Source organism: Niastella sp. sgz303648 (genome assembly GCF_059587045.1).
The window spans coordinates 922742-980412 of the sequence record NZ_JCAPSW010000001.1 but is presented as its reverse complement, the minus strand read 5'-3'; the positions used below and the strand labels follow the sequence as shown (position 1 = coordinate 980412).

Annotated in this window: 32 protein-coding genes (2 of these 32 running past the window's edge); 26 read left to right on the top strand and 6 right to left on the bottom strand. The window is 44.4% G+C overall.

Annotation, left to right across the window (positions count from 1 at the left end):
* The 7 genes from AC59IL_RS03365 to AC59IL_RS03335 all read left to right on the top strand — a co-directional run.
* Positions 1 to 996, top strand: partial view of an MFS transporter gene (locus tag AC59IL_RS03365; protein ID WP_496550665.1) — the 3' portion only. 330 nt of this gene lie to the left of the window's left edge; the window shows 996 of its 1326 coding nt (coding positions 331-1326); its start codon lies off the left edge, out of view; it ends in the stop codon at positions 994 to 996.
* 265 nt (positions 997 to 1261) lie between these two features.
* Positions 1262 to 2272 carry a 2-hydroxyacid dehydrogenase gene (locus tag AC59IL_RS03360; protein WP_496550664.1) on the top strand — a complete coding sequence of 337 codons (1011 nt, stop codon included), beginning with the start codon at positions 1262 to 1264 and terminating at the stop codon, positions 2270 to 2272.
* A gap of 25 nt (positions 2273 to 2297) precedes the next feature.
* Positions 2298 to 3746 (top strand): FGGY-family carbohydrate kinase, encoded by a 1449-nt coding sequence (locus tag AC59IL_RS03355; RefSeq protein ID WP_496550663.1) that lies wholly within the window; start codon positions 2298 to 2300, stop codon positions 3744 to 3746.
* A gap of 177 nt (positions 3747 to 3923) precedes the next feature.
* Complete coding sequence (locus AC59IL_RS03350; RefSeq protein ID WP_496550662.1) at positions 3924 to 5381, top strand: FGGY-family carbohydrate kinase; 1458 nt, start codon at positions 3924 to 3926, stop codon at positions 5379 to 5381.
* Complete coding sequence (locus tag AC59IL_RS03345; RefSeq protein ID WP_496550661.1) at positions 5374 to 5970, top strand: histidine phosphatase family protein; 597 nt, start codon at positions 5374 to 5376, stop codon at positions 5968 to 5970. The genes AC59IL_RS03350 and AC59IL_RS03345 overlap by 8 nt, the downstream gene beginning before the upstream one ends.
* A gap of 159 nt (positions 5971 to 6129) precedes the next feature.
* Positions 6130 to 9186 carry a glycosyl hydrolase gene (locus AC59IL_RS03340; protein ID WP_496550660.1) on the top strand — a complete coding sequence of 1019 codons (3057 nt, stop codon included), beginning with the start codon at positions 6130 to 6132 and terminating at the stop codon, positions 9184 to 9186.
* A gap of 300 nt (positions 9187 to 9486) precedes the next feature.
* A complete protein-coding gene (locus AC59IL_RS03335; protein WP_496550659.1) occupies positions 9487 to 10023 on the top strand; it encodes an ulvan lysase-like protein in 537 nt (178 codons plus the stop codon).
* 21 nt (positions 10024 to 10044) lie between these two features.
* Here AC59IL_RS03335 and AC59IL_RS03330 read toward each other — a convergent pair whose 3' ends face one another.
* The 5 genes from AC59IL_RS03330 to AC59IL_RS03310 all read right to left on the bottom strand — a co-directional run bounded on the left by AC59IL_RS03330 (position 10045) and on the right by AC59IL_RS03310 (position 19107).
* Complete coding sequence (locus tag AC59IL_RS03330) at positions 10045 to 10479, bottom strand: response regulator (RefSeq protein ID WP_496550658.1); 435 nt, start codon at positions 10477 to 10479, stop codon at positions 10045 to 10047.
* Positions 10480 to 10666: 187 nt separating this feature from the next.
* Positions 10667 to 14410 (bottom strand): chemotaxis protein CheB, encoded by a 3744-nt coding sequence (locus AC59IL_RS03325; protein WP_496550657.1) that lies wholly within the window; start codon positions 14408 to 14410, stop codon positions 10667 to 10669.
* Between the two features lie 372 nt (positions 14411 to 14782).
* A complete protein-coding gene (locus tag AC59IL_RS03320; RefSeq protein WP_496550656.1) occupies positions 14783 to 15967 on the bottom strand; it encodes a DUF3179 domain-containing (seleno)protein in 1185 nt (394 codons plus the stop codon).
* Positions 15968 to 16111: 144 nt separating this feature from the next.
* Positions 16112 to 18274: an FG-GAP-like repeat-containing protein gene (locus tag AC59IL_RS03315; RefSeq protein ID WP_496550655.1), complete on the bottom strand. Its 2163-nt coding sequence runs from the start codon at positions 18272 to 18274 to the stop codon at positions 16112 to 16114.
* Between the two features lie 350 nt (positions 18275 to 18624).
* Complete coding sequence (locus tag AC59IL_RS03310; protein WP_496550654.1) at positions 18625 to 19107, bottom strand: hypothetical protein; 483 nt, start codon at positions 19105 to 19107, stop codon at positions 18625 to 18627.
* 1054 nt (positions 19108 to 20161) lie between these two features.
* On the opposite strand from AC59IL_RS03310, the gene AC59IL_RS03305 reads away from it, so the two are divergent.
* A complete protein-coding gene (locus AC59IL_RS03305) occupies positions 20162 to 22996 on the top strand; it encodes an FAD-binding and (Fe-S)-binding domain-containing protein (RefSeq protein WP_496550653.1) in 2835 nt (944 codons plus the stop codon).
* Here the strand turns inward: AC59IL_RS03305 and AC59IL_RS03300 are convergent.
* Positions 22899 to 23270, bottom strand: coding sequence for a hypothetical protein (locus AC59IL_RS03300; RefSeq protein ID WP_496550652.1), 372 nt, complete (start codon positions 23268 to 23270; stop codon positions 22899 to 22901). The genes AC59IL_RS03305 and AC59IL_RS03300 overlap by 98 nt on opposite strands.
* Before the next feature lie 449 nt (positions 23271 to 23719).
* On the opposite strand from AC59IL_RS03300, the gene AC59IL_RS03295 reads away from it, so the two are divergent.
* The 18 genes from AC59IL_RS03295 to AC59IL_RS03210 all read left to right on the top strand — a co-directional run.
* Positions 23720 to 26905 (top strand): SusC/RagA family TonB-linked outer membrane protein, encoded by a 3186-nt coding sequence (locus AC59IL_RS03295; RefSeq protein ID WP_496550651.1) that lies wholly within the window; start codon positions 23720 to 23722, stop codon positions 26903 to 26905.
* Positions 26906 to 26916: 11 nt separating this feature from the next.
* Complete coding sequence (locus AC59IL_RS03290; RefSeq protein ID WP_496550650.1) at positions 26917 to 28356, top strand: SusD/RagB family nutrient-binding outer membrane lipoprotein; 1440 nt, start codon at positions 26917 to 26919, stop codon at positions 28354 to 28356.
* Positions 28357 to 29075: 719 nt separating this feature from the next.
* Entirely contained in the window at positions 29076 to 30128 is a 1053-nt protein-coding gene (locus AC59IL_RS03285; protein WP_496550649.1) for a response regulator, read from the top strand.
* 542 nt (positions 30129 to 30670) lie between these two features.
* Positions 30671 to 31273, top strand: a complete 603-nt coding sequence (locus tag AC59IL_RS03280) for an RNA polymerase sigma factor (protein WP_496550648.1) — start codon at positions 30671 to 30673, stop codon at positions 31271 to 31273.
* A gap of 182 nt (positions 31274 to 31455) precedes the next feature.
* Positions 31456 to 32664 (top strand): FecR family protein, encoded by a 1209-nt coding sequence (locus AC59IL_RS03275; RefSeq protein ID WP_496550647.1) that lies wholly within the window; start codon positions 31456 to 31458, stop codon positions 32662 to 32664.
* Between the two features lie 261 nt (positions 32665 to 32925).
* Positions 32926 to 36309: a TonB-dependent receptor gene (locus AC59IL_RS03270; RefSeq protein WP_496550646.1), complete on the top strand. Its 3384-nt coding sequence runs from the start codon at positions 32926 to 32928 to the stop codon at positions 36307 to 36309.
* Between the two features lie 21 nt (positions 36310 to 36330).
* Entirely contained in the window at positions 36331 to 38277 is a 1947-nt protein-coding gene (locus AC59IL_RS03265; protein ID WP_496550645.1) for a RagB/SusD family nutrient uptake outer membrane protein, read from the top strand.
* A gap of 144 nt (positions 38278 to 38421) precedes the next feature.
* Positions 38422 to 39732 (top strand): IPT/TIG domain-containing protein, encoded by a 1311-nt coding sequence (locus AC59IL_RS03260; protein ID WP_496550644.1) that lies wholly within the window; start codon positions 38422 to 38424, stop codon positions 39730 to 39732.
* Positions 39733 to 39742: 10 nt separating this feature from the next.
* A complete protein-coding gene (locus AC59IL_RS03255) occupies positions 39743 to 41284 on the top strand; it encodes a right-handed parallel beta-helix repeat-containing protein (protein WP_496550643.1) in 1542 nt (513 codons plus the stop codon).
* 89 nt (positions 41285 to 41373) lie between these two features.
* The gene (locus AC59IL_RS03250) at positions 41374 to 42924 is read left to right on the top strand and encodes a right-handed parallel beta-helix repeat-containing protein (protein WP_496550642.1); all 1551 of its coding nucleotides are present in this window, start codon (positions 41374 to 41376) and stop codon (positions 42922 to 42924) included.
* Between the two features lie 129 nt (positions 42925 to 43053).
* A complete protein-coding gene (locus AC59IL_RS03245; RefSeq protein ID WP_496550641.1) occupies positions 43054 to 44499 on the top strand; it encodes a Gfo/Idh/MocA family protein in 1446 nt (481 codons plus the stop codon).
* Between the two features lie 197 nt (positions 44500 to 44696).
* The gene (locus AC59IL_RS03240; RefSeq protein ID WP_496550640.1) at positions 44697 to 46466 is read left to right on the top strand and encodes a DUF4091 domain-containing protein; all 1770 of its coding nucleotides are present in this window, start codon (positions 44697 to 44699) and stop codon (positions 46464 to 46466) included.
* 91 nt (positions 46467 to 46557) lie between these two features.
* Complete coding sequence (locus tag AC59IL_RS03235; RefSeq protein WP_496550639.1) at positions 46558 to 48327, top strand: SGNH/GDSL hydrolase family protein; 1770 nt, start codon at positions 46558 to 46560, stop codon at positions 48325 to 48327.
* Positions 48328 to 48504: 177 nt separating this feature from the next.
* Positions 48505 to 50637: an alpha-N-acetylglucosaminidase gene (locus AC59IL_RS03230; protein WP_496550638.1), complete on the top strand. Its 2133-nt coding sequence runs from the start codon at positions 48505 to 48507 to the stop codon at positions 50635 to 50637.
* A 213-nt stretch (positions 50638 to 50850) separates the two neighbouring features.
* The gene (locus tag AC59IL_RS03225; protein ID WP_496550637.1) at positions 50851 to 51459 is read left to right on the top strand and encodes an RNA polymerase sigma factor; all 609 of its coding nucleotides are present in this window, start codon (positions 50851 to 50853) and stop codon (positions 51457 to 51459) included.
* A gap of 82 nt (positions 51460 to 51541) precedes the next feature.
* Entirely contained in the window at positions 51542 to 52444 is a 903-nt protein-coding gene (locus AC59IL_RS03220; RefSeq protein ID WP_496550636.1) for a FecR family protein, read from the top strand.
* Positions 52445 to 52464: 20 nt separating this feature from the next.
* A complete protein-coding gene (locus AC59IL_RS03215) occupies positions 52465 to 55935 on the top strand; it encodes a SusC/RagA family TonB-linked outer membrane protein (RefSeq protein WP_496550635.1) in 3471 nt (1156 codons plus the stop codon).
* Positions 55936 to 55955: 20 nt separating this feature from the next.
* A protein-coding gene (locus AC59IL_RS03210; RefSeq protein WP_496550634.1) for a RagB/SusD family nutrient uptake outer membrane protein crosses the window boundary here: on the top strand, positions 55956 to 57671 show its 5' portion. Its footprint extends 219 nt past the window's final position; 1716 of the gene's 1935 nt are visible here — the first part of the coding sequence; the start codon lies at positions 55956 to 55958; the stop codon falls past the right edge of the window.

Here is a 57671-nt window from a genome sequence, read left to right as displayed (position 1 = left end):
CCTATTATGATTGTTACCTATGCGGTTCGCGGCTTTGGTTATCCGCTGTTCGCCTATTCCTTTATGGTTTGGATCGCTTATCAAAGTCCGAAACAAAAACTGGGCAGGGCAGTGGGCTGGTTCTGGTTTGTGTTTACCGGCGGACTGAATGTGCTGGGCGCTTTTTATTCAAGCTGGGCCATTGAAAAACTCGGTTACATCAATACGTTGTGGAGCTCGGTGTTTTGGGTGCTCATCGGAGCATTCTTTGCATTGGTGCTGAATAAAGCATCATTTAAGCCCGGTGGTACCACCCCCTCCATCCCGATCCCGATGCATCGGGAGGATGGCAGGGTGGAGGCCGCAAAGGAATTGCTGAAGGGACTGACCATCGTAAAATCAGCACCCAAAGTGCTCATCGGTGGCATTGTTCGTATCATCAATACCACAGCGCAGTTTGCTTTTCCGGTGTTTTTACCGATGTATATGGCTCAGCATGGGTTCGATACTACTACCTGGTTAAAAATATGGGGCACTATATTCACCAGCAACATCATCTTTAATTTGATTTTTGGTTTTGTGGGCGATCGTTTGGGGTGGCGCAATACCATTATGTGGTTTGGCGGTATTGGCTGTGCTGTTACTACCCTCGGTTTGTATTATATACCACAGGTAGCGCCCGGCAATTTTGCCGTGGTATTAACCGCCGGCATATTATGGGGCGCCTGTTTGGCCGGATATGTTCCTTTATCGGCCCTTGTTCCATCACTGGTGAAAAAAGATAAAGGCGCTGCGATTGCCATCTTAAATCTGGGTGCCGGATTACCCGTTTTTGTGGGCCCTGCGATAGTAGGTTTGTTCATTGGTGTGGCAGGCAATGAAGGCATCATCTGGATTTTAGCGGTGCTGTATTTTATCAGCGCCCTGCTTACAAAATTTATTACGCTGCCCGATAATGCAAAAACATTGCATCATGTGCAGGAAGAAAATGTGACAATTAGCCAATTCGCAAATTAGCAAATTGGTGAAGCAATCTCGTTTAGATAGGCTTTGTCCCGTTAGGGACATGGATGTTGGTAGATGTTTATAACCAGGTAAAACCGTCCTGTAGGGACGGAATATCAGGTGTATAAAATTGATAATTCATTTGGCTGATCCGGATCTCGTCCCTACGGGACTTTTTAAAAATTATGTCGTTTTCTATTTACCGACATTTTGATGCCTAACGGCATCTTACGAAGCAGGAGAAAAATCAACATTAGGAAAAACAAAAATAGCAACTATGAGAATTTTAGTAACGGCGCCTTACAACGAAAACGGGTTGAAGGAACTGCAGGAACAGGTTGGTGAGGTGATTTATAAGCCATGGAAACCAAACGGACGCGCTTATTATGCCGATGAGTTAAAAAGTCTGTTAACCGAAACAGCGGCCGATGCATTGATAACCGAGCATGATCATGTAACGGAAGAAGTAATACAGGCGCATACACAATTACAGTTTATCGGCGTTTGCCGCGGAACGCCTTCGAATGTAGCCATTGCAGCCGCCACACAGCATGGCATTCCCGTTTTTTATACGCCCGCCCGTAACGCACAGGCGGTGGCTGAAATGTTCATAGCAAATGTGATCACTTTAATGCGCAATACGATTGCCGGCATCGACTGGTTAAAGGGCCGTAACTGGGCCGAGGGTGCTCATACATCGTACCTGCAGTTCAAAGGAAATGAACTGGCCGGTAAAACCATTGGTATGGTTGGGTTTGGCGCTATTGGTCAGCTTATTGCCGGTATGCTGAAATGCTATCCCTGCCCCGTGCAGTTTTATGATCCCTATGTAGGCGATCATGATAAAACGTATCGTGCGGTATCGCTGAACGAATTGTTCGAAACCAGTGATATTGTATCGGTACACCTGCCGGTTACAGAACAAACAAAAGGCATGATTAATTATTCGTTGTTGTCGAAAATGAAACCAGGGGCCATATTTGTAAATACTGCCCGGGCTGTGGTGGTAAAGCGCGATGATCTGTTACGGGTGCTGGAAGAAGGGAAAATCAGAGGCGCGATACTGGATGTATTTGATCACGAACCGCCCGATGAAACAGATTATAAAATAATCGATCATCCGAACGTGCTTGCCACACCCCATATTGCAGGCGCAACCTTTGAAGTAGAAGATCACCATGTATCTATTTTAAATAAAACACTGATCGACTGGTTCGTGCAAAACAAAAAAACAGCAGCAAGGCTGGCCAATAAAGAATTGTTAACCGCTATACATCCGTTGAGTTAGTACGGATGCATAAAAACAAATGAAAATGACAGCAAAAGGCGCCTATTTAATTATCGACATCGGTACAGGCAATGTTCGGGTTGCTGCAGCAGGTATCAATGGCGATGTGCTGGGTGTTGCCCGTGAAGATATTCATTATAACAGGGATGATAAATATCCCGATGCCCTGTACTTTGATCCCGGATTATTGTGGAAGCAGGTAACTGACCTGGCCCGTACCGTACTGCAGGCATTGCCCGGTATTACCATTAAAGCAGTAACGGCTACAAGTCAGCGCGAAGGCATTGTGTTGCTGGGCAAAAACGGCGAGTCGCTGATAGGACTTCCCAATATCGATCACCGCGGCAGGGAATGGGAAGATGTATTACCCGATAAAACCATTGTTTATAAAATTACAGGCCGTTACCCCACCTCATTGTTTTCGGCTTTTAAACTGCTGGGCATAAAAAAACGCTGGAAAGAAATATGGCAATCGTGCAGCAATTTTGTAAGCATCAGCGACTGGGTCGAATACCGGTTAAGCGGTGTAATAAAATATGAACATTCACAGGCATCGGAAACGCTGTTGTACGATGTTGCAGCTAAACAGTGGTCGCAGGACCTGTGCGATCTGTTCGATCTGGATAGTTCGCTGCTCCCTTCGCTGGTAAATTCAGGCAGCATTCTGGGGCCTGTATTACCTGCTATAGCCGATGCGTTAAGCATTTCAAAAGATGCTGCCGTTATTGTGGGCGGCGGCGATACGCAGCTGGCCATTAAAAGCACACAGCCTGCTGTTGAAGATATTGTAATTGTTTCAGGCACCACTACGCCCATCGTTAAACTGGTTGATACCTATATGCTCGATGCGCAGCAACGCACCTGGACGAGCCGCGATATTGAACCCGGCCGTCTGGTGTTTGAAGCCAATGCCGGCGTAACCGGATTGAATTTTCAACGGTTGAAAGAAATTTTTTATCCCAATGAAAATTATGCGGTGATAGAACAGGAACTGGCTGCCACCAAAGACGCCTTTTGCATGGCTTCGCTCGGTTCGCTGGTGGCCGATGAAAAAACGCCGTTGATCAAAGGCGGATTTATATTTCCCACGCCTGTGTCGCACCAGCTAACACGCGCGCATTTTGTGTGGGCCACTATGCTCGATATTGCCTGTTCCATTGCTGAAAATTATAAAATATTATGTGAGGTGGCCGGTCACCAGCCCGATTATATATGGGCCTGCGGTGGTGGTTTGCAAAGCATTGCCCTGCGTAGTTTGCTGGCAGGGTTGCTGAATAAGAAAGTGCAGGTACGATATGGATTTGAACAGTCATCGGTAATAGGCGGTGCATTGATTTGTAATGAAGCGCTACAGGTTAGTGCCGATTTCAAAAGCACCATCGAAGTAGTGCATCCACAGCAGCAGAATTATTATGCGGCGTTGTATAAAGAATGGAAGAAAACGCGCTCGCTTTTTAGAAATGTTACAGGATAGAAGTTACAAGTTTCAAGTTACAGGAGAGGAATGCGTTACCGGTTACCAGTTTCCGGTTTCCCGGATACCGCAACTGGATACCTGCAACCAGTAACCGGTAACAGGTAACAGGTAACTGGTAACCGGCAACTGTTTTCAGGCGCAGCATATTGCAAAATAGTAACAACCAATAATAGTATGGATAAACCTTATTTCATTGGCATAGATGTGGGCACACAGGGCGCCAGAGCCGTATTGATCGATGTAACCGGTAATGTGCTGGCCAGTGGTGAACAGACTTTCCCCTTGAGTAATCAGTCGCGCGAAGAGCAATCGCCCGGACAATGGTGGAGTGATTGTATGTTATGTTTACAACAGGTGCTTGGCGAAGTAAGGGCGCATATCGATGTATCGCAGATAAAAGCCATTTCGGTCACCTCTACTTCAGGAACTATTATTCCCCTGGGAAAAGATCTTCAGCCATTATACAATGCCATCATGTACAGCGATCCGCGTTCGGCCGAGGAAGCAGATTTTTGCAAAAAAGTAGCGCTGGGGGCTAACAGCGTAGGATATACGGCTTTTAATGCCAGCAGCGGATTGCCAAAAATGCTTTGGTTCATTAACCGGTATCCCTCTGCAATATCACGGTTAGAAGGATTCATACATGCAACCGATTTTATTATCGGAAAATTATGCGGCCGTTATACCATAACCGATTATACCAATGCATTGAAATCGGGGTACGATGTTCGCAACAAACAATGGCCTTCGTATATATGGGAAAAACTGCCTTTGCAAAAACAATGGTTGCCTCAGGTGCAACCATCAGGCAAAGTAATAGCAACTATTTCACCCGCTTTGGCCAATATGCTTGAGTTACCCGCCACCATACAAATCGTAGCCGGCATGACGGATGGTTGCGCCGCACAAATTGCTTCGGGTGCAGTGAAAGTGGGCGACTGGAATACCACCATCGGCACCACGCTCGTGGTAAAAGGCGTAACCACGCAGGAAATCGATGATCCGCATGGCCGCTTATATTGCCATCGACACCCCGAAGGATACTGGATGCCCGGCGGCGCCAGTAATACAGGGGCCGATTGGGTTACCCGCGACTTTGGCGCCGATTTGAAAGAACTGACTGCGCAGGCCCAAAAAATTATTCCAACCCGTTACATGGCCTGGCCGTTAAAACAACAGGGCGAACGTTTTCCGTTCATCGCCCCGCAGGCCACCGGTTTTGAACCCGATGGATTATCGCGTGCAGCCTTATTTGCCGCCAATATGGAAGGCGTTGCCTATATTGAGCGTTATGCGTATGAGGTGATTGAACAACTGAGTGGTGAAAAAGTAGCTGCCGTTTATACCGCCGGCGGAGGCAGTAACAGCGACGTATGGTTGCAGATAAGAAGTAGTGTATTACAACTGCCGGTATATAAAATGAAGCATGTAACGGGCGCTGTAGGAGCTGCTATTATAGCTGGTTCGCAAACCCATTTTAATTCTTTATCAAACGCAGCCAAAGCGCTTACGCAAAGCGAAAAGGAAGTGCATCCGAAAAAAGAATGGATGGCTGTTTATGATGACAATTACCGTCAATTCATAAACATGCTGGTTGAAAAAGGTTATATCAGAAAAACACAATATGCTTAATATCTATTTGATCAGGCACGGACAAACAGCCTGGAATGCCGATAACAACAGGTATTGCGGAAGAACGGATATTCCACTCACCGAAAAAGGGGTGCAGCAGGCAGAAGCATTGCGGCAGCAATTACAAAAAATAAAATGGGATGGTGTTTTTTCTTCGCCTCTGCAAAGAGCGTTCATAACTGCACAGATTGCTACGGGGGCAACGGTGGTAAAAGACGACCGGCTGATAGAAGCCGATTTCGGTTTGTGGGAACAAAAAACAAAAGAGGAGTTTATTGCAGAGAATGCAACCTTATGGAATAACTGGATGAAAGATCCTTCAATCAATAGGGCAGGGGGCACCGGTGAAACAGCTGCTGAAATAGTGCAGCGGGTGAACGATTTCTTCAATTCATTGCAACAACAATATACCAGCGGCAACTTTTTAGTGGCCGCCCATAACGGCGTAAACCGTTTTTATCTGGCGCATAAACTGGGTATGCCCCTGCGCAATTACCGCATGTTGCTGCAGGAAAATTCTGCCGCTACTATGTTTACACTTGATAATGAAGAAGGGTTTATTTTACGATATCTTAATTCAAAATTTTAAGCTAAGAGATAAAAAGAGAAGAAAGAGTTTAAAAGAGAAGTTCAGTTACTTAACACGTTTTTTGAATGGATACCTGATAAAATTCTAACAGGGAGATATTAAATAAAATCTCCTTTTTCTCTTTCTACTCTTATACCCTCTTAGCCCAAAAATAATTTTATGAATATCAACCGGCGAAAATTCCTGGCATTGGGTTCTATGACGGCGGCGCAGGTGGCGGCTGTTCGTTTGGTAAGCGGACAAAGTAATTTCAATAATTGGTTACAGGAGAATGAACAATTCTTTACGATATCGCCATCATTTACTGATCTGAAACAAAAATTTATAGCGCCGGGACAGGCTTTTCAACCCGGATGTTACTGGTGGTGGTTCAATGGTCTGGTTGATAAGGAAGGGATCACCAGAGACCTGGAGGAATATAAAGCAAAAGGTATGGGCGAAGTGCTGCTGATCAATTCGGCAGGTGGTTTGGGCGGCGCCCAGGTGCCGCAGGGCGCTAAGTTCCTGTCTGCCGAATGGCGCGAACTATTTCGGTATGCTTTACAGGAAGCCCACAGGCTGGGCATTAAAATGGGCGTGAACATGAGCTCGGGCTGGTGTATGGGCGGCCCGTGGATTAAACCACAACATGCCTGCCGCTGGTTCCTGCAATCAAAATTGTCTGTGACCGGTCCGCAAAAATTCTCGGGTAAATTACCGTTGCCGGGTAACCGCGATGGATACGATCACTTAGTAAATGCGCCGGGATGGAAAGATTATATCGACCTGCCGCTTGAACAACTCGATTATCGTGATACGGCCGTAGTGGCTATTCCGGCATCGAATAACAATTCACTCCTCAACGATAATAGAAAAGAATTGTTTGCAGCAAAAACCAATCGCAAAGATGCCAGTAATTTCATCAAAGCGAAGGATGCCATGGAGCCGGTGATAACACCCTGGACTGTATCGCCCGATGATCAGCCTGTTGCTATTGATAAAGTAATTGATTTGACCAACCTGGTAAAAGCCGGTGGACAACTCGACTGGGATGTGCCACCCGGTGAATGGATCATCATTCGTACCGGGCACAGAATGACAGGTTCAAAAGTGATGATCGCCCAGCCCGAAGCCAGCGGGTTATCGGTCGACTGGCTGAGCCATGAAGGAGTAGATCAGCAATTTGAAAATCTGGGTAAAGTGTTGTTACAGGAAGCCGGCGACCTCGCCGGCAAAACTATGATGTATTTTTGTGATGACAGCTTTGAAGATGGCTTTCCCAACTGGACAGAAAATATCATACAACAATTCAAAAAATACCGGGGATACGATCCCACGCCATATTTGCCCGTATTGAACGGTTTTATTATCGGCAGCGCCGCTATATCAGATCGCTTTTTGCACGACTACCGTAAAACTGTAGCCGACTGCATGGCCGATGAACATTATAAGCGTTTTGCTGAGCTATGTCATCAGAACGGACTGCAGGTGCAAAACGAAGCAGCCGGGCCAAGCCGTTCAGGTACCATGTGTATGGATTCCTTAAAAAATCTCGGCCGTAGCGATATGCCGCAGGGAGAGTTCTGGCTGGGCGGGCGCCACGATGAAGAAGGAGGTCTTGATGAATCACTCGGGTATGGCATGGTTCGTTTGGAACAGGGACAAAATAAAGTAACCAAAATAGTTTCTTCGGCCGCGCATATTTATGGTAAAAGAACCGCTTCGGCCGAATCATTTACTTCTTTCCGTCACTGGAGCGATTACCCCGGCAATATGAAACAGGGGGCAGACCGGGCTTTTTGCGAAGGCATCAACCGGTTTTTGATGCATACATCAACGGCTACACGTCCACGCGATGGTAAACCCGGTTATGAATATGGAGCAGGCACGCACTTCAATCCCAATGTAACGTGGTGGAACCTGAGTGGCGCGTTTTTAGATTATATCAGTCGTTGCCAGTATTTGCTGCAGCAGGGATTGTTTGTGGCCGATATTTTATATTATAATGGCGACTGGGCGCCGAATATTGTAGCTCCCAAACATACGGATGCATCGGCCGGCAAAGGATACGATTACGATGTTTGTAATGAAGAAGTGCTGCTTACGAGGCTATCGGTAAAAAATGGCCGGCTGGTGTTGCCCGATGGCATGAGCTATCGCCTGCTGGTATTGCCCGAAAACAAAAGGATGCCGGTGCCGGTTTTGCAAAAGATAAAAGAACTGGTAAATGCCGGCGCTATTGTAGTGGGGCCAAAACCGGAACAGGACCCCGGGTTACAAAACTTTCCAAAAAGCGATGAACAGGTAAAACAACTGGCGGGTGAAGTGTGGGGTAACTGCGATGGTGTTTCGATAAAAGAACATGTATACGGAAAAGGAAAAATATACTGGAATGTTCCGGTGCAACAGATACTGAAAGATAAAGGCATTGGACCTGATTTTGTATATACCGATAGCAATGCCTGGATCGACTTCATTCATCGCAGTGTGGGCGATACCGATATATACTTTATTGCCAATCGAAACAATCGTGAAGCAACAACTGATTGCCGTTTTCGCATTACAGATAAACAACCTGAAATATGGGATGCGGTAACAGGTGAAATGAAGGCAGTGGATTTGTACAATGTTGCGGGGGGGTATGTAACTATTCCTCTGCAATTTGCTCCATTTCAGTCGTGGTTTATTGTTTTCAAAAAAGCAGCCGGTAAAAAAACTGTTGCATTGAAAAACACCGCTAAGAACTTTCTTTCGTTCACTTCTGTATTGTCATTAACCGGTTCGTGGATGGTGCATTTTGATGAAAAGTGGGGCGGGCCTGCTGCCATTGAATTCCCTTCACTCGAAGACTGGACCAAACGACCTGAAGAAGGCATTAAATATTATTCAGGGAGCGCTAATTACGTTAAGCGGTTCGATATGCCCGGTATAGTGCCTGGTAAAAGATATTTTATAGATGCTGGAGTTGTAAAAAACATTGCGCAAATAACACTCAACGGAAAAAAGCTGGGTGTTTTATGGACGGCTCCATGGCGTATTGAAATTACCGGCATCGTAAAAGCAACGGGCAATACACTTGAAATAGAAGTTGTAAACCTTTGGCCGAACCGTTTGATCGGCGATGCTGCGCTGCCTGCTGAAAAAAGATTAACTCATACCAATATTGAATTTAAAAAAGATGCACCCCTGCTGCCATCAGGATTGCTTGGGCCCGTTGTAATAAGCGAAGGAAGGTAGATAGCTCTTCGAAGTTTGCAGCACTGCAAGTCTCGAAGATCCTTCAAAATTCTATGCAGGTTTCGCATATCATATTGCAAATTCTGCAGATTGATATATGCTCAACATATCGTGATTTTGCATTTCTTCATAAAAGTACACGGCAAGTGAAATTATTTCACGATATTCATTACTGCTGATGTCAAAAAATATTTAACGCGTGGCCATTACGTACAGGTAACAAGTTACACTATGAAACGTGTGGATCACCGGCAGCATGAAAGTTCTGTTACATAAAAGCCACATTATCAGTGTACGGATATGGGCAAAAACCAACTTGTAGAAACTCTGCAAAAGCAGGGAATTAATGATTTACAGTCAACCTGCCTTACACCTGCGTTTGAAGCATTGGTGCATGGCAGTGTATTCTCCACTGTTCATGACCCCGCAGTTTCCGTTGAGTATCTTGAAAGCGCTCGCGGACTTATCTGTAATTCCCATTGCTGCCTTGTCGATGAAAGCGGCTATACACTTCCCGATTCTCCAAACTGTGAAATCCGTTATAGTATTGTGGGCAATGAATTTGTTATTCAGGCAAAATATGTGTCATTGCAACATTTGCAATCTGTAAAGTTTGTTTTGCCAATAATTTGCAATTACAATGAAAAAGCCTGGCCCGTTTCGCCAACAAGGCTCGATGTGATCAAGTCGGGCACCGTAGTGAATATTGAAGCCAATAAGCCTTTTCAAACCACCAGCCTTCAATCCGATAATGAATTCACGAATACGCCCGGCAACAATACGATCAGGCTCGAGTTTGCTTATAATGAAATAGAAATAAAAATCCGGGTCGCGTAACCCGGAATGTGTTTTGTTGTTTTAACTGTTGGCGCGTTGTTCGTGTAGTGAAAGATTGCAATAGGAAAAAAGCTGCTGAATGGTTTGGTTAAGGTATTTATAACTCATGGGTTTGGTAATACAATCGGTGCGGAAATTTTTACAAAATTCAATATCCGATACGTTTGCCGAAGTGGTGAATATTACAACAGGGATGTCTTCCCATTTCGAGCTGCTTCTGATGCGTTCCAGTGTTTGTTTCCCGTTCATTTTAGGCATGTTCATATCGAGCATGATCAGGGATGGATACGGTTTGTTCTCCTGCTCAAGCCGGTTCAATATTTCAATGCCTTCTTCGCCGCTTTGCGCTTTTAGTATGGTAATGCCCGGATAAAGATTGGCAATCGATTCACCGAATATCAGTAAATCATCCGGGTCATCGTCAATATACAATATGGTAGTTGGTTCGTTTATCATATTTCAGGTAAACATTTACATAATTGGTGTATAAGGAATATAGGTGAACAGGTAATCGTGAAGGTAACGGAAGATAAAGTAGTTGACGGCCTGGTGCGGTGAAACTCTTTAAATGTGTATATAGCAATTGTTCTGCCAAATTTTGATGGCATGGTATAACTGCATGGAATATAATTAGATGCAGGCATTACTTTATAATTAATTCGTCCTTTAATGGGCTTCCCTCTGCAATGATGCGCTCAGGTTGTTTTTCGGGTAATAGAATAACAAATTCAGCTCCTTCATTTTCACGGCCGGTGGCGTTAATAATTCCGTGATGCCGCTCCACGATCTTTGATGCTATGGCAAGTCCTATTCCTGTGCCTTCATATTGTTCCTTACTGTTCAGCCGCTGGAACAGCGAGAATATTTTGCGCGAATACTGTTCGTCGAACCCTATTCCTTCATCTTTAATACGAATTTCAAATATCCGGCTCTTTATATCCTTTAATTCAGGGTATATATTCCCGGGAAAGCTTTTGGCTGTAATAGATATAACCGGCGGCTGGTTGAGCTTATGAAACTTCAGTGAATTGGCAATGACGTTTTGAAATAGTTGCCGCATTTGTCCGCCTACAGCCTGCAGCACCGGAAGCCGGGAAGTTTGTATGCTTGCTTTTTTTTCAGTGATCACGAGGTCAAGGTCCTGTAAAATTTCATCAACGATCTGGTTCAGGTCAACATCCTCGAGCAGGTTTTCGCTCGATAACCGGGAATATGATAACACATCGTTGATGAGGTTGGTGGCCCGCGAAGAGGCGTGCATAATGCGGTCGATATAAATCAACAAATTGCCGTTGATTTCGCGGGGGAACTCGTCTTTAATCAGGCCGGTAAAGAAATGGATCTTGCGCAGCGGCTCTTTCAGATCGTGTGAAGCTACGGATGCGAATTGCATCAGGTCGGCATTGCTGGCTTCGAGCTTTTCGTTCAGCAGGCGCTGTTCTTTTACTTTTTGTTCCAACTGGCCATTCAGTTCCCTCATGCCTTCTTTGGCAATCAGCAGTTCATCGTAATTTTTGCGCAGCTTTTCTTCGGCATCTTTGCGCAGCGTTATATCTGATAACACCAGTACAAAACCCTGCTGCATTTTGTTAATTCGCGCCTGGTACCAGTATTTGCGGCTGTTTTTACTAAACGTTAATTCCATCGATGCCGGCTGACCCGACTGAATAACGCCAATATATTTTTGAAAAATTTCCGGGGTAGCCAGTTCGGGAAAGTCGTTTTTCAGGGAAAGCCCATCTTCTTTCAGGTGACGGCCGAAGCTGTGCCAGGCGGTGTGGTTGGCTATAGTGCAAATAAAATCGGTTATTTCTTTTGCATCATTTTGTGCTGCTTCAAAAACAAAGATCGGGTTGGCGCTGGCATCGAACACGCTTTTAATAAGCGTGTTCAGGTTTTTGGTGGCCGAAATATCAACCATTGTAATTACCAGTCCGTCGCGTACTTTATCCTGGCGCATATAGGGCAGCACCCGCAGCAGATGCACCGAACCATTGCTTAATTCAATTTCACGCTCAATAACAGCGCCGGTTTTGTTTGCTCTTTTTACATCTTCAAAAAAAGTGCTGGCTGTGATCTGGTGGGTAATATGCTCAATCGGCCGGCCGATATCGCCCTCGATGATATTGAAAACAGCGGCTGCTGCATTATTAAAACGCCTGATACGCAATTTCTGATCAAGAAAAATTTGTCCTATTTGTGATGTTTGCAAATAATTGCTGATGTCATCGTTCAGCTCAACCAGTTCTTTGATCCTGATCTGATGTTCGGTGTTCAGGGTATGCAGTTCTTCATTGAGCGACTGTAATTCTTCATTTGAGCTTTGCAGTTCTTCATTGGCCGATTGCAGTTCTTCGTTTGAGCTTTGCAGTTCCTCATTGGCCGTTTCAAGGCTTTCGATGGCCATTTGCAGGTTGGTACGTGTTTCGCGTAGCTCTTCTTCGAGCTGCACTACATATTGATCTTTTTGCAACAGGCTCATATCATGAACAGGCGTTTGTATTTTTTCGCCTTCTGCTGTGCAATCGCCGAATACAACCAGCGAATACATGCCGTTACTGGTTTCGCGGGGCGGATAAATAAAAATGTCTATCAGCCGTCGCTGATCGCCCAGGTTCACCCTGATATTGCGGATCGCCTGACTTTTATTTTCTTTCAATGATTTTCGTATGGTAGCGCTTAAAATGCCGGCCAGTTCGGGAGGCGCCATTTTAAGTATGTTCAATGAGCTTAGTTTGTCGGGCAGCGACAAAAACTTTTTAAAATTACCGATACCGTCTTTTATCTCGTAGTTTTCATTGATATATATGCCTGCGTAGCCCAGTTTGTCGGCCAGCACCTTTATAACATCTTCTACCAGTTGAACATCTGTTCTGATTTTGGCCGCAGGTAAACTGGTAAACGAGGCCAGCCGGCTACGGGTTGCAGTCAGCACGTTGCGCGTGAACGAATTATGATCCGTGGTGCGCTGGTATAATTTCCATTTATTATTTATTTCGGCAAAACCTTTTCGTAACAGCGACGGATTTTCACTGGTTCCCAGAAACAGGTAACCGCCGGGGTTTAACGCAAAGTGTAAGGTAGATAATACATTTTCCTGCACAGCCGGATTGAGATATATAAGCAGGTTGCGGCAGGTAACGAGATCATTTTTTATAAAGGGCGGATCTTTGGTAATATCATGAGTGGCAAATACAACCTGTTTGCGAATACGGGGTATGATCATCATACCATCGTCGGTTTCGGTAAAATACTGTTGTAAGATCTTTTTTTCGAGTCCCAGCAACTGGTTATGCATATACCGGCCGCGTGATGCAGCTTCAATGGCTGTTTTATCGATGTCGCTGGCAAATATTTTTACATCGAGGGTTTTGTTCAGCTGCTGTAGTGCTTTATCAATTAAAATGGCCAATGAATACGCTTCCTGGCCGGTGCTGCAGGCTGTAACCCATACTTTCAGCGAGTCGCGTTCTTCCTTGTTTTCGATGATCATTGCAATGGCCTGCTGGTACAAACAATTCCAGGCATCTTTATCGCGAAAGAAATTGGTAACGCCAATAAAAAATTCCTTTGTAAGTAATGCCGGTTCTTCATCGTGTTTAAGCAGGTATTGCTCATATTTTTCAATATCATCGATCTTCAGCATTTGAATGCGACGCGTAATGCGGCGAAAAATGGTTGGCTTTTTATATTGGGTAAAGTCAAATCCGGTTTTGCGATGAACGATGGTAAGGATCTGCTGAACGAATTCATTGAATTTTTCAGATGGCGGATTTTTTTGCGGTAATATTCCGTCGATATAATTTTCAACCTGGTTAAAAACATCACCCGGCGAAACTATGAGGTCAACATATCCCGATGCAATGGCGCTTTTGGGCATTCCGTCGAACCGCGCTGTTTCGGGCGACTGCACCATTACAAAGCCGTTGTTATTTTTGACGGCTTCGATGCCGCGGGTGCCATCGGTACCGGTTCCGCTTAGCAAAACGGCAATGGCATAACTACGTTGATCTTCGGCCAGTGATTGAAAAAAGGTGTCGATAGCTGTATTGGGTCCTTTGTCGTATTCTTTTTCGGCCAGCATGAGCATGCCTTTGTGAATACTGAGCTCTTTATTGTTGGGGATCACATACACTTTTCCCGCCTCAACCCGCTGGCGATGCCCTGCTTCTTCAACGGGCATGTGCGTATGCTTTGCCAGCAATTCAACCAGCAAACTTTTGTAATCGCTCGAAAGATGTTGTACTACAATATAAGCTATATTAGTACTGTCTGAAATATGATCAAACAGTTCGTTGATCGCTTCAAGTCCGCCTGCCGAAGCGCCGATACCAACTACATACGTATCATCCTGCTTAATGGAATTATTCTTTGATAAAAATAGCATAGGTATTAAAAAAAATATCTTTCAATGATGGCGGTTCTCAGGGGATACTGTTCTTCAAATTTTGGGTGATGCTAATTTTATACCAGCATGGCCGGTGATTTTCGGTAGGTAGTTTGAATGGTAACAAATGGTCACGAGCGGCGGGCTACATATGCCTGGCCGGTGGAGGTGGGTTAACTTTAGGGCATAGTTGTAAAAAGGGGGGTACCCTGATTTACAGTTTTCAAATTTATATAAGAGGATAGCAGAAAAAATATAGCCACTCATTCAGGTTGTTTTTTTTTAAGCATATTTTAATGCTCATTGTAGCTATATAAAATTTGTGCCACGGGGTTATGATGCTCAAAGTGTGGAATTGTGGAAGTATGCGATTCAGTTATACTGCAGGGTATTGGGATGGAAGGTGCGCCATGAGTGCCAGAACTCCTGGTACGATTGCACAGGCTGTAATTGCTGCCCTTTTAAAATTCCTTCGATACATTCGCCGTTCATATTCCAGGTCGATTGGGTGTTGCGATCTTTCACCAGGTGCCGCTGACCGGTGCTTTCAAACTGCAAGGTTTGATTGTTGATCGTTCTGTTCCAAACATGAAAAGTGGTTGAGTCGTTTTCAAGCACCAATACAAGGGGCAACCCTGCTATTGAATCCTGTATCAGGGATTGTTTTACCAGTGCATTCCAGTCGTAGGCCTTGCTTATGTTATTATGCGAAATACCTATTACCCACGATTTATACTGCCATGATCCGGAATCTCTTTTTTCGAGACTGCTTTTGATAGTGCCCCGATCGAAGTCTTTCAGTTCGTTATATTGTTTTGTAAACAGGGTATCGGGTTGCATGATCAGTGAGGCCGGATAAGCTTTTAACCAGGCGCCGAGCGTAAGCTGACGGGATGGAATTTCAGGTAATGCGGCGCCCTGAAGCGGCCCTGCAACGGCCGTTCCGGTAGCCTGCTGCCACCAGCTTTTGGTACCTGCATCTTCAAACATGGCATTGAAGTGGTCCATGCCCACCAGTCGAAATGTTTCGGGCCGGCGGTTTACTGCCGGACTATACACCCTTCCTGTACGGCACACGGTGCAGTAGGTTACCATTACCGGTATATTGCCAATGGTATCCCGAACCTGGTGATGATAGCCTATTAATTGAATGGGGTAGGCCTTTGCCTGTCCGTTTAGCGATACGCCGATGACCAGCTTACCGGCAGGTATCGTATTCGTTGCGGCAGCAGCGAAATTTTTATGTTTGGGTTGATAAAACATTTTATCGGCCTGGAACCTGAAGTTGAAAAAATAAAACACAACAACATAAAATAGCAGACCTGCAACGAGCACTCCCTTTTTCCAAAACCGGGCATGCTGCATAGTATACAAAACCGGCCATATAATTAGTATCAAACCGGCTATTCTCAACCAGAGTGAATACTTGTTCAATCCGTATGCAAACTGTATCGTGTTATTATGCTGACTGCCCGGGAATGGCATAATAAAATAAATGCGCAGTATTTCAACGGCGAACAAAAGCAGCAGGCCTGCTATTAACAAACCATATTTCATGAGGTTGTGTTGGGTTTACCTGTAATTTATCGAATTCTTTTTCTGCCGGCAATTTCTCTTTTTACTCCTATACACTCTTAGCTAAAAAGAAAAGCGTCCCGCAGGGCGGGACTGAAAAAGAAAAAAGAGAATTTAAACAGTTGCTCAGGGCCTTCCGGTTATACCTGTTTTCCCGGGCGGAGCACAGTCGATGATTCCCGGAAGCGGATTACTGAAATTGAATTTTTTTAATTGAAAGGTGGAGAAATTTTGATCACCTTCTTTAATTTTTATATTGGTATTGATGGGCAAATGGCTGAAATGTTGCTTTACATTAATGCCGGGCCATGTTATTTCAATTTGTTCAACGGAAGTAGCTTCTCCGATACCAATATGTTGCGCAAGCGGGTTGGAGCCAAAACTGCCACCTGAATTCAGATCGCGATAAATGCTGCGGATAACTCCTTTGTCGTTGATAGTTACTTTTATTCTTGCTCCTATAGCAGCTTTGTTGCAATGTACCCCTTCGAGCGAAAGATTGATAAAATGGTTTTGATTTTGCCCGGGGTTAAGGTATAATGAATTTTCATACGCATCACCTACATACGCGCCACCCATATCCAGGTAAATATCGTGGTCGCCATCGTTATCGATATCAACAAACGAAACACCGTGACCTTTTTGCAGGTTACCTACCCGGGCCGATGTGGTTACATCAACAAAGCGGTTACCCTGAATATTCCGGAACAGCTTGTTGGGAACAAGCGATGTGTATTGCGGGTTTCCGGTGCCGAGGTAAAAATCGGGATATCCGTCATTATCGATGTCGCCAAAATTTCCGCCCATGGCAAAGGCAATGGTGTTCAGTCCTGCTTTTTCCGACACCTCTTCGAAGGTGCCGTTGTGATTGTTGCGAAACAAAAATATTTTACCCGAATTACCTGTAGGAATGTTCAATGCTTCTGCGGCTGCATACCAGGCCAGCGATTTTTGAAATTCATATCCGCAAACAAGAATATCGAGCCAGCCATCGTTGTCGTAATCCCAGAACCAGGTAGTAAAAGTGCGGGCGGTGTTATTACTGAGGCCCGCCTGTTGCGATACATCCGTAAAGCGGGGGATGCCTTGTACAGGGCCATCGTTTTTCAACAGAATTTTTTTGCCATCCAAAGTAGAAATAAACAGATCGGTATACCCGTCGTTGTTGTAATCGCCCGATGTTACGCCTTTTACAAAAGCGATCACATTGCAATTGGCTTTTGTGCTTGATAAAGTAAAGGTGCCGTTTTTGTTGTTCATGTATAATTCGCATGGATTGATCTCCATATCGGGCCCTGTTTCATTGCCAATGAAAACATCCAGCCATCCATCGTTGTTGAAATCGGCCCAGGTGGCTGTTTGGGTAGGATAAAATGAGAGTAATCCTGCTTCACGGGTTACGTCGGTAAAAGTACCGTCGCCATTGTTTTTCAATAAAGAATTAGGTTCTTTGCCATACTTTCCCTTCCAGGCACCGCGCAAAACAAAGATGTCTTTTAATCCATCGTTGTTATAATCAGTTTGCATCATGTTTAAGCCGCCGGTAAAATTGTTCAAACCCGAAGCGGCAGATACATCACTGAAGGTGCCATTTTTATTATTGGTGAAATAGTGCATGCCTTCCTGCAATCCCCAACTGCTGGTAATGATATCAGGATAGCCATCGTTGTTGAAATCCTCGACAATACTGCCACCGGCCATGTTTTTTACATTGATGCCTAAGCCGGCGGCAACATCGGTAAAAGGTTTTACCTGGTAAGCGCTGTCTGCAGTGGGTAGTTTTATCAAATACGCAGCAGGCACTTTGGCAGGATATTCACCGGTAGCCATATACGCAATATTGAGCAGCCATCTTGATTCAAGGTCGGTGGGGTCGTATTTCAACAGCATTTCATACAGTTCGATCGCTTTTTCGGCCCCCTGTTTATTAACATGTATGCCTTTGTTGGCAATGGGAAAAATGCACGATTCGCCGGTATGATTGTAGATGCAGTTGGTTCTTTCGCCCAGCCGTAAACACGAAATGGCAAGGGTTTTCATGATCATATTCCGGTGCCCGGTATATTCGGGCGGCATGCTTTGCAACAGGTTGTCAAAAACTTCAATCGCTTTTTCTTCACGACCCAGCTCAAGCAACGTATTGCCTATAGCATAGCTGGCGGTTGCTGATTCCCGGAGTTGTTCTGCCTTTTTGAGTAACGAATCGTAAAATTTTAAGCGGGTTTCAGAGGCATACGGATTGTGGGGAGTTGATTCGCTTTCATTGATGGCCGCTATAAGCCGAATCATTTCTTTGTTTTGTGACGTTTTGGATTTGCAGGACAGTATCGATAGTACTGTTGCAAACAATACAATGCGGGATAAGGAACAAGTCATTGCTTATTTTTTAGCTTACGGGTGATAAGCGGTAAATGAATTTTTCAGCTAACGGGTAAGCGAAAAGTTTTCGCGCAAAGGCGCAAAGGCGCCAAGCCTTTTCTTTGCGTTCTTAAAGATCGCGAAGCGATCAACTTTGCGTCTTTGCGCCTCTGCGAGAACCTGAATGCTTAACTTAATAGTAGAGCCTTTAAATACAGGAAACTGGCTGCCGTTGCTGACAGTTGATGCCGGTGGATTGCTGAATGATAATATGGTTGGCTTTACGCCTGTGGCGGGTGCAGTTTATCGTCGATGTAAGGATAGTTGATATGTGAAGCGGGGCGATTATTTTGCGGCGTATTTACCATGAGCAGAGCTGCAATGCTGAACTGCATGACCGGTTGTCGGTATTCACTGGCAACAGAATATTTTTTAAGCGCGGAGCCGGGATTTTTTTGATTGGCCGGTGCATCCTGTGCTTTTGCTGCATATTCATTACGGGCCGAAGATAGCCGGGTTTTGTTTTTATTGGGAAGACACATCAGGTACAGCGTATCGTTATACACTTTACGCTTTACATAATTATAGTAAATGCCGTTAACTTCCATTTCACCGTCAACCCGTTCATAGCTGCTCCAGTTGGTTATATACGGCATGTTTAACGGCACTTTTACTTCAAAGAGTTCGGCGTCGGAGTACTGGTTGTTATCGAGATGTTGTAGTAATTGTTTATCAGATTGATGAATGAAGTAGTCAAACAGCAACGAATACCCCGCCAGGTTAAACAGGTGTACAGCAAGCAGTGTTATGGCGACCCACTTTTTCAGGACGAAAATTTCCTGAAATTAAAAAATATCGGGCATATACCAACGAATTTTTTTAAAAACTATACCATCACTGTATTATACATTTTGCCTTATTCATGTATGAATGGCGGTAAAAATTCCACACAAAGGAGGGATCGTAAGCTGCGTTCCCGGTTCAGTCATTTGAGTTCCTGCTTTAACAATAAGCGTTAAAGCTACTGCAGGGTGGGTGATAGTTATTGCATTTAAAATTTACCTCATTGCAATGCGGGATTGGTGTTCAACCAATTGAGTTTATGTGATCACCTGCCGGATTGATGGCGCCGCCAGCCCGGTGATAGCTTATGCATGACGATTTGTAACAACAAACCGACACGGCAGCACCTAACAACCGGCACGCGGAATGAAACAACCTGCAGGTTGAATGGTACACCGTGCAGGTTGAATAATGCAACCGGTATGCAGAATGAAAGATCCGGGCAGGTTGCAGGTGCAACCTTGCCGGCGGAGTGAAAGAATCAGTTGGTTATGTGAACCACCCGGCCGGCGGTATGGAATGCCATTTGGGTTATAGGTACAACTCCGCCGGTGGTATGGAATACCCGGCGGGATAAGGGTACTGCCTCACTTGCTGAATGAAAGAATCGATTGGCTGTTTGAACCACCCGGCCGGCGGTGTGGAAAGCCCGTTGGGTTATAGGTACAACTTCGCCGGTGGCATGAAATACCCGGCGGGATAAGGGTGCTGCCTCAATTGCGGAGTGAAAGAATCAGTTGGTTGTGTGAACGACCAGGCTGGCGGTATGGAACAAACGGCAGGTTAGGCGTACAATTCAGCATGCGGTACTAAAAAATGAGCAGGTTAACGGTCAAACACAAGCTGTTGTAGTGAAAAAACAAGCTGACAACCTCAATTCCGGTTGCAGGGAATGAAAAGCAGGTTAAACCAGATTGTCCCCGCAAAAAGCTGCAAACGGGTACAATCAAAACCAGATTGATTTAACTTGCGGGCATGACTTCGACCGGGGAAAAACAAATACAGGAAGCCATAGCAAGTCAGTTTCCTGCTGAAAGATTAAAAACAAGGCCCATTGACCTGCATGCCTATTCTTCCGACGCCAGCTTTTATTCACTGGTACCGAAAGCAATCGTTTTTCCTGAAAATATCTCTGAAATACAGACCCTTTTTACCATTGCAAAAACCCACAATACCTCGCTCACTTTTCGCACGGCCGGCACCAGTTTGTCGGGCCAGTCGGTTACCGAAGGTATTTTGGTTGATCTGTCGCGCAACTGGCCATTGATAAAGGCCGAAGCCAATGGGAATGCTGTTCGTGTACAACCCGGCGTTACCGGCGCCCGGGTAAATCATTTTTTAAAAGCTTTTAAAAAGAAGATAGGGCCCGATCCTGCCTCCATTAATTCGGCTATGATGGGCGGCATATTGTCGAACAACTCAAGCGGCATGTGTTGCGGAGTGATCAACAATTCTTACCACACCCTGAAACATTTGAAGTTTGTTTTGCCCAATGGCGAGCTATTCAATACCGAAAATGCTGCCGATTACCAACGATTCGAAACAGAACAGGCGCTTTTATTTGCCGGCATAAAACAACTGAAGCAACGGATAACAAACGATGCGGCATTAACAGCAAAGATCCGGGAAAAGTATACCATAAAAAATACCGTTGGCTACAGTTTAAATGCCTTTATCGATTTTGATCATCCGCTCGATATACTGGCACACCTGATCATCGGTGCCGAAGGCACCCTGGCATTTATAGCAGAAGCCGTATTGCATACCATACCCGATAATCCGTATAAAAGCACCGGCTTATTATTTTTTGATTCGCCGGCTGCAGCGTGTAATGCCATTCCGGCTCTGAAAGAAAGCGGAGCCGAGGCGCTGGAGTTTATGGACAGGCCCGCTATTCATTCAATAGAACATTTAACGGGCGCTCCTGCATTTTTACAAACACTGCCCGAAAACAGTGCGGGTATTTTGTGCGAATACCAGGCACAAACATTTGATGACCTGCAACAGAAGCTAACCAATGCTACGAAGTATATTGATGCACTGCCGCTTATTTATAAAACCGAATTTACCACCGATGAAACCATACAGGCCGGTTACTGGAAGCTGCGGAAAGGGATGTACCCATCGGTGGCGGCTGTACGAAAGAAGGGTACATCGGTAATGCTCGAAGATATTGCCGTGCCTGTTCACCGGCTGGGCGAAGCTATTGAAGACCTGCAGCAATTGTTTAAAAAGTATAATTACAACGATGCTATTGTATTCGGACATGCAAAGGAAGGCAACCTGCATTTTCTGGTAACGCAATCGATCGATACGCCAGCCGAAATTCAGTCGTTCGGTGTATTTAATGATGAGCTGGCCGAACTGGTGATCAACCGGTATAACGGCGCGCTGAAAGCTGAGCACGGCACGGGTCGGCAAATAGCCCCGTATGTTGAAACAGAATGGGGGAGCGATGCGTATGCCATTATGAAAGAGCTGAAAACGTTGATTGACCCCTCTACAATTCTGAACCCCGGCGTAATTATTAATGATGATCGCAACTGTCATTTAAAGAATCTGAAGGCAATGCCGGTGGTAGAAGAAGAGGTAGATAAATGCGTGGAATGCGGATATTGCGAAAACCGGTGTCCGAGCCGGCATTTTACATTAACGCCCCGGCAACGCATTGTGTTACGAAGATCATTATCGCGCCTCAAAAAAGCAGGCGATACCAAAACCTATAAAAGTATTTTACACGATTATACCTACGATGCTATGGATACCTGTGCGGTAGACGGTATGTGCGCTACTGATTGTCCGGTTGCCATTAACACCGGTGAACTGGTAAAAAGGTTGCGAAAAGAAAATCACAGCTCCCGGCAAAATACAACCGCATTATGGGTGGCGAAAAACTTCAGCCTGGTAGAATCGCTAATTAAAATTGGTCTGCGTTCAGGCAGGTTGATGAACCGGGTGTTCGGAAAACAATTCATGTATAAGTTTACCACGGCTGTGCGAAAAATAGTTCCTGCATTTCCGTTATGGTCGCAACAATTAACGGGCCCCATACCTATACGGCCGCAACAACCCGAACAGGCCGAAGTGGTGTATTTTGTTTCGTGTATCAGCAGAACGATGGGCGCCGATGCGACCCAAAAAGAATCGATTGTTGATGTATGTCAACGCCTCGCTAAAAAAGCAGGTATCAGGTTATTGATCCCGCCTGATTTGCATGGCGCCTGTTGCGCGCAACCTTTTTCTTCAAAAGGATTTACCGGTGCCTACCGGTTTATGGTAAACAAAACCATCAGCACCTTATGGCAGTGGAGCAGGCAGGGCAGCATTCCCGTGGTACTTGATATTAGTTCCTGTACACATTCCCTGCAAACCAGCCGGCTGTACCTGACGCCCGAAAATCAGCAGCGGTTCGATCAGCTGCGTGTTATTGATAGTCTGCAGTTTGCTACCGATATATTGTTACCCCGCCTTACCATTACAGCAAAGAAAAGCAAAGCCGTTTTTCATCCGGTGTGTTCGTTATATAAAATGGATCTCAATAAAAAGATGCTGCAGCTGGCGGCGGCCACTGTTGAGCAACCGGTTCTTCCGGCCACGGCAGGCTGTTGTGGCATGGCGGGCGACCGGGGTTTTTACTATCCCGGTTTAACGGCGTCGGCCACCCATGCCGAAGCGACCGAGGTGAAGGATGCCGGATGCAGTGATTGTTATTCTACCGCCAAAACCTGCGAAATGGCGCTTTCTGATGCAACGGGTAAAAACTACCGGTCGGTGTTGTATTTGCTGGATGAGGTGAGTCATAGTCAATAGGCAATACGTAATCCCTGGCCGCGTACAGCCGGTTGGTATCAGCCTTATCCTGGTAATCGTTAAAAATGCCGGCATCATCAAAAACCCGTGTAATTACCAGGCCCTTGTTGTTGAGGTTCGACAGCTCATGCAGCAATTCAACATAAAAGGTGTTTACCACATACAGATACAATCTGTTTCCTGAATCTACTTTGTCGGCCAGAAATACGCCATACTTACTGATCACCTTTATCTGTTCCGGCTTACTCAGTTGTTCGAATGCAATACGTGTCATATTCTTTGGTTCTTCTACAAACTTAACGATTTTTATTAGTCCACTAAAATAATAGGAAATATTTTGCGAATAATTTGCACACCTGTATCTTTGTTCTGTTCTACGATTACATTTTGCACTGAAAGCATAATTGAAAACTAAATGCTTATACAATGAAACAACCTGCTATCCTTTGCGCCGGTCAACTGTATTCCCCTTATATGCTGCATGCTTACAGCATGATCTCCGATAACGGCTCCTGGCGCTGTTGTTGCTAACTGAATGTTCCACTGTTTTATTGCTTGTTATTAGGCTTTCGGAATTCGGAGGTCTGAAGTCAGAGGTCGGATTGAACCCGGAAAGTCATCCTCATATGCTTATTCGCACCACATCCGATTTAACTCGTCGGACTTCCGTCTTCCGACATCGGACTTCTGTATCAGCTACTGTTTATTAACAAATTATTCAAGATGAAAAGAATTGTTGCACTGATTTCTTTTGGTGTTATTATGTTATTGTCATTACACGCCGTTGCGCAAACGAAAACGATAAAGGGCCGGGTGTTTGCAAAAGATAACGGCCAGCCGTTGCCGGGTGTTACCATACTGGTTAACAAACTGCAGGGCGGGGGCGTGGCTTCTGATAACGAAGGTTGGTTTTCGGTTACTGTGGCAGAAGGTGATGTGCTTTCTGTTTCTGCTCTTGGTTATGTTACACAACAAATACCGGTGAAGGCCACAGGCAATGACCTGCAAATTTGGCTGGTGCCTGCCGATAAATCGCTCGATGCCGTAGTGGTAACTGCGTTGGGCATTTCAAAACAACGGAAATCGCTGGGCTATGCCACGCAGGAATTGAAATCGGGCGATATAGCTGAAGCTAAAGAAGCTAATGTGGTGAATGCACTTGCAGGTAAAGTGGCCGGTGTGCGCATCACCAATTCGCAGGGCGATATGGGGTCGAGCCGTATTGTGATTCGTGGTGAAACGTCTATCGACGGCAATAACCAGCCCTTATTTATAGTGGATGGTATACCGGTAGATAACACCCAATTGGGCGCCGGTGGCTCGAGGGATTATCGCAATGCTATTGCCGACCTGAATTCGGAAGATATTGAAACCATCAGCGTATTAAAAGGGCCTAATGCTGCTGCTCTGTATGGCTCACGCGGTGCGCATGGCGTTATTCTTATAAAAACAAAAAGCGGAAAAAGTAAAAAAGGTGTTGGTGTTACGGTTAATTCAAACACTACATTTTCAAGCTTATTGATTTTGCCGGATTATCAAAATGTATTCGGACAAGGCGCTGAAGGAAAATTCAACTATGTTGATGGAAAAGGGGGAGGCATAAACGACGGCGTTGATGAAAGCTGGGGGCCTAAACTGAATGGTCAGTTAATTCCGCAGTTTTATTCAAACGGACAGGCGGTGCCTTTTGTTGCGCATCCCGATAATGTTCGCGATTACTTTAAAACGGGTGTAACGCTAAGCAACAGCGTTGCGCTCGACGGTGCGGGCGACAATTATAACTATCGCATTTCTTATAACAACGAAAAACAATGGGGCATAGTGCCTAACAGCGAAGCTGGTAAAAACAATGTGTTGTTTAATGCGCGTTTTACAGTAACCCCTAAATTAAAAGTGGGTGTTAATGCTGATTATATTGTAAATAGTGCGCCTAATTTGCCCGGTGCAGGCGGTAAAAGAGCTACCAGCACCATGCTGCAGTTTACCTGGTTCGGACGTCAGGTTGATATCAATCAGTTGAAAAATTATAAAGACGCTAATGGCAATTCATTTAACTGGAACAACAGTTACTACAGCAACCCGTATTGGATCGCGTATGAAAATACCGTTAGCCAGCGTCGTAACCGGTTTATCGGTGGACTGGACCTTAGCTATACAATCACCAATGGTCTTGAACTGAATGTGCGCACGGGTAATGATTACTATAACGACCGCCGTAAGCTGCGCATCGCTTATGGTACCAACGGAACGCCGTATGGTTCGTATGAAGAAGATGCGTTTACCGTAAATGAAAATAATACCGAAGCAACGCTACGCTATAATAAGAATATCAACAGCGATTTCAGTATCGATGTGCTGGCTGGTGGTAATATTCGCACAAAATATTTTGAAGAGAATGATCAGCAGGCGCCGCGACTGGCTGTTGCCAATGTATATACCCTGGCCAATTCAAGAGATCCGTTGGTATCGACGAGCTTCTATTCAAAATTTAAAATATACAGTGCATTTGCATCGGCTCAATTGGGTTATAAAAATTATGCGTTTATCAATATTACAGCCCGTAATGACAGGTCGTCGACATTGCCTGTGCAAAACCTGTCTTATTTTTATCCTTCCTTCAACGGCAGCTTGGTGCTTACCGAAGCATTTAAAATAAAAAGCGCTGTGCTCAGCTATGCACGCGTTCGTGGCGGCTGGTCGCAGGTGGGTGCCGATACCGATCCATACCAGCTGTTAAATTATTACAACTTCAACGCACCTTTCAATGGCAATCCGCAATTAACTACTTCGGGTGTAGACCTGAATCCTGACCTGCGACCTGAAAAAAACAACTCAACAGAATTAGGTTTTGAAGCGGGGTTCTTAAACAACCGGGTTCGTCTTGATGCAAGCTTATACAATACAAACAGTGTTGATCAGATATTAAAAGTAGATGTAAGTCAGTCTACCGGCTATACCAAAAAATTATTGAATGCAGGTAAGATCAACAACAAAGGCATTGAAGTACAGTTAGGCATCACACCCGTTAAAACCAAATTATTTCAGTGGGATGTGGATGTAAATTATGCAGCCAACAGAAGCCGGGTGCTGAAACTGGATGATGAAGGCCGTTTACAAAACTATGTGATAGGTTCGTACAGGAATATTCAGGTTATTGCATCGGTGGGTAAACCCTATGGCACTTTGTATGGCAATGCTTATTTGCGTGACGCATCAGGAAATATTGTGGTGAACAACAGCGGCATTCCGCTGGCCGACCCCAATAAGAAAGTATTGGGTAAATATACGCCCGACTGGATCGGCGGTATTACCAATAGCTTTTCCTATAAAGAATTTCATTTGTCGTTTTTGGTTGATGCCAGTGTGGGCGGTTCGCTTTTTGCCGGCACCAACTCAACCGGCAGTTATACCGGTGTGCTGGCAATGACGCTGACCGGTCGTGATGCCGACCACGGCGGTTTGTATTATTATTACCCCGGTAATAACAAAGCGAATGGCACGGTTGCTTTGCCCAAAGGTAGCAATGTGCCTAATGGAGAAACTATTTACGATGATGGTATGATATTTAAAGGCGTTACTGCGAATGGCAATGCCAATACTACGGTCATTCCCGCATCGCAATATTATAAAGCTCCCCGCAATATCGAAGAGCAATTTGTATACAGTGCTTCCTATGTAAAGCTGCGCGAAGTAAAATTCGGCTACGCCTTGCCCGGCGCCTGGATCAAAAAGATCGGTGTTGCCGCCGCTACCATTTCGATCGTAGGCCGCAACCTTTGGATCATTCATAAAGATGTGCCCAATATCGATCCCGAAACGGCATTTACCAATGGCAATGCACAGGGGCTTGAAGATTTAACATTGCCCACCGTAAGAAGCTATGGCTTTAATATCAACTTCAAATTTTAAATGGCCACACAATGACTAAGAATATAATGTTGTTTTTTGCTTTGGGTTTGATGGCAGGAGCGGTATCGTGCAAAAAAGACCTGGCTGAGATGAACAAAAATCCCAATGCAACGGAAAACCCGCAACCCGATTATCTGTTAACGGCATCTGAGAAAATAACGGCTGATTTATACTGGGGGGCCGATAATAATTTCAACGCAACATTGCTGATCATTCAGCATTGGGCAAAGATTCAATACACTGAACCAGACCGATATATTTTTTCAAACAGCAGTTTTACATCGTTGTGGAGCACCGGCTATGCACAAAGCATCACCAACCTGAATACCATTTTACAACTGCCCGATGAAAAGGCCAACGCAAATTATAAAGGCGTGGCGCTCATTTTAAGATCGTGGGTATTTAGTTTACTCACCGATGCCTATGGTAACATTCCCTATAAACAGGCCGGTAATATCAAAACCTATCTTACGCCTGCTTACGATAGTCAGAAAGATGTGTACTATGGTTTGCTCAACGATCTGAAAACGGCGGGCGCTGCCTTGACTACGAGTGGCAATGCCATTGCGGGCGATGTTATTTACAGCGGTAAAATCGATCGCTGGAAGAAATTCGCGAATGCGCTTCGTTTTCGTATTGCACTGCGTTTGGCCGATCAGGACCCCGACAAGGCAAAACAGGTTATAACAGAAGTATTGAATGATGCCGGCGGGCTTATAAGCAGCAATGCCGAAACAGCACAATTTGTTTACAGCACATCGCCCATGCAAAACCCGGTAAGCGCCTGGTTCGATACACGCGATGATTATCGTATTGCAAAAACAATGGTCGATAAACTATATGCATTAAATGATCCGCGGTTGCCTGTTTATGCCAATAAGCCAACGGATGCTTCGGTAACCAATTATGTAGGCGTACCCAGCGGTTTAACTACCAGCGACGCCAATAACCTTGGTTTTGCCAAAACATCAAAACCCGGTTCTTATTTTTATGCACCACTGGCCCCGGCAGTAATTATTAGTTATGCAGAAGTTTTGTTTGACCGCGCCGAAGCCGCTGCACGGGGATTTACAACCGAAAATGCCAATACATTGTATAATGCAGCCATTACCGCCTCATTGAATCAGTATGGCATTACAGATAATACAACGGTCACTAATTATTTAGGCCAGACTGCCGTGCAATTTGATGCCGCCAATTACAAAAAATCGATAGGCGAGCAAAAGTGGATCGCCCTGTTTGGTCAGGGGCTCGAAGCATTTGCTGAATGGAGGCGCCTGGATTATCCGCAATTGACCGCCGGCGTAGCCGGTGTGCTGGATGGAAAAATTCCTGTACGCTTTATTTATCCGGGTACCGAACAATCACTGAACGGAGATAATTACAAACAGGCCGTGGCCAGTCAGGGTACCGATAACCTGCTCACAAGGTTATGGTTTGATGTTAAATAAACAATTATAAATCAGAAAGGCGATCGTTACAATTCACATGAGAGAATACATAAGCAACACGATGGTATAAAACTTCATATATACCGTTTGTGCACACAGAGCCCCGATGTCGATCGGGGCTTTTTTTGTGTTGAGTGAAGCCCTACGAAAACGTTAGCATAAATATTAACACAGTTTACAGACAGTTCAGGACGCATTTTTAAAAAAATAGTATCACTTTTGCATCTCCCTTCCGAATTCTATCTGAAAATAAGTCACCATTTAATTAACGCGGTTTTTCGTATCAATAGCCGGCTTATAAAAGCCTGGGCTGGATAACTTTTAATCCTATTGAGTAGTAGCTTTTTGGTAGTATGATGAAGTATTCCTGTGTAAAAATTTTTTAACGTGTGTGTAATGAATAATGTACAAAATATTTTATCTTTAATTTAACACAATTGTCATCCAGTATTCCCGGCTCAAAAAGAAAACCGAATCCTTAGCAGGTGTATTACATGTGAAACCACCATATTGATAACCAATAAGGTGCATAAATTGAGAGAACATCTCCCGCTATATATCACAAGACTTCTTTCCGGTATTAAACCCTTGAACGTGCCCTATTTGTAACGCGCGACCGGTTCCAAAAAATCAAAGTGTTCCTTCGAAAGCTATGTTTTGTTATGATGCCTTTGGCAGCATAAAAAACGACATTTTTCATTTTTAAAACTCAACCAAACATGAAAAAGATTCTCGTTATTGAAGACAACGCGGAGATAAGAGAGAATACGGCGGAGATTCTGGAATTAGCTAATTACAAGGTATTTACGGCAGAAGATGGCAAAGCAGGGATAGAAATAGCTTTGCACGAAAAACCTGATCTTATTTTATGTGATGTGGTAATGCCGGAATTAGATGGATATGGCGTACTGCATCTGGTTCATAAAAATGCTGCGATTCGAAATACCCCCTTTATTTTTATGTCGGCCAGGGCCGAGAGAGCTGAAATGAGAAAGGGTATGGAACTGGGAGCCGATGATTATATTACCAAACCTTTTGAAAAAACAGAACTGCTGCAGGCCGTTGAATGCCGGTTAAAGAGGGCCGAATGGCTAAAGCAGGATTTTGTACACGAAACTCCCATCAATGGCGGCACGTTAAGTGATTTTCCCCGGATTGGAAATGAAAGAGATATTTTAAACCTGCTGTCAGAAAACCGGGATATCAATAAATATAAACGAAAACAAATCATTTATGTTGAAGGCAACCGTCCTGCACGGCTGTATTATATTAAGAAAGGAAAAGTAAAAACCTACAAAACCAATGAAGAAGGTAAGGAGTTGATCGTAGGTATTTATGGCGAAGGCGATTTTCTGGGATACGTAGCGTTGCTCGAAGGCACCGTGTATAAAGAAAGAGCCGAAGCTATGGAAAACACCGAACTGGCGATAATTCCCAAAGACGAGTTCGATGCATTGATGAATACCCGGCGCGAAGTGGTAACAAAATTCATGACCATGATGGCCAGGAATATTACCGAAAAAGAACAGTTGTTACTGGGACTGGCCTATAACTCGCTTCGCAAAAAAGTGGCCGATGCACTGATAGCCGTTAACAAAAAATATAAAACTTCCATTAATTTAAGCCGTGAAAACCTGGCAGCCATTGCAGGTACAGCTACCGCTTCGATGATACGAACCCTCAGCGAATTTAAAAGCGAAAAGCTGATCGATATTAATGAAGGCGCGATTACCATTCTCAACGAAAAAGAACTGGAGAACCTGTTGAACTGATTTGGCAAACGGTGAACGGTGAATCTTTCCTCCGACGTAGTCGGAGGTTTTTGTGTTATAATAAATCGTATTCAATACAATTAATGAGGAAGCCGGATGGAAATCCGGCTTCGGTTCTGATCCAATATCCTATGAAAAACCAGTTCGAAAATAGCCCATCTATGCATTTCACTCAATGATGCAGGTCATAAGCATTTATGATTGTTATATTAATAATCGTCATTATGCCATTTATTTTTTAGGGTGTCGTTAATGATCATTTATTGGGTTAAATCAGGTAAATAACTGGTTGTAAAACAGTTTAAGAAAAAATAACGCAAACGTTTGTATAATGCATTCAATCGTTTGCATTACCCCGCCCGGCAATTTTAATCATCTGCACTCAATTATTTTTAGTACAATCGTGATGCTAAACAACAATTAGCCTTACCGGCCGGTAAATATCTTTTAACTTAGTTTGTTTGGTAACCTTTCCTGGGAAAAATAAATAGCCTGCTTTTCAAATTTATTTATTGTTTTAAAATTTATAACCGAAGCACAGGGTGCCATTGGACAACTTATATACCGACAGAGCATTATTAAAACAAGTGGCAGAGGGGGATAAGTTAGCCTTCAGGCAATTATTCGATCTGTACAAGCTTCGATTGTTTGCATTTGTATTGCAGCTGACCAATTCGAAAGCCGATGCAGAAGAAATTGTGCAGGATGTGTTTGCGAAGTTGTGGGAAAGCCGCGGTATGCTGACGAAAGTTGAATTTCCCGATAAATACATTTATACCATTGCCCGTAATAAAACATTGAACCATTTAACAAAACTGGCCCGCGACCGTCAGTTGTTGAATCAGTTATGGGTGAATTTGTCGCAGGCCGATAATGCTACCGAAGAAATATTGCAGGCGCAGGATAGCCGCAGGCTGATTGATGATGCGGTAAGCCGGTTGAATGATCAACGGCAAACAATTTTCCGGCTCAGCCGTGAACAGGGACTTAGTCATGACGAAATTGCTGCGCAGCTTGGCTTATCAAAAAGCCGGGTAAAAAATATACTGGTCGAAATATTAAAGTACATCAGGGATCACCTGGCCCGGCATGCTACATTGATTTCCGCTTTGTTCTGCATGAGCTATAGTTTTCAAATATTATAACTGCTCTTTTTTGCTACACAATCGTTTGCGGAATTTTTTTTATTAAAATCTCACACATTTTCCGGTCCTTCTTTTTTTCTCAACTGTCTGTACTTGTATATTACCCATTTGCGAAGAAATCATTAATTAATCATTAAATGTCTGGCATCACCCCTCGTATACAATATCTGTTTAACCGGTATATGCAAAAAACATGTACCCGCGAAGAGTTACAGGAATTGTTTGGCTGTATTGCTCAACCCGAAAACCGGCAATTGCTCGAACAGTTGATGGATGAGCAATATGCGATTCTGCAACCGCTGGCATCGGCGCAGGATATCGACTGGGAACATATTTATCAGCAGGTAACACAAACAACAAATGATACTATAATTATTCCTTTGAATAAACCGGGCCGGTTACGGTGGTTGCAGGTAGCAGCCGCTGCTGTTATAGTACTGGGCCTGGGGTTGGGCGGTTACTGGTTCATGAACCTGGTATCGAAAAATAAAATGGCTGAAAACGATAAACCCAAAAATTCAGTAAAGGATATATTGCCCGGTGGCGACAAAGCTGTATTAACGCTGGCCGATGGCCGGGTTATCGTACTCGACAGCGCGCAGAACGGCGTATTGACACAACAGGGAAATACAAATGTAATAAAGCATAAGAATGGACAATTAGAATATGAAAAAGCTGGCAGCGGACAGATTTCAGTTGCCTGGAACACATTGGCAACACCACGTGGCGGACAGTATCAGCTGGTATTGCCCGATGGCAGTAAGGTGTGGTTGAATGCGGCTTCATCGATCAGGTACCCGGTTGCATTTACCGGAAATGAAAGAAGGATAGAGCTAACAGGCGAAGCTTATTTCGAAGTGAATAAGGTGTTCGACGAGAGCGGGCATAAAAAAACTTTTGCTGTCGACATACTCCCCTCCACCGGAGGGGCGGGGGGAGGCCGTATTGAAGTGCTGGGAACCCATTTTAATGTAAACGCCTATAACGACGAACAGGTGATCAACACAACGTTGCTCGAAGGAAAAGTAAAAGTTACATCCGCTGGTAGCCAACCACAAACAAGAATCAACGAACCACAAACTTTATTGCCCGGGCAGCAGGCGCAACTATTTAGCAACGGAAACATAAAAAAGCTAGATGACGCCGATATAGAACTGGCTATGGCATGGAAGAATGGCGTTACAGCATTTAAAAGCGCCGATATTAAAAGCATCATGCGGCAGGTGGCGCGCTGGTATAATGTAGATGTTGTTTATGAAGGCGAAATCCCCCAACGCACTTTTACAGGCGGTATTCCCAGAAATGCGAATCTTTCTGAACTGCTGCATTTGCTCGAAGTAAGCAAGGTGCATTTTAAACTGGAAGGGAATAAGCTGATTGTTATGCCATGATGCCTGAATTAAGAACTGAGAACTAAGAACATAGAACTGAGTTAATAAAAACAAAACCGTTCCGGGTTGGAGCCGGAACGGCGAAAAGTTTGGATTAACCGAATAATGCTCCGGCAAAAGCCGGAACAGCAAACATTGACTGTTTTATTGCTTAACCCAAAACAAAACAAAGGTATGCATTTCGCCATTTATCCGGCTATGCAGGGGAGGCTGTGTTTGCAGCATCCCGGGTATAGTCGTACAACCAAAACTCTGCTCGTTATGAAGCTAACAGCTTTTCTTTTACTGGTAACCTGCTTGCAGGTAAGTGCAAAAGGATATGCACAAAAGATATCGCTGTCTGAAAAAAATGCTCCGCTCGAAAAAGTAATTCAGCAAATAAAAAAGCAAAGTGGTTACCAGTTCTGGTACGAAGACAAGCTGTTGCAAAAAGCCAAACCGGTAAGCATTCAGGTGCAAAACGTGTCGCTCGAAGAAGCCCTGAAGCGGGTGTTTGACAATCAACCGCTTACTTATGAAATAATCGGTAAAACAATCGCAGTTAAGGAAAAAGACAATCCTCCCGCAGTGGTTGCGGCTGTTTTGAAAAATACGCCACCGCCTGTTGATGTTACCGGCCGGGTGCTGAATGAACAGGGCGAACCGCTCATTGGCGCTACTGTAAGTGTTTCGCGCGGCCACACTACCCAAACCGATGTAAATGGTGTATTTCTTGTTAAAGAGGCTTTACCCGAAGATATAATTACCATTACCTATACCGGCTACGACGCTATAAACGTAAAAGTGGGCGATAAAACATTTTTTGCGCTGGTGATGAAACCGATAGATAAAGGCATGGAAGAAACCGTGGTGGTAGGCTATGGCAAACAAAAGAAGATCAGCGTTACCGGTTCTGTGACCACGGTGAACATGCAGGATATGCGCACGCCGGTACGTTCATTAACCAATGCGCTCGCCGGTAAAGTAGCCGGCATCATTTCTATGCAAACAGGCGGCGAGCCCGGATACGATAATCCCACTTTCACCATACGCGGTATTGGTACATTTACCGGAAGTACATCTCCTTTGATTATTATTGATGGCGTACAGCGCGATGATGTAAACAGCACTTATGGCGGCGCCTATAATAACATCGATCCCGAAGATATTTCCAGTATTTCCTTACTGAAAGACGCTTCCGCCACTGCGGTATATGGCGCCAAAGGCGCTAATGGCGTTTTAATCATCACAACCAAAAAAGGATCGGCCGGTAAGCCAAGGATCTCTGTAAAACTCGAATCAGGCGTATCGGGCTTAACCAAAAAGCCCGACATGCTCGATGGGGTTACCTACATGAAGTTGTTGAATGAAGCCAAAACCAATATGAATGAGGCGCCGGTTTATTCTGATGAAGTAATTCAAAAAACCGCCAGCGGCCTCGATCCTTATTTATATCCCAATGTAAACTGGATAAAAACAATTTATAAAGACCGGGCGCCTCTTTATAACGGCAATGTGAACGTAAGCGGAGGCGGCGAAGCCATGCGCTATTATATTTCTGCTTCTTTTTACGATCAGGACGGAAGTTACAAAGTGTCCAAAATGAATGGATACAATCCCAATTTGAATTTCAAACGGTACGATTTCAGAAGCAATATTGATGTAAATCTCAGTAAAACCACACTGCTGTCGCTGAATATCGATGCCATGCTGGTGAACAGCCGCTATCCCGGCACTTCGGCTGCCCGTATATGGTATGCAGCCTATGCAACCAATCCTATTGCATTTCCTGTTTCGTACCCAGATGGAAAATTTGCCGGTCCGGTTAATAACGGAGGAACCAACCCCTTTAACCTGGTACAAAATGCGGGCTATACAACAGAGTTTCGCCCCATCGTGCAATCTGTGATGACCGTTAATCAAAAACTCGATAAAATAACCAAAGGATTAGGCGCCATGGCGCGTTTTTCGTTCGACTCCTATTCGCAGTTTGATAATAACCGCTTTGGCACCAATACGCTTTGGTATGCTTCATCGCGCGACGACAATGGCAACCTCATTTTTGGAAATCCTGTAAGAACAGGTAATCAGTTTCTATCTTATAGCAGCAGTTCATCGGGCGAACGCATTATGTACCTCGAAGGAAATATAACCTATGACCGTTCTTTCGGACCGCATCGCGTAGGTGGTTTGTTATTGTACAACCTGCGCAACCGCGTAACAGGAACCGCTTCCGATGTAAAATATGCCATCCCTTACCGCAATCAAAGCATGGCCAATCGTATTACTTATTCATACAACGATAAATACCTGGCCGAGGTAAATGTGGGTTATACAGGATCAGAAAATTTCAAAAAAGGCGAACGGTTCGGATTGTTCCCTGCGGCATCGGCCGGATGGGTGATTTCGCGCGAAGGTTTTTTTGATGCATTGGCAGGCACCGTAAATCTGCTTAAGCTAAGAGGATCATATGGCGTTACCGGAAACGATCAGTTTGGGGCAAATGTTTTCGACCGCTTTGGTTATCTCACGTATATAACAGGTGGCAACAGCGCAGCTTTTGGACTTACACCCAATTTTTACAGCGGTATTACCGAAAGTGTATTTGGGGTAGATAACCTGAGATGGGAAAAATCAACAAAATACAATATAGGGCTCGAGATCGGATTGTTCAATAAACTGAATATTGTTGCCGAAGCCTATCGCGATAAACGAAAAGATATTTTAATACAGCGATCATCTATCTCCTCAGTCGGCGGATACAGCTTAAGCAAAATTTTCGCCAATATGGGTGAAATGAACAACCATGGCTACGACGGTAGCATTGAATACAATGAACGGTTTGGCCGAAATGTTCATTTGCGTTTATTCGCAAACGTAACCTATGCCAAAAATAAGATCGTTTTTGCCGATGAGCCTGTACGCACCAATGCCTACCAGCAGTGGCAGGGCCATCGCTACGGCGCCTTTTCGGGTTATATGGCACAGGGTTTATTTGTTGATCAGAATGATATTGATAAAAATGCTGAACAAAAACTGGGCAGCATGTTGATTCAGCCGGGGGATATCAAATACAGGGATTTGAACGGAGATGGAACGGTTGATGGAAACGACTGGGCCTGGCTTGAAAAATCGTCTTTCCCCACCTGGTTATACGGACTTGGTTTTACCGTATCGGTTAAAAAAATAGATCTGTCGCTTTTCTTTCAGGGGGTGGCCGATGTGGCTATTATGGCCAATGGCACAGGGGTATCAAGTCCTGATGGCTCTGCAGGCGGTGTTGGTATCGTGCCCTTTGCCGGTATCGGGCAATATCCGGGTAATGTATTGTCGAATGTAACCAGCAGATGGACAAAAGAAAATCCCAGTCAGAATGTAGACTATCCCCGTTTAAGCGTATCGAATCAAAGTAGCAATAATTATCAAAACAGCACATGGTGGATTAAAGATGGTAGTTTTTGCCGTTTGAAACAGGCTTCACTGGGATATGATTTTGCAGGCGCTCAGCTGAAAAAAGCCGGTTTTTCGGGATTGTATTTATATGCATCGGCGCAAAACCTGCTCACTTTTTCAAAGTTTAAATTATGGGATCCTGAGCTCGGCTCCGCCGCCGCTTCGTATCCTCCTGCACGTACCATTACTATTGGTATAAGAGCGCAATTTTAAACGTGATTAAAACAGACAATAATGACTAAAAATAAATATATCAAAAGCACAGAAAAAATTGATGCTGAGCGTAGCGAAGCATCTGTATTTCATCTGTGTTCATCCGTGCAATCCGTGGCAAAAAAACATGCTGAGCGAAGCGAAGCATCAATGCTCCGTGGCATCCTTGTTATGCTGTTGCCGGTTGTTATGTTATCCTGCAATTACCTCGATAAAAAGCCCGACAACCTGATAACAGAAGATATGATCTGGCAAACGAGGTCCAATGCCGAATCGTACCTGTATAACATTTACGGATATGTGCACAATACCGATGGGGGCGATTATGCTACCATGGGCGCCAGTGATGAATCGTCGGTATGCATCGGTGGTGTGAATGTGCGCCAGATGGTGGCCGGCAACTGGAGTGCTAACAGCGGGTACTTTTATAACTGGGGAACCTGGTATGTAGGCATACGGCAGTCGTATGTGTTTGAGAACAATATCGACAAAGTGCCATCTGTTGAATTGAGTGATAAACTGAAGGCCCAGTATAAGGCTGAAAGTATTTTTTTGCGCGGCTGGTTCTATTGGCAGTTATTAAAACAATATGGCCCCTTTGTAAAGGTTACCAGTGTAATGAGTAAAACGGAAGATTATAATCAATATCCCAGAGCGCCATTCGATACCTGCATTGCCTTCATCAATGAACTGATGGATAACGCAGCCCAAAATTTACCGGCCATATGGGCATCTTCGGCAAATAACGGACGACCTACAAAAGGCGCCTGCCTGGCAGTGAAAGCCCAGGTTGCTTTGCTGGCAGCAAGTGAGTTATGGAATGGCAACCCCCGTTTTGCTTCCTGGAAAAACCAAAATGGTACAGCGCTGGCCCCCGCTGCATACGATGCCGGTAAATGGAAGCAGGCTGCAGATGCTGCAAAGGCGGTTATTGATTTGAATGCCTATAAACTGTTTACAAATCTTGATAATGGCGGCGCTTCATTTGATGCCTACGCTTCGTTCAGGGATCTTTTTTTAACCACCTGGAACGCGGAAATTGTTTTTGCAAATAACAACTGGTCGTACTGGGGCTGGACGAAATGCGTTTCTCCCGGACCCGGCGGTTATAACCTGTATAATGCCACGCAAAATATTGTTGATGCATTTTATATGAATAATGGAAGAACCATCGATGACCCGGCTTCGGGCTATGTTGAAACCGGTTTTGCTGCCACCGACGGACCGAATGCGTTGGGACATAAAAAAGGCGACTGGAATATGTATGCCAACCGGGAACCCCGTTTTTATGCTTTTATCCAATATAATGGTCGCCCGGTAGTGCCGGCACCGAGTGTTGATGATAAGAATTATTATTCATCTGATGGAAATAAAAATGGCAATGGCCGGGTAGAGTATTATTACAATGGTAAATCGGGCCAGAAGTCTGCGGGGTCCAATAATATTACCGGATATGATATATTAAAAAGAGTAAGCCCTTCAGATAACATACGCAACGACGTTACCTCATACCGTCCGTATATTTTAATACGCTATGCCGAAATATTGCTCGATTATGTTGAGGCGCTGAATGAATACGATCCTGCCAATGCCGACATTGTAAAATACCTGAACATGGTTCGGGAGCGGGCCGATTTGCCGGGTATCGAAACGGTATATCCTGCTGCTGTTGGCAATAAAGACGAAATGCGTAAATATATTTTACGCGAAAGGCAGGTTGAATTATGCTTTGAAAGCGACAGGTATTTCACACTCATCAGAAGATTAATGCTTGGTAAATCCGAAAATCAAACCATTTATGGCATGAATGTAAATGGCAATGACGGCGGCCTCGGTTTTTCCTTTACCGGCTTTTACCAGAGAACTTTATTTCAGAAACGTTACTGGGACGATCGCATGTACCTGTTTCCTATTGCGCAAAGCGATATAGAAAGAGACAGGGCGCTGGTACAAAATCCCGGCTGGTAATCCCCCCTGAGCGGGCCCGTGCTGAGCGAAGTCGAAGCATCGAAGGGGGACATTGAGCGTAGTCGAAATGTCGCAGGGCATATCAGACATTGAGCGTAGTCGAAATGTCGCATAATCAGTTTCATTCACGCAATTACAAACACTATGTCAAATAATATAAAGTATTTAATCGGTTGTCTTTTTGTAATAGCAGTTACAACCGGTTGTAAAAAAGACAACGGTTCGGGGCACGATGCTTCCTCGCCTGTAGTTATAAATGAATTCACACCTGCACAGGGCGGGGGCGGTACCGAAGTGCTGATTTCCGGTAATAACTTTATTAACGATACCTCAAAAATTTCTGTTACGTTAAATGGCAGAGCTATGAAGGTGGTGGGCGTGAACGGCTCACAGATAATGGTGGTAGTTCCGAAGAAGATAGGTTCAGGTCATATTAAAGTGACTATAGGTGATGACAGCACGGTAAGCACCGGTATTTTTAATTACGTATATACAAGAACGGTGTCAACACTGGCCGGCAGTGGCAAACCCGGCTTTTCAGACGGAAAAGGCGAGGACGCGTACTTTAGTTTCAGTGGTCAGAACTGGTACCGCAGCATGGGTATTGCCGTTGATGCAGATCTGAACGTGTATGTAGCAGATCCCGGTAACCATTGTATCAGAAAAATAGACAGTACGGGAAATGTAACAACCTTCTGTGGCAATCCCAACAGTTCAGGTTATGCCGATGGAAAGGGAACAGTGGCAAAGTTCAGCCTGCCTTATGATGTAGCGCTTGATGCCGGTGGAAACCTTTGGTGTGTTGATCCCGGAAACTGGGATGTGCGAAAAATAGCGCCTGATGGCACAGCTACTACATGGGCATGGGCTAAACAGGACCCCTGGTCGGTTGCAGTAGATAAAGCTACCGGCTACGTATATTATTCAAATTGCAGCGCTTCGGGCAATATTTATCCGGTAACCGGGCAGTTTACCACCGGTGCTGCTGTTGTTACTGGTCTTAATTATGCTGCCGGCATCCGGCTCGATAACAGCGGCAACCTGTATGTGGTGATGAGCGGAGATCATACTGTTATGAAATATTCAACAACAACCTGGGCCGGCAGTGTTATTGCCGGGCAGCAGGGGCTGGCTGGTTATGTAAACGGTGCCGGAGCAGCTGCAAAGTTCGATCATCCCTGGGGATTAGCGCTTGATGCTTCGGGTAACCTATATGTGGCCGGAAATGGTACCTGGGATGGCGGCACCTATAACACCGATCAGTCAATTCGTTTTATAGAAGCAGGCACTTACAAAGTAAGCACATTCGCAGGAAGCGGTGTGGCCGGTTATGCAGATGCGGTAGGAGAGGCTGCGGCATTCAGTGCGCCCACCGGTGTAGCCGTAGATAAAAACGGAACCGTGTATGTGCTGGATAAAAATAACAACCTCATCAGAAAAATTATCACCGAATAGCCTTTACCTTATGATTGATTACTTGTTTGCAAAGCATAATCTTATCTTTTTTATTTTTTTTGCAATGGCCGTGCCCGCCTGCTCAAAAAATAGCAGTGATCCTGTGGCTGAAACGGCGGGCACTCATCTTTACTACGTGTCGGTCAATGGCAGCGACGGCAATACCGGAACCATCGACAAGCCTTTTCGAAGTATCAATTTTGCTTTAAGCAAAACGGTTCCCGGTGATACTGTATTTGTTCGCAATGGCACATACAACGAAAAAGTGCTTTTCCCAAAATCGGGCCGACTCGATAAGTGCATTGCACTAAAAGCTTTTGCCGGCGAAAAACCCATCATTGATGGTACCGGTCTTTCTATAAGCGGCAAAGAAGCCATGATAACTATTCGTAACGTAAGTTTTATCATTTTCGAGGGCTTTGATGTTTGTAACTATAAAAGCACCACGCCATGGGTTAATGTCAATGGCATATTGGTAGACCAGGGATCGAAAAATATTCAGATCAAAAAAAACAGGATCTATAATATTGAGCACAATGTAAAACCCGAAGATGGCCGAAGTGGTCATGGTATCGAGATCATTGGCAACACCGATGTAATGATGACGAATATACTGGTTGAAGAAAATGAAATTCACGACTGCAATACCGGGTACAGTGAAAACCTTACGATCAATGGGTACGTCGACGGCTTTATCATCAGAAAGAATAAAATATACAATGCCGAAAATATTGGCATAGATGCTGCCGGCGGTTATTCGGCTAACACAAATGCTGCGTACAATTATGCACGCAACGGTGTTATCAGCGAAAATGAATTGTATAATATCGATATGACCACCGGCCCCATTGGCGGTGCGCATGGGCATGGCGCTATTGGCATTTATGTTGATGGTGCAAGAAATATTGTTGTGGAACGGAACAAGCTGCATGAGTGCGACCGCGGCATTGGCATTGTAAGCGAGAACGATGCGTATCCTACCAGCAATTGCATGGTGCGCAACAATTTTGTATACAACTGCTGGCGTACCGGCATTTACCTCGGCGGCTATCTGAATTACACATCCGGCGGTACCAATGATTGTTATGTGGTGAACAATACTTTATACTTTAATAATATTGAAACGGGCGCCTTTGGCGAAATAGAAGGAGAGATACGCCTTACAGAAAGTTGCAATAACAACGTTATTAAAAACAACATTGTGTATGCACGGCCTACTGATGTGTTTGTGCATAAGTACACCACAACCGGCTCGAACAATATTGTTGATAACAATCTGTATTATACCACCGGCACTGCCAAATGGATCTGGAACGGTACAGAATATACCGATTTCACAGCGTGGAAAACAGCCTGTGGTGGAGATGCTGCATCAACCAATGGTACAGATCCTTTATTGATCAATACTTCACAGCCCGATCTGCACATTCAACCGGGCTCAACTGCAAAAAATTCAGGAGTAATTATTTCCGCAGATGTACATGGCAGTGTTGATATCGATGGCAACCCGCGCATTGTTGGTAATAAGATCAGCAAGGGAGCGGTTCAATAAGCAATAGGCAATTGGCAATGGACAATTGGCAATGGTAGGCATTTTGCGCCTTAGCGCCTTTGCGCGAGTCAATAATAAATCATTAGCGAATGAATGAATACTTATTTGTGAAACAAAAACTGTTCTTTTTTATTTTCTTTGGAATAGCTATTCCCGCCTGTTCAAAAAGCAACAGCGATCCGTTTACTGAAACCGTAGTCAGCAAAATATATTACGTATCACCAGATGGCAGCGATGGCAATGCAGGAACTATTAAAGCGCCTTTTAAAACCATAATTGCCGCCTTAAACAAAGCAGTGGCAGGTGATACGGTAATGGCAAGAGGCGGTGTTTACAATGAGAAAATCAGTTTTCCAAAATCCGGCACTTCTGATAAAAACATTACGTTAAAAGCATACGCAGGAGAAAAGCCGGTTATTGATGGCAGCACCATTACGGTTAGCGGGTGGACGGCCCTTCTAACATTCGCAGGTGTACGTTATATAACCATCGATGGTTTCGATATCTGCAACCTGTATTCATCTGCTTTCAATACCGATCCCGAAGGGATTGCCATCAATGGAAATTCAAAAGATATAACCATCAGGAACTGTAACATTTATAATATAAAGAACAGCGCCAGCTTAACCAACTGGCGAAGCGGTCATGCCATTTTTGTGATTGGCAACGGAACGGCTGCCATCAGCAACCTGGTTATTACCGGTTGCACGGTTCACGACACACAAACCGGTACCAGCGAAAACATTACCCTTGCCGGCAATATCGATGGTTTTACCATAAGCCGTAATACTATGTATAATACTGAGAACATCGGCATTATAATAGCCGGCGGCGATAATTTAAATCCAACCGGTAATGTGGCTACCAATTATGCGCGTAACGGCGTGGTAAGCGATAATGTTTTGTATAACATTTCCATGGCAAACAGTGTTGATGTTTGGGGCGCCAACAATTACGGCGCCATTGCTATATACGTTTGCGGCGGCGCCAATACCATTGTTGAAAGAAATAGAGTATACAACAGCGACCGGGGTATTGGCCTGGTGAGCGAAAGCAAAACCTATGCAACCAGAAGTACTATTGTGAGGAATAATTTCGTATACAACTGCTGGCGCACTGGTATTTATATGGGCGATTACTTAAACTATGTTGGCGCCGGTACTAAAAGTTGTTACGTTGTTAACAACACGTTGTTTCAGAATGATCGCGTAACCGGTGCTTTTGGTGAAATAGAGGGAGAGATACGCCTTACTGAAAATTGCGACAGCAACGTAATAAAAAATAATATTGTATATGCCCGCCCAACAGATGTGTTCGTGCACAAATACACTACTACCGGCAGTAATAATAGTATAGATAATAACCTGTATTATTCAACAGGCACGGCCAAATGGATCTGGAACGGCACAGAATACACCGACTTCTCAGCATGGCAAAGCGCCTGCGGTGGCGATGCCGGTTCAACCAATGGTACCGACCCGCTGTTCATCAGCACTACTTCGCCCGATTTACATATTCAGGCTGCTTCAACTGCAAAAAATACGGGTGTTGTTATATCTGCCAGTGTAAATGGTTCAACAGATATAGATGGCAATGCGCGGATTGTAAATAACAAAATCAGTAAGGGAGCGCAGCAATGACGCAATGAGCGTGACACGGTTAACCTCGCTTAGCAAAAGAACCGTGGCACGCCTGAAATGTTGGAGAGCCGAAAAATCGGGCCTCACCTGAGTTAGAATCATAATTCCAGTGTCTATAAAACAAAACAAATGAGTTTTAGTCGTAGAAGTTTTTTAAAGAACACAACAGCCGCAACAGGTGGCCTGCTGCTGCCCGGATTAAGCGGATACGCTTCGGCCGAGGCATTACATGATGCTGTTTTGGAATCGGCCGGTAAATCGAAAAACAGGAAGCAGGTATTTAATATGTGTGGTTATGCGGCCCCAAAAATTCCGGTGGTGCGCATAGGTTATGTGGGCATTGGCGGACGTGGAAGCTGGGCGGTAACCAGAATGACCAATATAAAAAATGTTCAGATAAACGCGCTGTGTGATGTGCGCGAAGCGGCCGTTAAAGCCAATCAGCAAACATTAAAAAATGTGGGTTGGCCTGCTGCAAAAGAGTATTATGGAAATGATTATGCCTGGAAAAAATTATGCGAGCAGGATGATATTGATCTCGTTTATATCGCAACGCCCTGGGAATGGCATGTGCCCATAGCGCTATATGCTATGGAGCATGGAAAACATGTGGCTGTTGAAGTGCCCGGTGCCCGCACGCTCGAAGATTGCTGGAAACTGGTTGAAACCTCTGAACGCACGCGCAAACATTGCATGCAGCTCGAAAACTGCTGCTACGATTTTTTTGAAACATTAACGATCAATATGGCGCAGCAGGGTGTGTTGGGCGAACTGGTGCATGCAGAAGGCGCTTATATACATCCGTTGCTGGAGTTGATGTTTACCAAACCTAAAAATGCAGATGATTATCCCGGTGAAGGCGCCTGGCGCTGGAAAGAAAACCAGAAAAGCGGTAACCTGTATCCAACCCACGGTTTAGGACCGGTAGCGCAGGCCATGAATATTAACCGCGGCGATAAAATGGAGTATCTGACGTCAATGTCGTCGAACGATTTTATGATGGAAGCAATGGCCGAAAAACTGGCGGCAGGGGATTCGTATTATAAACAATTTACAGGTAAACATTATCGCGGTAATATGAATACGTCGGTAATTAAAACCGGTAAAGGAAAAACCATTATGGTGCAGCACGATGTTTCATCACCACGTCCTTACAGCCGCATACATGCCATAAGCGGTACGAAAGGATTTGTACAAAAGTTTCCTGATCCGGCGCAAATTGCATTGGGGCATGAACCGGTGGATGCACAAAAACTAAAACAACTCGAAGAGCAATACACGCCCGAACTGATTCGCCATGTTGAGGCGGCGGCAAAAAAGATCGGTGGTCATGGTGGTATGGATTTTATCATGGACTGGCGCATGATAGATTGTTTGCGTAATGGCCTGCCGCTCGATATGGATGTGTATGATCTGGCTGCCTGGTGTGCGGTTACACCGTTAAGCACCTGGTCGGTGACCCACCGTTCCAATTCAGTGGATGCGCCTGATTTCACCGGTGGCTCCTGGAAAACCAACAAACCCGTTGATTTAACCCTGCGCGGCGGTGGTGATACGGAGATTGTGAAGCAATGATCAATGGGCAATCGATGTCGTTTAATTAAGCATTTCGAAATACGGGATTTGTCCCGTCAGGGACCTGATATTGGTAGAAGGATTATAAATCATGAGGATCGTCTCATCGGGACGGAACTGTTCAATTATCAATAATTCATGATAAAAGTAATGGGCAATAGACGGCACCCGGTGGTTCAATTCAACTAATAAAGACAATGAAGTATAAAGTATGCCTTGTATTTACGGCGCTGGCTTTTATCTGCATTAATTCCTTTTCGCAAAGCAATTATCAAAATTTGATCGCAGAAAAGGCTATTGATTACAGTGAGCTACCCGATCCGCGCCCGGTAAATAGGGCATTATGGAAAGATGTGACCGCTGATATAATGGTAAGTTTTGGCACTGTCGATGTTCGCTTTGCCAAAAGCAATCCCCCGGCTGTTGAGCATACTGCCACACAATGGTCGGCCATAGCATGGAGGGGAGAAAGCGTGCATACCCAGCTTTTGATAAGCACTAAAATGCCAATAAAGAATTTGCGCATCACTGCCGGGGCGCTGAAAGATAATAAAGGTCACAGTATACCCGCTTCTGCTGTTACAACGGGTTTTGTACGATATGTGTTAACCGACAGTTTGAATAAAGAAGGACATGGTTGTGGCATTCCTCCCGCCGCTGCTTTTGATTCATCGCTGGTTGCCGACGGCATCGACTTCATAGCGCAAAAGGATGTAGCGGCGTATACCACACAACCGGTTTGGGTAAGTATTTCTGTTCCGCAACAGGCGGTTGCCGGAAATTACACCGGCATGTTGACTGCTTATATCAATGGCAGCAAACATTCACTGAGTTATAGTATTCACGTAAAACCATATACGCTTCCTGCGCCTGCGCAATGGGCCTTTCATCTTGATCTGTGGCAAAATCCCTATGCGGTGGCAAGAATCTATGGAGTAAGGGATTGGTCAAAAGAACATTTCGACCGGCTGCGCCCGTATATGCAGCAATTGGCCAATGCCGGTCAGAAAACGATTACTGTAAGTATGATTTATGATCCCTGGCGCGGACAAACCTACGATATCTATAAATCAATGATCCGATGGATCAAAAAGAAAGATGGTTCCTGGCAATACGACTACAGTATATTCGACCGCTGGGTGGCTTTTATGCAATCGCTTGGAATTAATAAGCTGATCAATTGCTACACGATGGTGCCCTGGAATAATAAATTCTATTATTTCGACGAAACCTTTGGCAGAGACACGGTACTGATAGCAAAAACCGGTACCTCTGAATATGAAGCGCACTGGCGACCCATGCTGACTGATTTTATAAAACACCTTAAGCAAAAAGGATGGTATAACAAAACAGCCATTGCTATGGATGAGCGGCCATTGGAAGACATGAAAAAAGTAATAGCCCTGGTGCGAAGTGTAGATAAGGATATTAAGATTTCACTCGCCGGCAGCTATCATGGCGAAATTGCCGGTGACATATACGACTATTGTATTGCTTCAGAAGAAAAGTATGATTCAGTGGTATTGCAAAAAAGGATTGAAACCGGTTTGCCCACTACGTATTATACCTATTGCTGGGAGGGACATCCGAATACATTTACTTTTTCGCCACCGGCCGAAAGCGCCTGGCTGGGATGGTATGCAGCCAATAAACAATGCAATGGTTATTTGCGCTGGGCATACAATTGCTGGCCAAAGTATCCCATGCAGGATTCCCGCTATAGCACATGGTCGGCAGGCGATACCTACCTTGTTTATCCCGGTGGAAGCTCTATCCGTTTTGAAAGACTTATCGAAGGCATACAGGATTATGAAAAGATCCGCATTATAAAAACAATGTATAAAAGTGAACCGGTTAAGCTGCAACCATTGTTGGAAGCGATCAGGGAATTTGAACCTACAGCCATGAAAAATAGAACAGCAGCTGAACAATTGCAAAAGGCGAGAGCTGTGTTGAATGGATATTAGAGATGAAGTCGTGCCACGGTTCTGTGCGAAGTCGAAGAGCAAACCGTGGCACGGCTCTTTGCAGCGTATAAACAATAAAAACGTAAATGAAGTGAAAATAAAAAAGCCGGTAGTTTTATTATTCGGTTTATTGTTATCATTAGCATCGTTCGCACAACCACAAATTAAATGGTATGATCCTGCCCGTAGCGCCTTTCCGGTTATTGAAGGACAGGCGTGGCCGGCAGAAGTTGCCTCGCCCTATGACCGGTTTCCGGCGCGTGCCGAAAAAACACTAAATCCAAATGTCTGGAACATTTCACACAGCGGCGCCGGATTATATACAAAGTTCAAAACAAATGCAGCCAATATTGTTGTTCGATATGTGGTGAAAGGCGCTTTGGAAATGACGCATATGCCGGCTACCGGTGTAAGCGGCATTGACTTATATGCTATTGATCCCAACGGACAATGGAAATGGGCTCCCTCAACCCGGTCATTTGGCGATACCATTGAATACCGTTTTTCGAACCTTGTGGTAAGCAGCGAATTTCCCGGCAGGGATTATGAATACCGGTTGTATCTGCCATTATACAATAAGGTCAACTGGCTTGCGATTGGCGTACCGGATAATAGTTCGTTTGCCTTTATGCAATTGTCGCCAGAGAAACCTGTTGTTGTTTACGGAACTTCCATTGCGCAGGGTGCCTGTGCCTCAAGACCCGGAATGGCGTGGACGGCTTTATTGCAACAACGACTGGATCGTCCGTTGATCAACCTGGGCTTTTCAGGATCAGGACAGCTGGAGCAGTCTGTAATCGCACTCATGAATGAAGTTGATGCAAAGTTGTATGTGCTCGATTGCCTGCCGAACCTTACGGCGCGTGCAGGCTTTACAGAAGAGGAACTTGAAAAGCGGATAGTGAACGCCGTTAAAGCATTAAAAGAAAAACATCCCGATGTGCCAATATTGCTCGTTGATCACAGCGGCGGCACCAATAACGGTATTATGGATACTGCTGCGCAACATGATTTTGAAAATGCCAATAAGGTACTAACGCGCAGTTTTGAAAAAATGAAATTGGCCGGTATTGCAGGCATATTTCATTTAACAAATAAAGAGATTGGACTATCTGAATACAGTACGGTAGATGGATTGCACCCGAACGATGTGGGTATGATGGATTATGCAATGGCATATGAAAGAATGATACGAACTGTATTGAATGAGCCAAAGGGGCAGGGATCTACAACAATTCCTGTTGTACAAAGCAGGGATGGCTACTACAACTGGCGCAACCGGCATAGTGAGATCATTACAAATAATAAAACACAGGCCCCCCGGATCGTTTTCTTCGGCAATTCAATTATTCATTATTGGGGCGGCAGGCCGGTGGCGCCAATAACACGCGGTGCTGATTCCTGGAACGAATACCTTGAACCCGCGGGTGTAAAGAACTTTGCATTCGGGTGGGACCGTATAGAAAATATATTGTGGCGGGTATATCACGATGAGCTCGATGGTTTTAATGCAGCACAGATTTGGATAATGGCCGGCACCAATAATTTGCCAATCAATTCAGATGCAGAAATTATCGAGGGGTTGACCAGGTTGATTGAAGCAATAAAGTTCCGTCAGCCGAAAGCGGCCATTGTTTTGTCGGGGATTTTGCCGCGCAGCAACATGGAAGATCGAATTGTTATACTGAACAGAGCCATTGCTGCATTGGCAGCCCGCTTAAAAGTGCAATATGTAAATCCCGGAACTGTACTGCTGAACAATCAGAAGAAAATAAATGAATCATTATTTGAAGATGGATTGCATCCTAACGCTGCCGGTTATAAAAAGCTGGGGGTAGCCATTAAACCTTATTTGAAGTAGCCATAGCCGCGCCACGGTTTTGAGCAAAGGTCGAAGAGCAAACCGTGGCACGGCTGGATTTTATGCTGAAGAGACATTCAACAGCCGAAGTGTGCGACGCAACGGCAGTTTCATAGTAGCATTAAAGACCGGCTTATAAAAATTAATAACTCCTTCCTATTAAATATGAATAATCTGATGCGACAAAGTATTTGCATATTATTACTGATAATGCCTTATTGTGTTTGGGCCGGCGAATTTGACGGTGTAACTCAATTAGCTAAACGAAGGGTTCCGTGGCTGGTGAATAACCTCTCTTTTGCAAAAATGGAAGCCGCTGGTAGCAAAGAAGCTTTTGAACTCAAAACGCAAAATGGCAAAGTGGTAATTACAGCAACCGGTCCCAATGCGGCAGCGGTGGGCCTGAACTGGTACCTGAAATATTATTGCCATCGTTCTATGTCGCACATGGGTGATAATGTAGCGCCGGTAAGTCCTTTGCCACAAGTTACAAACTCCGTGACCATCGATGCAATGGCGCAATACCGTTATGCGCTCAATTACTGCACCTACAATTATACCATGAGCTTTTATTCCTGGAACGATTGGGAGCGCGAGCTCGACTGGATGGCATTGAATGGGGTAAACCTGATGCTGGTGGCCAATGGTGAAGAAGCCGTTTGGCAAAACGTGTTGCGAAAAACAGGATATAATGAAAAGGAGATTGCTGATTTCATTACCGGTCCGGCTTATAATGCCTGGTGGCTGATGGGCAATATTGAAGGGTGGGGTGGACCAATGCCGCAAAGCCAGATCGATAGCCGCAAAACAATGGTGCAGAAAATGATCGCCCGTATGCGTGCATTGGGCATTGAACCGGTGATGCCCGGCTTTTATGGCATGGTGCCGCATAACTTCAATACCAAAACAACCGCGCATATTATAACCCAGGGAAACTGGGGCGCTTTCATACGACCATCTATACTCGATCCTACTGATACCGCCTTTAGTCGTGTGGCCGGTGTGTTTTATGAAGAAACAAAAAAGCTATATGGAAAAGACCTGCGCTTTTTTTCGGGCGATCCGTTTCATGAAGGAGGGATCACAGAAGGCGTTGATCTGGGAAAAGCCGGCGCCAATATTCAGAAAGTAATGCAGCAACATTTTCCGGGAGCCATTTGGGTATTACAGGGGTGGCAGAATAATCCACGCAAAGAATTACTGGCCGAAACAGATAAATCGACCTTGTTGATACAGGAATTATTCGGTGAAAATACCAATAACTGGGAAACGCGTAATGGATATGAGGGTACACCGTTCATCTGGTGTTGTGTAAACAATTTTGGCGAGCGGCCCGGCTTAAACGGTAAGCTGCAACGATATGCCGGTGAAGTGTACCGGGCTTCAACCGGGCCTTTTAAACAATATATGAAAGGTGTAGGCATTATGCCGGAAGGTATTAATAACAACCCTGTTTCGTACGAGCTGGTGCTTGAACTGGGCTGGCATAGCCAACCCGTTGATGCAGATAAATGGATCAGTGATTATGTACAGGCACGCTATGGAAAATACAACGATAATATAGTCAGTGCCTGGAAAATGCTGCTGCAAACCATTTACAGCAATCCCGGTTATCAGGAAGGTCCGCCGGAAAATATTTTGTGCGCACGGCCTGCCCTGCAAATAAAATCGGTATCGAGCTGGGGAAATTTAAAGAAAGGATATGATACGGCATTGTTTGTAAAAGCGGTAAAGACATTTGCCGCAGCAGCGCCTGCATTTACCAATAGCGAAACTTATAAAATTGATCTTATAAATTTTGCGCGGCAGGTATTGTCGAACCGGGCCGATAAAGTTTTTGCCGATATGGTTGCTGCATACAATAACAAGAATGTAAGTATGTTTGATCAATCGGCAACTGCATTTCTGTCATTACATACGCTTACCAATGATTTGCTCAATACCCATTCGTATTACCGGTTAACCAGTTATCAGCAGCAGGCCCTGCAGGCTGGTAATACCCCTGTTGAAAAAAAGAATAATCTGCATAATGCCATGATGTTGATCACGTACTGGGGCGAAAACAATCCGAAAGAAGATTACCTGCATGAATATGCTTATAAGGAATGGGCCGGCCTGATGACCTCATTTTACCGCGAACGGTGGAAATTATATTTCGATCATTTGCGAAATACCTTGAATGGTAAAACAAGTGCGCAGCCCAATTTTTTTGTATGGGAGCGGGAATGGGTTCAACAAAATGAACAAATGAAAAATATACATCAATCGTATCCTTCGCTCGAAAAAACGGTACAAAAAATATTGAATTAAGCCCTGATTGTGATGAAAGAGTTTCTTTAGATTTTAAGTGTTAGTCATTGGTGTTCTCACCAATGACTTTTTTATGGCTGAATGTTATAAAATAGCACAACCGTTTGCGTTAAAAAATTATGAATTTTTAAATTATATTCGGTGCTGTGCACATACAATTAATAAACCTGTTTCTATGAATACATGTACACTACAGTGTTTAATTAATAATGCATGCAACAGAACCGCTACGATAATGTTTACACGGCTGAATGCTGGGCTGCTTTTAAAGAGGGCGATGAAAAGGCGTTTGTAGCATTGCACGATTTGTTTTTTCACTCGTTATATGAATATGCCTTTCGGATGTTGCAGGATACAGACCTGGCATATGACGCCATACAGGAACTGTTTTTGAAATTATGGGAAAAAAGAAATACGCTCCCCGAAGTGCAGTTTGTAAAGGCATACCTCATGCGGTGTTTGCGTTACGCTATATTAAATAAATTGCGTTCACTGAAGTTGTACGAACTGAAAATTGCTACCCGCTATCATTCACCCGATATTGAATTTTCTCCTGAAGAAATAAGGATAAAAAAGGAATCGGCTTCCTTTAATACCCATCAGCTTACAAAGATGATCAATACCCTTCCTGCCCGTCAGAAAGAAATCATTTACCTGCGATTTTATGAAGGATTATCATACAGGGAGATCAGCCGCATTCTCAATGTCAATTACCAGTCGCTCGTTAATAATATCAACCGCATCATGAGCCGGTTCAAGGCTGTGTTGAAAAATCATCCGGAGTTTTTGTGGATCGCTGTGTTATTCCGGTTCACCGTTTAAACGTGCATTAGACTTCCATACAATATGTGGCTGCTGAAAAGCAAAAAAATATTCACCTCGCTGAGTTGAAAATAAAATTGGCGTGTCTAAAAGAAAAGAGAGTAAAGTAACACCCATGGACAATGAGCACGACGATTTTCACGATGACCTGCCTTTTGACTTTAATAAACCACAAAGGGATGATGCGCTGAGGGAAAAAAGCAAAATAGAACTGCTGAAAAGTATTGCTGCCACCAAACCCCGGAATGTATTAAAGAGAAAGACAATATGGTTGTTTGCATTAACAGCCGGCGTATTGTTGTTGGGTTTGCTTTTGGTTTTCAACCGCAAAAGCGCTATTCCACTAACCATCATTCAAACGGGCGACTTTCAACGCACCATCATATTACCAGATAGCTCTGAAATACTGGTAAACCGTTTTTCTGAAATACAGGCCGACTTAACAAACTGGTCGAACAGCAAACGGGAAGTATGGCTGACCGGAGAAGCTTTTTTTGAGATCAGGAAGGTGAAAGCCGAAGGGGATCACTACAACAATTTTATTGTACATGCGCCAAAAGGGGATATTGAAGTGTTGGGTACCTCCTTTAATGTACAAACTGATTCATCGGGATTTTCGGCAACCTTGCATACCGGCCATATAAAAGCCCATATAGGCAAAGAGAAAGTAGTATCGCTTGTTCCCGGTGACATGATTGTTGTAAAGGACAACACCATTTCTAAAAAACAGGTGAATGTGCAGCTATACAGCGCCTGGAAAGACGGCGAGTTTCATTTTGATAAAACCAGTCTGGCAGATGTTATAACCCTGATAGAAAAGTATTACCGGTTAAAAGTGCAGGTAGCGAAGGACGTGCCGGTATCGACAAAAAAATTATCAGGCAATATCTCGGTAAAAGATTCAGGTCAGTTGTTTAATGTGCTGCATTTCAGTTTAGATCTGACCGTTCAGCAAAAAGGGGATTCGTTATTCATTTCAAAATAGACCAAAACCAAAAATTGCTTATGAACCAAAACCATTCCATTATACAATGGAGCAGGGTGTTTGTATTAGGAATGCTGCTAACAACAGCATACTGTCAGGTTGCGGCGCAGGCAGGAAACAATCAATCGAAGCGGATTGAACTGGCGAAATTTATCGATCGCTTATCGGGTGAAATGCAGTGGAAATTGTTATACAATCCTGATGACCTGGCGAATAAATTTACGGATACCTCTTCATTGGGCACAAAATCAAAATGGACGATTGACCGGTTGTCGGCTTTACTGAGAAAATACAATCTTGAATTACAGCCGGTAGGTCAAAACACCTATGCAATAAAGAAAAGCAGTTCACCGCCGCCCCAGGCTTCGAGCCGGGATACATCAGGCAGAGAACTAAGAAATGAAATTATAGTAAGGGGAACAATACGAACCGACTCTGCGGTGTTGCAGGGTGCAACCATTGCCCTGAAGAGTGATCCGGGCCATGCCACCACAACCGATGAAAACGGAAAGTACCTGATAAAAGCGCCCTCTAACGGAACGTTGATCATTACATCTGTTGGATATAAAGAAGAAGAGATTGACATTAAAGGGGAAAGTGTTATTAATGCTGTTCTTAAAAGCAACAACAATTCACTGGAAGAAGTAGCGGTGGTAGCTTATGGTACACAGAAAAAGACTACCATGGTAGGCGCTGTTACTACCATTAATCCTAAAGAGCTAAAAGGCCCTGCCAGTAATTTAACTACTATGCTCGCCGGAAGGCTTTCAGGTATCATTTCATATCAGCGAAGCGGTGAACCGGGAAAAGATAATGCCAGTTTTTTTATTCGTGGCATCACTACATTTGGTACCGGTAAAGTGGATCCTCTTATTCTTATCGATGGTATTGAATCAACCACTACCGGCCTTGCCCGTTTGCAACCCGATGATATTTCCGGTTTCTCCATTCTTAAAGATGCTACTGCTTCCTCATTATACGGCGCCCGGGGCGCAAATGGCGTAGTACTGGTAACTACCAAATCGGGCGTTGATGGCAAAACAAAGTTCAATATACGCGCCGAGAATTCTTTAAGCAGCAATACACGCAATTTTAAGTTTGCAGATAATATTACTTACATGAAGCTGGCCAATGAAGCGGTATTGACAAGAAATGCACTGGAGAAACTGACGTACTCACAAAGTAAAATAGACCATACTGCGGCCGGCGACGATCCATACCTGTATCCGAATAATAACTGGATTAAACAACTGATAAAAGATTATACCAATAACCAGCGCTTTGATATGAACGTAAGCGGTGGTGGTAAAATTGCACAATATTATATAGCAGGAACGTATAATATCGACAATGGGGTGCTGAACGTAGATAAGATCAATAATTTCAACAGCAATATTAAACTCAGAAGTTATTCCATCAGGTCGAATGTTAATATCAATTTTACACCCACTACTTTGGCAATAGTGCGCACCTACGGACAGTTTGATGATTATAATGGTCCGGTAGGGGGTGGTGCTTCTTTTTTTAGCCAGGCTGTGTGGGCCAACCCGGTTAAGTTTGCGGCTGTATATCCCGCAGGTTATGCACCCGGCCTTACACATCCTTTATTTGGTAATGCATACCGTCCTAATGTTACGAATCCTTTCCCTTCAGATGGCACCAATCTGTACAATAACCCTTATGCCAATATGGTATCGGGTTATCAGCAATACAATACATCTAACCTGCAGGCGCAGATCGAGCTGAAACAGGATCTTGCATTTATCACCCCCGGACTGGCTGCGCGTGTAATGGCTTATACACAACGGTATTCGTATTTCGATGTTACACGGCAATACACACCATTTTATTATGAGCTAACATATGACCTGCAAACGAAAGTGCCCAAACTTACTTCATTAAATACCAATGGTACCGAATACCTGAATTACAGCGAAGGCGCCAAAACGGTTAATACTACGGGTTACCTCGAAGCTGCCATTAATTATAACCGGCAAATAGGTAAAAAACACAATGTATCTGGCATGCTCATAACTTTATTCCGGAATTATCTGGCGGCTAATTCGGGCAGTTTGCAATTGTCGTTACCCCATCGTAATCATGGTGTTTCGGGCAGGTTTACCTATGCATATGATAACAGGTATATGGCAGAGTTTAATTTTGGTTACAATGGCTCTGAACGGTTTGCCGAAAATCACCGGTTTGGTTTTTTCCCTTCCGTTGGTGTTGCCTGGAATGTATCGAACGAAAAATTCATTGAGCCGCTTTCTTTTATCAGCAAACTGAAATTACGCGGCACTTATGGACTGGTAGGGAATGATCAGATTGGAACAGATGCAGAACGGTTCTTTTATTTGTCGGATGTAAATATGAATAATGCTGCCAGGGCCTATGCGTTTGGCGAAACGTACTCTGGTTACTCAAACGGGATTTCTGTAAACAGGTACGAGAACTATGATATAACATGGGAACGGTCGTATAAAACGAACCTGGGTCTTGAACTCGGCTTATGGAATGCATTAAATATACAGGTAGATTTTTACAAAGAATATCGTAACAATATATTGATGACGCGCAGCACGATTCCCAGTATGATGGGTTTAAGTGCCGGCATACAGGCGAATGTGGGCGAAGCGGAGGGCAAAGGGGTTGATCTTTCTGTTGATTACACATATACCATGGGCAAACAGGCCTGGTTGCAGGCACGCGGCACCTTCACGTATGCAACCAGCAAATTGCTGGTAAACGAAGAGCCTAATTATCCCGAGGCTTACCGCAGGCGGGTTGGTCAGCCCCTTTCGCAGGTATATGGTTATATAGCAGAACGTTTATTTATCGATGATTATGAAGTGTATTATTCACCTGTGCAGGATTTTAGTCAGGATAACACCGCTGAAAATGGCAAGTACCGGGTAAAAGGCGGCGACATAAAATACAGAGATGTAAATCGCGACGGGCAAATTACTGCTGCCGATATGGTTCCTATCGGGTTACCTACAACGCCTGAAATAACTTATGGTTTCGGTGTATCATTTGGATATAAAAAATGGGATATCAGTTGCTATTTTCAGGGATCGGCCCGCTCTACATTCTGGATTGATTCATACAGCATGTCGCCCTTTGTGCTCAACGGCGCCGGCCAGCATGGATTACTGGCGGCCATTGCCGGAGATTACTGGAGCGAAAGCAACCGCAATCCATATGCCTTCTGGCCACGGCTGAGCAATTATTTTGTGAACAACAATAATCAATCCTCAACATGGTGGATGCGCAGCGGAGATTTTTTACGCCTTAAAACCGCAGAAATAGGTTACAGTTTTCCCAAATCATTGCTCAGCCGCTTACACTTTTCCAATACACGCATTTATGCCAATGCCTTCAACTTATTTGTGATCAGTAAATTCAAAATGTGGGACCCTGAAATGGGTGGTAACGGTCTGGGCTATCCTGTTCAACGTGTTTATAATATAGGCGTAAATCTTGGATTTTAATAACACCTCAATGTAAAATAATGGATGCTGTTTCAATATATAATCGTTCGAATATACACCGCGCAGCCAATGGGGTTGTGCAACGCATAAAGAATTGGTTGCCGGTACTGTGCCTGTTATTTGCAGGTGGTTGTAAAAAGTATCTTGATGTGGTGCCCGATAATGTAGCCACCATCGACAATGCGTTTAAACTAAAACAGGAAGCTACAAAATACCTGGCCACCTGTTATTCGTACCTGCCCGCCAGTGGCGACATTGAAACGAACCCGGCTTTGTGTGCAGGTGATGAATTTTGGATGGTAGCTCCCTTTGCTGTTAGCGAATCGCCCTGGAAAATAGCTATGGGGTATCAGTCTGCCAATTCCATTTATTTATCGTCATGGAACAACCTGTTCAGCGCCTTTCGGGATTGTAATATTTTCTTGGACAATATTAATAAGGTGGTAGACATGACGGATGCTGAAAAAAGCAAGTGGAGCCACGAGGTGAAATTTTTGAAGGCCTATTATCACTGGCTGCTGTTCAGAATGTATGGCCCTGTACCGGTTACTGATGTAAACCTGCCCATTGCTGCTACCTCTGATGAAGCGCAGCGGCCCCGGCAATCAGTTGACTCAGTTGTAAATTATATTGCTAATCTGCTGGATGATGCCGCATCGGGTTTGCCACTTACCATTGCCGATCGCGCGCACGATCTGGGGCATATTACCAAACCCATTGCCCTTGCCATAAAAGCCCGTGTGTTGGTTACTGCCGCGAGCCCGTTGTTTAATGGCAACAGTGACTACAATGGATTTAAAAATTACGATGGATCATCATTTTTTAATGCTGCTTATGATGTTAAAAAATGGGAACGAGCTGCTGCAGCCTGTAAAGAGGCCATTGCAGCCTGTGATGCGGCCGGCATGCATTTGTACCGGTTTGATAAGCTGGGGCTTTCGCTTTCGGATAATATGCTTACTCAAATGAGCATACGCAACAGTGTTACAGAAGCATGGAATTCAGAAATTATATGGAACAATACCAAGGGTCGCAACGGTGCTTCTGATCGCACCTATACATTGCAGCGTTTTGCGATGCCGCGCCTTGACCCCAATAAAATTACCAATGAAATGAGCATTGGCAGCCTGGCGCCCACACTTAAAATAGCCGAGTTATTTTATACTGAGAACGGAGTGCCGATTAATGAAGATAAAAACTGGGATTATACCAACCGCTATAAGTTGCGCACCGGAAAGAACACAGAGAGTGAATATATTTCAGACGGCTATCAGACAGCATTACTAAATTTCAACCGCGAACCGCGCTTTTATGCCGACCTGGCTTTTGATGGCGCTGTATGGTACATGCAAAACGGAACTTTTCACGTTCAGGCAAAAAATGGCCAATGGCAATCACGCAAGGGAACGTACGACTATAACGCCACCGGTTATTTTGCCAAAAAATTAGTGAACTGGAAATATATAATTAAAGACGCGCAGGAGCTTTCCATTGAAGATTATGCCTGGCCCGAAATGCGTTTGGCCGACCTGTACCTGTTATACGCCGAAGCATTGAATGAGATCAACGGACCCACAACGGATGCATTTGAGTATATCAACAAAGTCAGGGCACGGGCAGGGTTAAAAACTGTACAGGAATCGTGGACAAATTATTCTCTGCAACCCGGCAAGTACCAAACGAAAGATGGTTTTCGTATGATCATTCAGCAGGAACGCTTAATAGAATTTGCTTTG

Excerpts from the sequence above, each read along its gene's own strand:
- AC59IL_RS03360 (WP_496550664.1), top strand. The coding sequence starts at position 1,262 with ATGAGAATTTTAGTAACGGCGCCTTACAACGAAAACGGGTTGAAGGAA.
- AC59IL_RS03355 (WP_496550663.1), top strand. The coding sequence starts at position 2,298 with ATGACAGCAAAAGGCGCCTATTTAATTATCGACATCGGTACAGGCAAT.
- AC59IL_RS03350 (WP_496550662.1), top strand. The coding sequence starts at position 3,924 with ATGGATAAACCTTATTTCATTGGCATAGATGTGGGCACACAGGGCGCC.
- AC59IL_RS03345 (WP_496550661.1), top strand. The coding sequence starts at position 5,374 with ATGCTTAATATCTATTTGATCAGGCACGGACAAACAGCCTGGAATGCC.
- AC59IL_RS03340 (WP_496550660.1), top strand. The coding sequence starts at position 6,130 with ATGAATATCAACCGGCGAAAATTCCTGGCATTGGGTTCTATGACGGCG.
- AC59IL_RS03335 (WP_496550659.1), top strand. The coding sequence starts at position 9,487 with ATGGGCAAAAACCAACTTGTAGAAACTCTGCAAAAGCAGGGAATTAAT.
- AC59IL_RS03330 (WP_496550658.1), bottom strand. The coding sequence starts at position 10,479 with ATGATAAACGAACCAACTACCATATTGTATATTGACGATGACCCGGAT.
- AC59IL_RS03325 (WP_496550657.1), bottom strand. The coding sequence starts at position 14,410 with ATGCTATTTTTATCAAAGAATAATTCCATTAAGCAGGATGATACGTAT.
- AC59IL_RS03320 (WP_496550656.1), bottom strand. The coding sequence starts at position 15,967 with ATGAAATATGGTTTGTTAATAGCAGGCCTGCTGCTTTTGTTCGCCGTT.
- AC59IL_RS03315 (WP_496550655.1), bottom strand. The coding sequence starts at position 18,274 with ATGATTCGGCTTATAGCGGCCATCAATGAAAGCGAATCAACTCCCCAC.
- AC59IL_RS03305 (WP_496550653.1), top strand. The coding sequence starts at position 20,162 with ATGACTTCGACCGGGGAAAAACAAATACAGGAAGCCATAGCAAGTCAG.
- AC59IL_RS03300 (WP_496550652.1), bottom strand. The coding sequence starts at position 23,270 with ATGACACGTATTGCATTCGAACAACTGAGTAAGCCGGAACAGATAAAG.
- AC59IL_RS03295 (WP_496550651.1), top strand. The coding sequence starts at position 23,720 with ATGAAAAGAATTGTTGCACTGATTTCTTTTGGTGTTATTATGTTATTG.
- AC59IL_RS03290 (WP_496550650.1), top strand. The coding sequence starts at position 26,917 with ATGACTAAGAATATAATGTTGTTTTTTGCTTTGGGTTTGATGGCAGGA.
- AC59IL_RS03285 (WP_496550649.1), top strand. The coding sequence starts at position 29,076 with ATGAAAAAGATTCTCGTTATTGAAGACAACGCGGAGATAAGAGAGAAT.
- AC59IL_RS03275 (WP_496550647.1), top strand. The coding sequence starts at position 31,456 with ATGCAAAAAACATGTACCCGCGAAGAGTTACAGGAATTGTTTGGCTGT.
- AC59IL_RS03270 (WP_496550646.1), top strand. The coding sequence starts at position 32,926 with ATGAAGCTAACAGCTTTTCTTTTACTGGTAACCTGCTTGCAGGTAAGT.
- AC59IL_RS03265 (WP_496550645.1), top strand. The coding sequence starts at position 36,331 with ATGACTAAAAATAAATATATCAAAAGCACAGAAAAAATTGATGCTGAG.
- AC59IL_RS03260 (WP_496550644.1), top strand. The coding sequence starts at position 38,422 with ATGTCAAATAATATAAAGTATTTAATCGGTTGTCTTTTTGTAATAGCA.
- AC59IL_RS03255 (WP_496550643.1), top strand. The coding sequence starts at position 39,743 with ATGATTGATTACTTGTTTGCAAAGCATAATCTTATCTTTTTTATTTTT.
- AC59IL_RS03250 (WP_496550642.1), top strand. The coding sequence starts at position 41,374 with ATGAATGAATACTTATTTGTGAAACAAAAACTGTTCTTTTTTATTTTC.
- AC59IL_RS03245 (WP_496550641.1), top strand. The coding sequence starts at position 43,054 with ATGAGTTTTAGTCGTAGAAGTTTTTTAAAGAACACAACAGCCGCAACA.
- AC59IL_RS03240 (WP_496550640.1), top strand. The coding sequence starts at position 44,697 with ATGAAGTATAAAGTATGCCTTGTATTTACGGCGCTGGCTTTTATCTGC.
- AC59IL_RS03230 (WP_496550638.1), top strand. The coding sequence starts at position 48,505 with ATGCGACAAAGTATTTGCATATTATTACTGATAATGCCTTATTGTGTT.
- AC59IL_RS03225 (WP_496550637.1), top strand. The coding sequence starts at position 50,851 with ATGCAACAGAACCGCTACGATAATGTTTACACGGCTGAATGCTGGGCT.
- AC59IL_RS03215 (WP_496550635.1), top strand. The coding sequence starts at position 52,465 with ATGAACCAAAACCATTCCATTATACAATGGAGCAGGGTGTTTGTATTA.